This window comes from Methylobacterium sp. P3_A11, assembly GCF_056403155.1.
This window is the reverse complement of record NZ_JBFUGA010000053.1, coordinates 1-40,989: the sequence shown is the minus strand read 5'-3', so window position 1 is coordinate 40,989 and position 40,989 is coordinate 1. Positions and strand designations below refer to the sequence as shown.

38 protein-coding genes, 2 pseudogenes and 1 other annotated feature are annotated in these 40,989 nt (G+C 62.5%); of the genes and pseudogenes, 20 read left to right on the top strand and 20 right to left on the bottom strand.

The features are described from left to right. The first annotated feature begins 351 nt into the window (after positions 1-351). Positions 352-891, top strand: a complete 540-nt coding sequence (locus AC1DXK_RS17430; RefSeq protein ID WP_456684451.1) for a hypothetical protein — start codon at positions 352-354, stop codon at positions 889-891. A gap of 215 nt (positions 892-1,106) precedes the next feature. Here the strand turns inward: AC1DXK_RS17430 and AC1DXK_RS17425 are convergent, their stop codons facing one another. Further along, positions 1,107-1,370: a hypothetical protein gene (locus AC1DXK_RS17425; protein ID WP_456684450.1), complete on the bottom strand. Its 264-nt coding sequence runs from the start codon at positions 1,368-1,370 to the stop codon at positions 1,107-1,109. 181 nt (positions 1,371-1,551) lie between these two features. Between AC1DXK_RS17425 and AC1DXK_RS17420 the strand changes: the two genes are divergently transcribed. Both AC1DXK_RS17420 and AC1DXK_RS17415 read left to right on the top strand, forming a co-directional pair. Next, the gene (locus AC1DXK_RS17420; RefSeq protein ID WP_456684449.1) at positions 1,552-1,695 is read left to right on the top strand and encodes a hypothetical protein; all 144 of its coding nucleotides are present in this window, start codon (positions 1,552-1,554) and stop codon (positions 1,693-1,695) included. 521 nt (positions 1,696-2,216) lie between these two features. After that, entirely contained in the window at positions 2,217-2,348 is a 132-nt protein-coding gene (locus AC1DXK_RS17415; protein WP_456684447.1) for a hypothetical protein, read from the top strand. 209 nt (positions 2,349-2,557) lie between these two features. On the opposite strand, the gene AC1DXK_RS17410 is transcribed toward AC1DXK_RS17415, so the two are convergent. After that, complete coding sequence (locus AC1DXK_RS17410; RefSeq protein WP_456684446.1) at positions 2,558-3,622, bottom strand: ornithine cyclodeaminase; 1,065 nt, start codon at positions 3,620-3,622, stop codon at positions 2,558-2,560. A gap of 1,401 nt (positions 3,623-5,023) precedes the next feature. On the opposite strand from AC1DXK_RS17410, the gene AC1DXK_RS17405 reads away from it, so the two are divergent. Together AC1DXK_RS17405 and AC1DXK_RS17400 are read left to right on the top strand one after the other, a co-directional pair. After that, complete coding sequence (locus AC1DXK_RS17405) at positions 5,024-5,377, top strand: 4a-hydroxytetrahydrobiopterin dehydratase (RefSeq protein WP_456684445.1); 354 nt, start codon at positions 5,024-5,026, stop codon at positions 5,375-5,377. A 180-nt stretch (positions 5,378-5,557) separates the two neighbouring features. After that, complete coding sequence (locus AC1DXK_RS17400; protein WP_456684444.1) at positions 5,558-5,800, top strand: DUF6522 family protein; 243 nt, start codon at positions 5,558-5,560, stop codon at positions 5,798-5,800. Between the two features lie 316 nt (positions 5,801-6,116). Here AC1DXK_RS17400 and AC1DXK_RS17395 read toward each other — a convergent pair. Continuing rightward, positions 6,117-6,404 (bottom strand): annotated as a pseudogene (locus AC1DXK_RS17395) (IS630 family transposase); the annotation flags it as partial. Between the two features lie 42 nt (positions 6,405-6,446). On the opposite strand from AC1DXK_RS17395, the gene AC1DXK_RS17390 reads away from it, so the two are divergent. Together AC1DXK_RS17390 and AC1DXK_RS17385 are read left to right on the top strand one after the other, a co-directional pair. After that, positions 6,447-7,675, top strand: a protein-coding gene (locus AC1DXK_RS17390; protein ID WP_477298475.1) for an IS3 family transposase whose coding sequence is annotated in 2 segments (ribosomal slippage) — positions 6,447-6,735 and positions 6,735-7,675 — 1,230 coding nt in all. Because the reading frame shifts where the segments join, the coding sequence is not laid out codon by codon here. After that, positions 6,728-6,844, top strand: a sequence feature (AL1L pseudoknot). Its footprint overlaps the gene before it by 117 nt. 453 nt (positions 7,676-8,128) lie before the next feature. Beyond that, positions 8,129-8,395, top strand: coding sequence for a hypothetical protein (locus AC1DXK_RS17385; protein ID WP_456684442.1), 267 nt, complete (start codon positions 8,129-8,131; stop codon positions 8,393-8,395). A 271-nt stretch (positions 8,396-8,666) separates the two neighbouring features. Here the strand turns inward: AC1DXK_RS17385 and AC1DXK_RS17380 are convergent, their stop codons facing one another. From AC1DXK_RS17380 to AC1DXK_RS17370, 3 genes are all read right to left on the bottom strand, one after another. Continuing rightward, positions 8,667-10,352 carry a methyl-accepting chemotaxis protein gene (locus AC1DXK_RS17380; RefSeq protein WP_456684441.1) on the bottom strand — a complete coding sequence of 562 codons (1,686 nt, stop codon included), beginning with the start codon at positions 10,350-10,352 and terminating at the stop codon, positions 8,667-8,669. Positions 10,353-10,724: 372 nt separating this feature from the next. Next, positions 10,725-11,108: a hypothetical protein gene (locus tag AC1DXK_RS17375; protein ID WP_477298473.1), complete on the bottom strand. Its 384-nt coding sequence runs from the start codon at positions 11,106-11,108 to the stop codon at positions 10,725-10,727. A 23-nt stretch (positions 11,109-11,131) separates the two neighbouring features. Beyond that, positions 11,132-11,617, bottom strand: coding sequence for a hypothetical protein (locus tag AC1DXK_RS17370; protein WP_456684439.1), 486 nt, complete (start codon positions 11,615-11,617; stop codon positions 11,132-11,134). Positions 11,618-12,310: 693 nt separating this feature from the next. Between AC1DXK_RS17370 and AC1DXK_RS17365 the strand changes: the two genes are divergently transcribed. Beyond that, entirely contained in the window at positions 12,311-13,630 is a 1,320-nt protein-coding gene (locus AC1DXK_RS17365; RefSeq protein WP_456684438.1) for a TAXI family TRAP transporter solute-binding subunit, read from the top strand. A gap of 266 nt (positions 13,631-13,896) precedes the next feature. Here AC1DXK_RS17365 and AC1DXK_RS17360 read toward each other — a convergent pair whose 3' ends face one another. After that, on the bottom strand, positions 13,897-14,442 hold the full coding sequence (locus tag AC1DXK_RS17360; protein WP_456684437.1) for a Ros/MucR family transcriptional regulator: 546 nt from the start codon (positions 14,440-14,442) through the stop codon (positions 13,897-13,899). A 654-nt stretch (positions 14,443-15,096) separates the two neighbouring features. Between AC1DXK_RS17360 and AC1DXK_RS17355 the strand changes: the two genes are divergently transcribed. Both AC1DXK_RS17355 and AC1DXK_RS17350 read left to right on the top strand, forming a co-directional pair. Next, positions 15,097-15,618: a hypothetical protein gene (locus AC1DXK_RS17355; RefSeq protein ID WP_456684436.1), complete on the top strand. Its 522-nt coding sequence runs from the start codon at positions 15,097-15,099 to the stop codon at positions 15,616-15,618. Between the two features lie 146 nt (positions 15,619-15,764). Next, positions 15,765-16,121 carry a hypothetical protein gene (locus AC1DXK_RS17350; protein WP_456684435.1) on the top strand — a complete coding sequence of 119 codons (357 nt, stop codon included), beginning with the start codon at positions 15,765-15,767 and terminating at the stop codon, positions 16,119-16,121. 991 nt (positions 16,122-17,112) lie between these two features. Here the strand turns inward: AC1DXK_RS17350 and AC1DXK_RS17345 are convergent. The 3 genes and pseudogenes from AC1DXK_RS17345 to AC1DXK_RS17335 all read right to left on the bottom strand — a co-directional run. Further along, positions 17,113-17,241 (bottom strand): annotated as a pseudogene (locus AC1DXK_RS17345) (IS6 family transposase); the annotation flags it as partial. Positions 17,242-17,475: 234 nt separating this feature from the next. Next, positions 17,476-19,503 (bottom strand): AI-2E family transporter, encoded by a 2,028-nt coding sequence (locus tag AC1DXK_RS17340; RefSeq protein WP_477298469.1) that lies wholly within the window; start codon positions 19,501-19,503, stop codon positions 17,476-17,478. A 397-nt stretch (positions 19,504-19,900) separates the two neighbouring features. Continuing rightward, positions 19,901-20,572, bottom strand: a complete 672-nt coding sequence (locus AC1DXK_RS17335) for a DedA family protein (RefSeq protein ID WP_456684433.1) — start codon at positions 20,570-20,572, stop codon at positions 19,901-19,903. Between the two features lie 523 nt (positions 20,573-21,095). On the opposite strand from AC1DXK_RS17335, the gene AC1DXK_RS17330 reads away from it, so the two are divergent. Beyond that, a complete protein-coding gene (locus tag AC1DXK_RS17330) occupies positions 21,096-21,269 on the top strand; it encodes a CsbD family protein (RefSeq protein WP_477298467.1) in 174 nt (57 codons plus the stop codon). A gap of 770 nt (positions 21,270-22,039) precedes the next feature. Further along, positions 22,040-22,381 (top strand): hypothetical protein, encoded by a 342-nt coding sequence (locus tag AC1DXK_RS17325; protein WP_456684431.1) that lies wholly within the window; start codon positions 22,040-22,042, stop codon positions 22,379-22,381. A 182-nt stretch (positions 22,382-22,563) separates the two neighbouring features. On the opposite strand, the gene AC1DXK_RS17320 is transcribed toward AC1DXK_RS17325, so the two are convergent. The 6 genes from AC1DXK_RS17320 to AC1DXK_RS17295 all read right to left on the bottom strand — a co-directional run bounded on the left by AC1DXK_RS17320 (position 22,564) and on the right by AC1DXK_RS17295 (position 28,282). After that, positions 22,564-22,767, bottom strand: a complete 204-nt coding sequence (locus AC1DXK_RS17320; RefSeq protein WP_456684430.1) for a hypothetical protein — start codon at positions 22,765-22,767, stop codon at positions 22,564-22,566. A gap of 131 nt (positions 22,768-22,898) precedes the next feature. After that, positions 22,899-23,360, bottom strand: coding sequence for a DUF6641 family protein (locus AC1DXK_RS17315; protein WP_456684429.1), 462 nt, complete (start codon positions 23,358-23,360; stop codon positions 22,899-22,901). A gap of 114 nt (positions 23,361-23,474) precedes the next feature. After that, the gene (locus AC1DXK_RS17310) at positions 23,475-24,872 is read right to left on the bottom strand and encodes a hypothetical protein (protein WP_477298465.1); all 1,398 of its coding nucleotides are present in this window, start codon (positions 24,870-24,872) and stop codon (positions 23,475-23,477) included. 486 nt (positions 24,873-25,358) lie between these two features. Further along, complete coding sequence (locus AC1DXK_RS17305; protein ID WP_477298463.1) at positions 25,359-25,586, bottom strand: hypothetical protein; 228 nt, start codon at positions 25,584-25,586, stop codon at positions 25,359-25,361. 557 nt (positions 25,587-26,143) lie between these two features. Then, the gene (locus AC1DXK_RS17300) at positions 26,144-26,962 is read right to left on the bottom strand and encodes a hypothetical protein (protein WP_456684427.1); all 819 of its coding nucleotides are present in this window, start codon (positions 26,960-26,962) and stop codon (positions 26,144-26,146) included. A 435-nt stretch (positions 26,963-27,397) separates the two neighbouring features. After that, positions 27,398-28,282, bottom strand: a complete 885-nt coding sequence (locus tag AC1DXK_RS17295; RefSeq protein WP_456684426.1) for a LysR family transcriptional regulator — start codon at positions 28,280-28,282, stop codon at positions 27,398-27,400. A gap of 279 nt (positions 28,283-28,561) precedes the next feature. Here AC1DXK_RS17295 and AC1DXK_RS17290 point away from each other — a divergent pair, with 279 nt between their 5' ends. The 8 genes from AC1DXK_RS17290 to AC1DXK_RS17255 all read left to right on the top strand — a co-directional run bounded on the left by AC1DXK_RS17290 (position 28,562) and on the right by AC1DXK_RS17255 (position 35,984). Beyond that, positions 28,562-29,455 carry an NmrA family NAD(P)-binding protein gene (locus AC1DXK_RS17290; protein WP_456684425.1) on the top strand — a complete coding sequence of 298 codons (894 nt, stop codon included), beginning with the start codon at positions 28,562-28,564 and terminating at the stop codon, positions 29,453-29,455. A gap of 257 nt (positions 29,456-29,712) precedes the next feature. Continuing rightward, positions 29,713-30,591 (top strand): NmrA family NAD(P)-binding protein, encoded by an 879-nt coding sequence (locus tag AC1DXK_RS17285; protein WP_456684424.1) that lies wholly within the window; start codon positions 29,713-29,715, stop codon positions 30,589-30,591. Between the two features lie 75 nt (positions 30,592-30,666). Beyond that, positions 30,667-31,413 (top strand): SDR family NAD(P)-dependent oxidoreductase, encoded by a 747-nt coding sequence (locus AC1DXK_RS17280; RefSeq protein ID WP_477298459.1) that lies wholly within the window; start codon positions 30,667-30,669, stop codon positions 31,411-31,413. 34 nt (positions 31,414-31,447) lie between these two features. Further along, positions 31,448-31,990, top strand: coding sequence for a carbonic anhydrase (locus AC1DXK_RS17275; protein ID WP_456684422.1), 543 nt, complete (start codon positions 31,448-31,450; stop codon positions 31,988-31,990). Positions 31,991-32,100: 110 nt separating this feature from the next. After that, positions 32,101-32,616, top strand: coding sequence for a DUF1993 domain-containing protein (locus tag AC1DXK_RS17270; protein WP_456684457.1), 516 nt, complete (start codon positions 32,101-32,103; stop codon positions 32,614-32,616). A 112-nt stretch (positions 32,617-32,728) separates the two neighbouring features. Then, the gene (locus tag AC1DXK_RS17265) at positions 32,729-33,190 is read left to right on the top strand and encodes a DUF4126 domain-containing protein (protein WP_456684421.1); all 462 of its coding nucleotides are present in this window, start codon (positions 32,729-32,731) and stop codon (positions 33,188-33,190) included. Next, positions 33,190-34,572, top strand: a complete 1,383-nt coding sequence (locus AC1DXK_RS17260; RefSeq protein WP_456684420.1) for an FAD-containing oxidoreductase — start codon at positions 33,190-33,192, stop codon at positions 34,570-34,572. The genes AC1DXK_RS17265 and AC1DXK_RS17260 overlap by 1 nt, the downstream gene beginning before the upstream one ends. Beyond that, on the top strand, positions 34,569-35,984 hold the full coding sequence (locus AC1DXK_RS17255; protein WP_477298479.1) for an FAD-dependent oxidoreductase: 1,416 nt from the start codon (positions 34,569-34,571) through the stop codon (positions 35,982-35,984). Before AC1DXK_RS17260 ends, AC1DXK_RS17255 begins: the two co-directional genes overlap by 4 nt. A 379-nt stretch (positions 35,985-36,363) precedes the next feature. On the opposite strand, the gene AC1DXK_RS17250 is transcribed toward AC1DXK_RS17255, so the two are convergent. From AC1DXK_RS17250 to AC1DXK_RS17235, 4 genes are all read right to left on the bottom strand, one after another. Further along, positions 36,364-36,810: a 6-pyruvoyl trahydropterin synthase family protein gene (locus AC1DXK_RS17250; RefSeq protein ID WP_456684418.1), complete on the bottom strand. Its 447-nt coding sequence runs from the start codon at positions 36,808-36,810 to the stop codon at positions 36,364-36,366. Positions 36,811-36,944: 134 nt separating this feature from the next. Then, positions 36,945-38,009: a glycosyltransferase family protein gene (locus AC1DXK_RS17245; protein ID WP_456684417.1), complete on the bottom strand. Its 1,065-nt coding sequence runs from the start codon at positions 38,007-38,009 to the stop codon at positions 36,945-36,947. Further along, a complete protein-coding gene (locus AC1DXK_RS17240) occupies positions 38,006-38,941 on the bottom strand; it encodes a VUT family protein (protein WP_456684416.1) in 936 nt (311 codons plus the stop codon). The genes AC1DXK_RS17245 and AC1DXK_RS17240 overlap by 4 nt, the downstream gene beginning before the upstream one ends. 851 nt (positions 38,942-39,792) lie before the next feature. Then, positions 39,793-40,182, bottom strand: coding sequence for a hypothetical protein (locus tag AC1DXK_RS17235; RefSeq protein ID WP_477298455.1), 390 nt, complete (start codon positions 40,180-40,182; stop codon positions 39,793-39,795). Positions 40,183-40,989: the final 807 nt, after the last annotated feature.

The following is a 40,989-nucleotide window of genomic DNA, read 5'->3' as shown; positions in this document are numbered from 1 at the left end:
CGTCCGCGCCGGCCTGAACTACAAGTTCGGCTCGTACTAAGCGACGMTGCAATCGAGCTTGATCTAAGCATCCCCAGCCCGATCAGACTGGCCGCTTAATCAGGAAGCGCCCCAGGAGCCCCGCTCCCTGGGGCGTTTGCCATTCTGACCTATGACATAGCCAGCAGTTATCGCTCGCCGGCGGGCCAGAAGGACAAGCATCATCTTGCTGAAGGTCTCCAAGCCGCACCACATCGCGCGGGCGACGCTGCGCATGCCGATACTCCCTTCGTTGAGACCGCATCACCGCAATTGACGGCGGAGCTGCGCGGGAGGAAGTTCAGTTCGGGGGCGGCTACGGAGTTAGCCACCATGAGCGACTTCGATCACATCCTGAACTGGAAGCTTCTTCGCGGCTCGCACAACTTTCCGGGCACTGAGGGTGGCACCTGCATCAACGAGGCGGCGCTCGTGGCGTGCGGCTTTCCGTACCGGCGCATCGTCTCAGTTCGTTGCATGCCGGACTGCTTCTCGCGCCCGATCTGCCAACTCGCCATGCAGTTGAACGATGAGGCGACCGATACACAGCGGTGGCGCCTGATGCCGTTCGTGACGCGGCTGGCTTGTGCGGACACACCGGAGATTGAGCGCGAGCGAGCCAGCTATATCAGCACGCAGATGGATCCCGATCCCTATCTCCCACGCCCTTCCCAGTTTGATAAAGCGCTGCGCGTCCTCGAAGGTGCGCTCGCCATCGGGCGGCAGGCAGATCCGCTCGGCTTGGACGAGGCGGCGAGCCGGTTGGACGCGGCGCGGGGCCCCGGTACCCCGGCAAAGAAGCGAACCGATTTCCTGGCTGCGAAGGTGGAGGGCTGGCTGGGCCTGCAGCAGGCGCCTGAGAACGTGGGGTGATACCCAGCTGCGGAGCGTGCTGCGGAAACTCAGGCGTCAGGTCAGGACGCCCGCAGGAAGGGCCTGTCGCAAACAGGAACAGGCTCGCGTTCATGGGTCGGCAGGCGTACCGCCCCAACTTGCCGCTCCGCTCCGGAGCCGGCCCATGATCCTCCTCGCCCTCAAGCTGAAGCGAGAAGCTCGCGGCGACTTCAACGGCCAGACTGCCTATGCGGCTAGTGCGCCCAACTCGCGGTCTCGGCGTCGTGGAGCACGATGAACTCGGAGCACAGCTGTTCCAGGCCGTTGCGAGGCTCCAGCTCCGGCTGACCGTGCTTGACAATTGCCCACGCCTCAACCGCGGCCTCGGCGCCCAGGTACACCGCCATCTCTTGCGTGAGCGAACGCGCTGGCCCGAAGCCGAGCCGGTCTCCGACTTCGCGCTCCACGGCCGCCATCGCCTCAAGGACGCGGAAATGGGTGATGTGCATCTCGGTCATGCTGACACTCCGGTCGATAGGGGGTGTCTCGGATACTGGCAGTCGGGCGCTCATAGCTTTGAACCGGCCGTGGATGCGATCCCAGAAGTCCGAAAGCTCGCACGAGCCGAGCATAGCATAAAAGCTGTCCGCCACCCAGGTCGGCACGATCTCGGCCAACGGCGACAAGGAGATCGGCGAGATGATCGCCCACGCCATGCAGAAGGTGGGCAACGAGGGCGTGATCACGGTCGAGGAGGCGAAGACCGCCGAGACCGAGCTCGACGTCGTCGAGGGCATGCAGTTCGTCCCCGATCCGCGGCCTGAGCTGAGCTTCCACCGCTAGCGCATCTACAATCCGCAGCTCCTAAGGCTCAAGCTGGATGCGTGAAGAAAGCCGCGAAAAGGTGATCAGCGCGCGCCCCAGGGCTCGATGACTTCGTTCAAAACTTAGTGTAAAGTAGCGCAATACGGCGCAGCTCCAGCTTCGCGGGAGTTCAGCCATGTCAGATGCATTTTCCGAATATCGGCACGTCGTGGCGGCTCCCTGCCCGAGCGAGGATCCGAGCGATTGTCTCGCCGGAGCCTGGGCGCTCGGAATCTGTGGCGAAGATTGGGTCTGGGGCTGGTGCGATCCTGACAGGGTTCGGATCGCGTTTCGCCGCGAGAGCGACTGTGTCGCGTTCCTCGCCCGCGCAGGGTCGGCCTACTCGGTGCCGCCACTGGGACTGTATGACACTCCGCGCATGAGCCTGTGAGACTGCTGCCCCATATCTTCCCGATCGCTGCTCGGGCCGAAAGGGCTGAGCCATGCCGAAGTGCCAGTCTTGCGGTCAGTGGATTGAGGCGACGGCGAGGATCTGCCCGATGTGCGGCGCGCTGACCGGCGTGACCGTGCCGCGGAGTAACGAGCCGACAGCCCCAGCTTGGCGCGGCAACACCCTCATTTATATCGTCACGACCATACTCATCCTGCTGTTCAACTGGTTTCTGACGTAGCGGAACAAACGCGGCGCTCGCCTTCTCGTCGGTCCAGACGGGCGCCCCCGAGACCTGCTGAAAGACGGCAACACACCCAATGCGTTACCGCTCATATGCAAGGAAGGCCAAGCCAAAACACGAGCGCAGCAGCTACTTCCTCGCCACCGCCGGGGTTCCCGTTGGATTCCTGACGGAAACGTTCCACAGCGGCGGTCAAGGTCACTGCTTCAGCTGCTATGCTTCCATCTCAACAACATTCCGAACAAATCGCGCGGATCATCCGGGTCGGCGAGCAGATCGAGATTTCCGTAGAACGGAAACGCCTCCAGCTTGTGTCGCACATAGCGCAAAGCTGAGAAATCTTCGACCGCAAAGCCAACTGAGTCGAAGATCGTAACCCGTTGCGGGTCACGGCGGCCTGGCGCCAAACCGGCTATCACCTGCCAAATCTCTGTCACGGGGTGCCCGAGTGGCAGTTGCTGAATCTCGCCTTCGATCCTGGTCTGCGGGGCATACTCGACAAAGATATCTGAGCGCAGCAGCACATCGCGATGCAGCTCGGTCTTGCCCGGACAATCCCCGCCAACTGCATTGATATGAACGCCGGCCCCAATCAGGTTGTCATTGAGGATCGTGGCGTTTTGCTTGTCGGCCGTAGCTGTCGTGATGATGTCTGCCCCTTCTACCGCCTCCGCGGCAGTCCTGCAGGACGTCATGTCGAAGCCGAGCCCGGCGAGGTTGCGCATACATTTGGTCGTCGCGGTTGGGTCGATGTCATACAGGCGTAAATGATCGACACCGAGCAACGCCTTGAAGGCCAGCGCTTGGAATTCGGCTTGCGCCCCATTGCCGACAAGTGCCATCGTGCGCGCACCGGGCTTGGCGAGATGGCTGGCCGCCAGAGCTGAGGTTGCTGCCGTGCGCAGTGCAGTGAGAATGGTCATCTCCGTCAACAGCATCGGGTATCCATTACCCACGTCAGCTAGAACGCCAAAGGCCGTCACCGTCTGACGGCCCTGGCGAAAGTTCTTCGGATGACCGTTGACGTATTTAAATCCATATTTTGATCCATCGCTCGTCGGCATGAGCTCGATAACGCCATCTGGGCTGTGCGATGCGACGCGTGGCGTTTTATCAAAGAGGTGCCAGCGCCGGAAATCTTCACTGATGCAATCGGCTAGTTCCACAATAAATCGTTCGACACCGATCGCGGTGACGAGCTGCATCATGTTTTCGACATCAACGAACGGAACAATATTAAAATTTCGTTTTGGGAATGTGGTTTCAGCCATAGGAAAAGGGTTTCTATAAGAGATTGGATCGTGATTTTACATCACTGCATGGTCGCGCTTTGAAGGTTGCTGCGAAAATGCTCGTGCCGTGAAGAGCGTGGACTGCAGCGCCTGATGTCCTGTACACCTTTACCGTTCCCAACGCTCTCGAAAAACTATGCTCCGCACCCACGGCTTCATGTCGTCCAGCGTGTCGGCGACGCTTACTGCCCTCGCCGGGTAGTCTTATAGCTACTGTTGGGCGATTCACGAACGTTGATGGCGGAAACTCCGGAGCGTCCGCCATAGTGATCACAGGGTCGAACCCTTCCGTGCTTTTTCCAGCTGTATAAGATCTGCTAAAAGCTTTTGTGCAAGAGCCGTATGTTGGTTATTACTCACCCCCGCCCTTAAGTGGGATTTACCATTCGGGACCAACGGGTTAGGCCAGATTTTCGCGGTTCCTGCGGTTATAGTAATTGCGGCGCCTTTATCCGTACTTACTGGTGCATCACCGCGTCTGCCATAGCAGATTTCGCGTTTATACTGTTTTGTTCCGAAATTTCGCTTTCAAAGGTTCCGGACCCTCACGGGCGGGAAATTTGAGTCGCATGCCAACATACTGATGCAATTGGCCTTTCGAAATTTATGAGGGGTGGGTAATTACGTATGTTGCGCCTTTTCTACTGGAGCGGTTTTCTTGCCGTATGTTGTGGTCACGGTCATCAGGTTTCGGTCAACCTTGAAGGTGCCCGAGTAGGTTCTGCCGTCTAGCTTCACATGAATAGAGTGGCCCGACATGCGGAGATCCTCCCGACTGTGTGGCAAACATCTTAGCTATAAAAATACCTGTGATGCCTTTTTTCGTGACACAGGCTATCATAGAAAAACGCCGATTGCGCGCCTAGGAGGGCTCGATGTTGCGGCTCGAGAACGGCCTACACAGCCCTCGAGACTTGGTTAGCGAGGCGGTTAGATTGGATGTAGTAAGCCTCATCGAGCTCTACGGCAACGACGCGTTCAGAGTGGCTTGCGACAGAATTCAGCAAGCACGAGCAAGAGGAGATCGGGCGGCAAAACTTCTATGGACGCAGGTGGCTCTCAAGATACGTCACCGGGCCTTCGGTGACGCTCCGAAGTTGCTCGTCCCTGCTGAACCGGCACAACGAGCGAAGGTGTCCAAGCCTCGTCTCGCGGCGCGTTCTAAGCCAGCAGGTTCTGTAGATCGGCGCCACCGCTAACAGCCGACGGCTCTGACTTGGCGGTGCGGGCTGATGGCCTGGGCATCACCATCGCCGATACGTTGATCTCCGCCTGCCGGCAATCAGCGACGGAACTCCGCCCCGGTCGCGAAGGGATGAGGCGGGAGGTTCCGAAGTGGGGAAAAGATGGTAAACTGGATCGGTCCTGGAGGGTTGCTCCATGTCCGCACATCCTGAACAACTGGTCACGAAAACCTGCACACCCTGCCAAGGCGGGATCCCGCCGCTTGCGCCCGATGACGCTGAAGATCATCGCCGACAGACGCCCGCTTGGGCCCTGCTCGATGACGCGCGCCGCATCGAGCGACGGTTTGAATTCGGCAGCTTTGCCGACGCGTTTAGGTTTGTGCAGCGTGTGGCAGATCTCGCCGAGCGCGAGGGCCATCATCCAGACATCACATTCGGTTGGGGCTACGCCACGGTTTCGCTTCAGACCCACAAAATAAAGGGATTGCACGAGAACGACTTCATTCTCGCGGCTAAGATAGATCAGGAGGCATCGAGCCAGCATTAGCGCTGCATCTTACTCACTGCTTCAGAGCCCGTCCGATAGGGGTGCGAGGCGTGGTTGCATAGCCGGGATGGAGATTATTCTAGGCAAGTTGCTGAAGCCTGATCTGGAAGCGCCATGTGGACCCCGCCCGCCCGAGGGCTTGAACGCTCGGCGCCTTCCGAGCCGGGAAGGCACCAAGCCATGCACTTCGAACGTGACACGCATGGCGACTGGGTGATTGATCCCGAGCAGCTTGCTTCCAAGCTGGGGATCAATCCCGGGCACCTCCGGCACGAGATGCGCCTTGGGCTCGTCACCAGCCGCATCGAGGCCGGGAAAGAGGCTGACGAGGGCTGTTGGCGCGTGACGATTCGGACCCGTAAGGCGGCTTGGCAGGGCGTCATTGATGATGCAGGCTGCCTTGTCAGCGAACGCCGTCTGTGAACCCGGGGCAGATTTATTAGGCGGCCTGCCACATTCGCGACGTTGAGGGGCTTCCAGGTCCAGCTACGCCTTGCGCGAGGCGAAACCCCCATATCAGAATGCAGCCGCTGCCAGGAAGCAGAGGATGACCGCTGCCAACATCACCAGCCCCGGCCAGTTTGCCTGAGGGCTGAAGCCGGCCGCCCCAGAAGCGGACTTTTCGAACATCTCCAACGGGTGGAGGCTGTGTGAAAACGCAGGAGCACTTCAAAATAGTAGAACAATTTTCTACGTGGCTGCCAAACAGCTATCCTGGACAGGTGCATAGCTCACTGACTCAGACGGATGGTTCAGGAGATCGGCTGACGGCTGCGATGATGTCGGTGGCGGGCTTGGTCCAGACGAAAGGTCGGGCGCGTCGGTTGTGCTCGGCGATATAGGGTTTGATGGCCGCCTGTAGATCGACGACGCCGGTGAAGGAGCCTCGCCGCAGCCGACGACGGGTCAGCGCTGAGAAGAAGCCCTCGACCGCGTTGACCCACGAGGCCGAGGTCGGGGTGAAGTGGAACGTCTAGCGCGGATGCCAGGCGAGCCAGGCGCGCACCTTCGGATGTTTGTGAACCGCCCCGGGTTTCCCGGAGGCTCCAACTCTTGAGAGACTGGAGCCATGACGAAGCATACCCCACCGTTTTCCCCTGAGGTCCGCGAGCGGGCTGTCCGGATGGTCCGGGAGCATCAGGGCGAGCACAGCTCACCCTGGGCCGCGATGCAGTCGATCGCCGCCAAGATCGGCTGCTCGGGCGAGACGCTGCGGAACTGGGTTCGCCAAGCCGAGCGCGATCAGGGCCAGAGGGCCGGACCGACCACGGACGAGCGCGAGCGGATCAAGGCCCTGGAGCGGGAGGTTCGCGAACTCCGGCAGGCGAACGAGATCCTGCGCAAGGCATCCGCGTATTTTGCGATGGCGGAGCTCGACCGCCGGTCCCGGTCATGATCGCCTTCATCGACGATCATCGTGCGCTCTACGGGGTCGAGCCGATCTGCAAGGTCCTGCCGATCGCCCCGTCGACGTACCATGCCCATGTCGCGCGACGGGCTGCCCCCGAGACGCTGCCGGCCCGAGCCAAACGGGACGCGACGCTCATGATCGAGGTCCGGCGCGTCTATGAGGCGAACTTTCGCGTCGACAGTGTGCGCAAGGTCTGGCGGCAACTCGCCCGCGAGGGGATCGTGGCCGCCCGCTGCACCGTCGCTCGGCTAATGCGAGCGACGGGTTTGAAGGGCGTGGTGCGGGGCAAGTCGGTCCGGACGACGATCCCCGATCCGGCCGCAGCCTGCCCACGCGACCGGGTCAACCGGCAGTTCAAGGCCGCGTGCCCGAACAGGCTGTGGGTCGCGGATTTTACGTACGTCGCAACCTGGGACGGCTTCGTCTACGCCGCCTTCGTGATCGATGTCTTCGCCCGCCGGATCGTCGGCTGGCGCGTGTCACGTTCGGCCCGAGCGGACTTCGTGCTCGATGCTCTGGAGCAGGCCCTGTACGAGCGCCGCCCCTTCGCCGGCAGCGGCCTCGTCTGTCACTCCGACCGCGGGTCGCAATACGTGAGCCTCCGCTACACCGAGCGTCTCGCCGAGGCGGGGGTCGAACCCTCCGTCGGCAGCGTCGGCGACTCGTACGATAATGCTCTGGCCGAGACGGTGATCGGCCTGTTCAAGACCGAGGTGATCCACCGGCGTGGACCCTGGCGCTCGTTCGAAGCCGTCGAGTTTGCCACCCTCGAATGGGTGGATTGGTTCAACCACCGCCGGCTACTCGAACCCATCGGCAACGTCCCTCCCGCCGAGGCCGAAGCGCGCTATTATGCCCAGACCGAGGTCCAAGCCTTGGCCGCCTGACCCAAACCAAACGGCCTCCGGGAAACCCGGGGCGGTTCACTGCGCCGCAGCACACACTCCTTGCGGCTCTCGGTGATCTCTGACGGATAAGAACTGGAGCGATCGGCGCCAATGCGGTCACCATCGCAAAAACATCTCGTGTAGGATCGCGCCTGCGAACGCTCGAGTGGTGGTCTGCAAAGGGGTGCCTGACGCCTCGACAGCCGCCCCGGCGCTCGCCATCTTGCGTGCATGCCCGGGCAGCACAGCCAGACCTACGATCCGCAGGAGGAGCCCGCACCCCAAGGTGTTGCTCCTAGGTGCTCTCGGTCACGTATCCTCGGTCGCCTCTCACGAGCACGCTGCACGCTGATCGTCCTCACGCTCATCAGCGGCAGCGCCGTTGCCGGACCCGCTGATCCGCCAACTGCTTTGGTAGCGCAGGACGCCGCTCGCCTCGCCCAAGCAGCGCAGATGATCGTCCGCGTGACCCTCATCGGCCGGAATTGCGCGCCGTTCTACGCCGTCGACCAAGCCCAGCTTCAGGAGATCGGGAGCGGGTTGTTCAACCAAGCGCTCGCCCGCTACGGCAAGGATCGGCTGCTGCGAGCGGTCGATACTGCCGAGGCTGAGGACACGGCTCAGATCCGCGAGAGCGGCGCCGCTTTCTGGTGTCCGCTCCAGCGCGCCTACCTCAACAGCCTGAGAATGCCAGGCCTGATTGGGAAACAGCGGCAGTAGCTCGGTCAGCTCTGACTGCTTCTCGTGACTGGCTCGACCGTAACCGATCTCAATCCCGTAGCTCTCATGCGGGGCGCGTCTACGGGCCGCCTGACCGCCGGATTTCCCACAGTTGCTGGCGTAGTACCTGCAAAGCGTCCGTGTCCTCCCAGAGCTGCCGCTCAGCGTCGCGGGTGTCGGCCTCAGCCTGGGTTAGGGCGGCGAGCGCATCGCGGTCTGATCTGCTCCAGGAAGGCGGGCGGGCAGGATTTGGATCTCGGCCATGGTGACCTCAGGCGGCGCGCACGGTTGCGAGGAAGCGGCTCATCTCGGCGGCGAGTTGCTCGGACTGGCGCGAAAGCTCGGAGGCCGCCCCGAGCACTTGGCTGGCGGCCGCACCGGTCTCCTCGGCCGCGCCCGCCACACCGGCGATGTTGCTTGTCACCTCACCGGTGCCCTGCGCCGCCTGCGCGACGTTGCGCACGATTTCCTGCGTGGCCGCGCCCTGCTCCTCCACCGCCGCCGCGATCGAGGTGGCCACGCTGCTGATCTCCTGGATGCGCGCGCTGATCGAGCCGATGGCCGACACCGCCTGACCCGTCGACCCCTGGATCCGGGCGATCTGGCCGGAGATCTCCTCCGTGGCCTTGGCGGTCTGGTTGGCCAGCTCCTTCACCTCGGAGGCGACCACCGCAAAGCCCTTACCCGCCTCGCCAGCACGCGCTGCTTCGATCGTGGCATTCAGAGCCAAGAGGTTGGTCTGGCCAGCAATCGTCGAGATCAGGCCGACTACGTCGCCAATCCTGGCCACAGCACCGCTGAGTTCCTGCACGAGTGCGGCCGTCTGGCTGGCCTCATCCACGGCCGTGCGGGCCAGCTGAGCCGAGCCGGTCACCTGACGACCGATCTCCTGCACGGACGAGCCCAGCTCCTCGGCGGCGGCGGCAACCGTGTTGACGTTCGAGGCGGCCTCCTCGGCGGCGGCCGCGACCGTGGTGGACTGGCTGGCGGTCTGCGTGGCGGTCGCGGTCATGGTCTGAGCCGTGGCCTGCAGCTCGGTGGCTGAAGAGGAGACCATGCCGACAATCCCACCCACGGCCTGCTCGAAACCGTCGGCCATCTGGCGCATGCCGGCTTTGCGCTGCTCCTCGGCAGAGGCACGGGCGAGCGCCGTCTCCGCCTCCAGCTGACGCGTGCGGATCAGGTTGTCCTTGAACACCTGAACGGCAGACGCCATCGCGCCGATCTCGTCCTGCCGGCCGACACTGGGAACCGCGATGGTCGCGTCGCCGGACGCTAGCACGCCCATCGCTGACGTCATGCGCTCGATGGGGCGCGCGATGCCGAAGAGGCTGAACAGAGCCGCGCCGAGGGAAGCCAGCAGAGCGACAGCCATGGCGACGTAGGCGGTGCGGGTGGCTGCGTCGGCGCTCGCAATGCTGGCGCTCACTGCGGTCTCTGCGGACTGCTTGTTGAAGCTGACATCCTCCTGCAGGGCGTCGCTCGCTTCCTTGGCCAACTGCGCCAGTTCAGGCGCGATCAGCGAGGACAGAGCTTCCGTTTTACGGCTGCCCTCCATGGCATCCAGCAGCGGGCGCTGGTCCCTCAGGTACTGCGCCCAGGCCGCAGAGAAGCGGTCATAGAACACCCTCTCCTCGGCGGAGCTGATCATCAGCTCGTACTCGCGCCGGAGCTGCGCGATGACATCTGCAGCGGCGCTGAGCCCCGTCTTGTTGGCCGCTTGGGCATCAGGCGTGTTGGAGGCGACGACGAACCGGTAGAGCTTGACCCGGTAGTCGCGGATGGCGGTGTTGATGCGGTTGACCGTGTTGACGGCGGGAAGGCGCACCGCGCCGACGTCGCTGACGTTCTGCCGGATTTCGGAAAGATCCCGGATACTGAGCAGGCCCTGGCCAGCGGAGATCACGGCGGCCAGTCCGAACAGACCGGCTAGAGCAGATTTGATCGACAGACGCATGGGAGAGGCCGCCAGAATACAGAATACTGCTTTTTTCATGAAATGTATAAAGTTAACAATTTGCTAATGATAACATAAGTACTTATTGCAGGCCGAAGCAATCTGACAGATAGTGTGTATGTGAACAGCTTGCGGATGAGTGCTGATTGCTCCTCGACCGCTTCAAGATCAAGCGCTTAGCGCCTTGAGCGAGCTTCAGTTTGCGCGCCGGATCAGGAACGCGCGATAGGTGGAAGTTGAGGCGCTTTACCGAGGCTAATGAGGCTTGGTAGCCTCAAAATAGCTCGGTCAGCCCGAGGCGGCGGCGAGCTTCCATGTCGTTGCCGCACCAGGCCGCGAGCAAGGCGACTCAATCGAGCAGGGCGGCGCCGTTCAGCAGGACGCCTTCTCCCGTCTGCCAATCACCGCGGCCTGTGCGACGGGCGCGCCGGCGTGCAGCCACGTGATGATGGTCTGCTCGGGCACGGCATAGATCTCGGCGGCATCTGCGACCGTCAGGAGCGGCGCGGACAGGTCAGGATGCGTACCGCGCTGTGCGACGCGCCCCAGGAATACGACGACGAGCGGATCGGTCGCCCGCGGCACCGGGCGTTTCGGTTTGGGCAGGGTGCCGTGGTCGCGGCGATCGCGCAGGCCGAGGGCGGCCAATGCACTGCTCAAGCGGTAGACGGGACGGCCGCTGCGCTGTCCGTCGGGCTTGACCGATGCACGAAGGGCCGACGACCGGAGTGTTTCAGAGCGGTCGTCTTGTTGCACGACACAGACGATATCGCGGCGCGTTAGCTGTTGGGCAATTGCCACTTGGCCTTATGCCGGACGATGAACATGCGGTTGGCGCCCTCCGGACCCTTCAAATTCGTGTAGGTATAGGGCGCCGACCCCGTGAGCCCTTTGTACTTACCCGTACCGCCTGTGAAGGTGTGGACACCGCCTTTGGCGTCGGCGTCAAAATCGGAATAGAACTGATCACCATCGGTATCGACATCGACGCATGAGCCGCGGGAATGGACGGCACTTCCGGTCATCTCCCGTAACCCCATGCAACGCGTCCCCACATTGTTGAACATCTGGCCACCCGCATCATTGGTGGTGATGCCGTTCAATTCGAGGTAAACGACGTTCTTATCTCCAGATTTCATCGTGTTCGTCGCGACGACCACGAAGCTGCTTGTGTATGCATCTTCCCCGGATTTTGGAGTCTCAGCGGCGTGAGCACCGACAACAAAGCATGCGCTCATTCCCAGAGCAATCGGTAGCTTGCCCATCTCGTTCCTCCTCCGTGATCGTCCCCTTAAACTGAAGATCGATTCAGCTACAATGTAGCTGAGGTAGAGATGATTGAATAGATGTTCCTTAGACGCCGCCACTTTCAGAGCGGATGCTGATTATCGGCGAGGGGCGCATTCTGCGGACGCCGGACAGGCGGAGGCGAAGATGGAGACGCTTCATTCAGGCTGGATCTTGATACGTGGCTGACGCCGTTCCTGGCCGTGACGGGCCGCAAGACGCGGCAGGCCTGGGCGCCCCTCTTCCTGAGCGGTCTGCCGATCTTCGGCCTTCTTGGCTCCGCTTCAAGTCCTGCAAGTGCTCCGAGCGAACCTGGTCGTACGTCAGTGTCTCGTCCGATCAAGCATAGTACGCTGGAGGTGCGAGACTGAGGCGGAGCTTTTCCTGAGCTAACGGAAGGCCGCAGGCAAGACGGACGCCGCTGAACTGAGCCGTTGAGCTTCAAACCTCGACGCTGTCAATCTTTGCCGAACGAGCTCAAAGGGGAAATTGGTGGACGGCAGGGTCCGGGCGAGAAAGGTCGTGATATTTTGGACCGCGGATGGCCTATCGGTCTTTGTCTATGACATAGATCCGGTATACACGGCTAAGGCCAGATGCGTCTGGCCGATCTCGAACGCGCTTAGCTGGGCAGGCTCATGAGGAGTCGCTGGCTCCGGGCTGTCGCATCAGTGGCCTGCCTCGCAGCAGTTGCGATCGCTGGCGCCTATGTCGTAACTCTCTATCCATCGCTGATTTCCGGGCGATATACCCTGACACTCGCGACCGGTCCCATCGGGAGCGACGGACAGAAGGTCCTCGCGGGATTTATCCGCGAAATTTCTGCGGAGCATCCCCTCGTCCGCTTGGCGCCACTGCCAACGGAGAGCCTCGCCCAGAGCGCAAACGACCTTGCGGCCAATCGGGTCGATCTCGCAGTCGCGCGGAGCGATGCTGAGGCAGCAGCACACGGACGAACAATCTTTGTGCTGCGGCAGGTTGGCATAGCAATCCTCCTGCCGCCGGCATCGAAGATCGAGAGCGTGAGTGACCTCGCGGGCAAGAAGCTCGCGGTGGGCCCGGGATGCGATGCCGGACTACTTAAAGCCTTCACGAGTTTCTTCGGGCTGCGTGCGACAGACCTGATCGAGATGCCGCAGCAGGAGTTCGGCCCTGCGCTGAAGGCGAAGCGCGTCGTTGCCGCGATCGTCACCGGGCCCCTCGGGGAGGGACCAATCCCGGGCGCTTTCGCCTCCATTCGGAAGAGCTTCAAGGATAAACCCTCGTACTTGGACATCCCAGAAGCGGAGGCCATTGTCGCCCAGTGGCCGACCTACGAGTCGGTCGAGGTCAAGCAGGGAACCTTTGGTGGGACGCCGACCGAACCTGAGGAGACACTCAACACCTTCGCGGTGCGCATCCTGCTCGTCTCGCGCCCTTCTTTGCCCGACCGGGTGGCCGGCGAGCTCACGCGACTCCTGATGACAACGAAAGCGAAGCTCATCGCTGGGCTTCCGGCGGCGTCTCAGATGGAGGCTCCGGATACTGAGCGGTCCTCGCTCCTGCCGGTCCATCCCGGGACACTCGCCTATCTTGACGGCGAACAGGAAAGCCTACTGGACGAGACGCTCAATTATTATTGGCTGGGCGCAATGGTGTTTGCCGTTTTGACGCCGCTGACGGGTTGGATCGTGTCGAGGGGCAGGTTGCGCCGCAGTGAGGATGCGCGAGTGAAGCTCCTTCGCTTGGTCGAACTCATGAGACTCGCCAAGGTCGGCTCAGTCGATCAGCTTCGCCCTGCCGACGAAGAACTCGAGCTTATGATGGAGGAGCTATTGGAACGGCTGGCGTCTGGTGAGATAGAACGCGACCATTTCCAATGCGTCGAGAGGATTATCCGACAGTTGCGCATGACGATCGAGAAGCGACTGGGCGAACTCGCCATCACGGACGCCAGCCCGAAATCCAAGCTCAACGATTTCACGCTTAAGCCGCGCCCGCATGCCGTCTAAAATGGGCGAGCCAGCACTAATGTCGGCAGCTTCTGCACACTGACTTCTAACTCAGACCACTCGGGTCTAAGTCATCGATAGGGCAGGGGATGCCGAGGCGCTGCGCTGAGACTAGCCGGCCGAAAAGCGTTCCAGACGGGAACGCTTTGCCGTTTGTCACGGACCTTGGCCTGACCCGCAAGGCTATCCACGAGGGTCGCCAGCTGCGCGCCGCAGAGGCGGCCGACCAGGGACTTGCCCGGTCCCACCAACTTACGAGTGTCAGCTCATTCAGCAGCTGCCTTCTTCGGTTTGCGAGCCTTGCCCGGCTTCTCTGCAGGCGCGGCAGCCTTCTTCCGGCCGCGAGCCTTCGGCGCCTCGGCAACGGTCTCGGTCGTGTCCGCTACCTTCGCAACCGCCTTGCGCCGCTGCTGCCCGAGGCCGAGGCTCTTGGCGAGCGCGGAGCGCTGAGCCGAGTAGCTGGGGGCCGTAGACGGGTAATCCCGTGGTAGGCCGAAGCGCTCGCGGTACTCCTCAAAGGTCATCCCGTTGCCGCTGAGGTGACGCTTCAGCGTCTTGTACGACTTGCCGTCAATGAAGCTCACGATGGCGTCCGGCGTGACGGACTTTCGGATCTGAGCCGGCGTGAGCTTTTCGCGCGCAGGCGCTTCGGATGCGCCGCCCTGGCCGAGGCTAGACAGTGCGGAGTAGACGCTGGTAAGCAGGGTCGGGAGTTCGGCAACCGGAAGGCTGTTGTTCGACACGTAGGCTGCCACGATGTCGGCAGCCAGTTCAGTCGATTTGCTCGGCGGGCTTGCTGTGTTATCGTCCATGTCGTGCTCCTTTTCGAGGGTGAGCACACCGACGATCTAATTTGTTCCCGGCGTCAAGTGGTTGGCTCGGAATTTCAGAGCACAACCCAGATTTTCATACTCTCGGCCTGCATAGCTMTTTCGGACGACGCTTTGTCTGTCGCACATTCGGCTCGGTTAACTGGGCCGTCGCAACAAAGATGATCCATTGGTCGGCTTCACTATGGCGAAGGGCGCACGCGACGAGCTGATAAGGGCAGCACACCGCTCAGGTCGATAGGTACGTTGCTACGCGTGTCCCGCAGCACATCGAGCCGTAAAGCTTGAGCATAGATCTCCGTCAACGAGGGAAGTCGCCGCCCATCTCATTGAGATCACCATGTCCCCCTCGTCCCGCCTCGTTCTGCTCGGCGGTGTTGTCATTCCTGATGGTGCCCTCCTCGTCGGCGCGTTCGCTACACTCGTCAGCCTTGCCTTGCCGATGCACTTCGCCGGTGGGTCCAAGCTGCGGCCGAGAAATTAGCCGCAGCTCCTGTGAGATGAGCCCAGTTAGAGTGATGCCCGAGCGAGTTGCGACGACGGCCTAATAGACCGCACGTGACATTCAGCGGTGGTGCCTAAATCTATTCATCCCACTCAAGCGCGAACGCGCGTTGATGAGGATGTCGTAGCCCCATGTCACTGTCGATCAAAGCCGAGCGGGCGCTCATAACGCACGAAGAGTTCGAAATGCTCGCGCAGACCCATCATCCCGCACTTCACAGCATTTCCGATGACGCCTTGTCGGATGCTCAACGACGCATCCGCGATCTCCGCGCAAAGGAGCGTACGTTCGCGCGAGATCTGCGGCGGAGCATTCGCGGCAAGGGCGAGCAACGGGGCGGTAGTTTCCCAGGCAATGCCGATAAGCCTGGACGCAGGAAGCAGGTCTTCGCCAGCGCCTTAAAGCGGGTAAACGGCGAGGTAACCCGGCGACGCGCGGTCGCTGCGCGGGATGCACTAAAGGACGCCGCACGCCGCGCTATTGGGCTGAAGAATGCCGCGCGCAGTCATCGTGCACCTGCGTATCGAACCAGTCGTGCAGGCATGACACGGATCGAGAACGAGCGTACCCGCAAAATCGTGCAGCCTTCCAAGGTTGGCAGCGTTTCTCAGGCGACCAAGAACACTCAGGCAGCGCGGGACGCGCGTGAGTAGAAAGGCATCACATTAGGCCGTGTCAGCGCCTGACTGTTTCAACTAGTGCGGATGCGGCTCTAATTGCCGCCCTGCCGTACGCTGTTTTCGGATCTTGCCGCCGGCAGATACAGCGCTGTACGAGTGCTGGTCGCTAGAGATTTGCCGTGCGCCACCGCGCCCCCGTAGCTGTTGCCCTTGCCGTCAGTGCGCACGCCGCGTCCGCCTGCGCGCAGACCCAGGAGGAGCAGGCGCTGGCCCTGCTCCAGGCCTCCAGCGCGCAATCGGCGATCACCGCGTTCTGCGGCGAGCACTACGCGATCGACGGCGCGACGGCGCTGCGGATCTCCCAAACCGCACGAGACGTGGCCACCAAGGTGCTCGGTCCCAAGCGGGCGAACGCCGCCTTCAAGGACGAGCTGGCGCGGCGCTACGCCGAGGTGAAGGCGGTCGGAGAGCAGCAGTGGTGCACCGACCTGCGCGAGGAGCCGGCACAGGGCGAGGTGCGGATCTTCAAGAACTGAGGCGCAAGCTCAGGCCGGATCTGTCAACGTTGACAGATCCGGCCTGCACGGTCTCACCCGGCGGCACCGTCTACTCGATGAGCACCCGCCACATAGGCCGGCAGCAGCCCGAGCCCGCGCTGCTGCCCGATTAGCTATCCGCCAACCGCCAAGGCGTCGGTCACCAGCCGATTGACCAGGGTGTCCCGCCTTGCCTGACGCAATACGATGCGGGCCGCCGCCCGAGCATTGGCTGCGCGCTGCACACCTTGTGGGCCACCATCACGCAGGGCACGCCACGCCATCGCACGAAACCATCGTATGTTAGCAACAGCTATGGCGCGATTATGGGTAATCGCGCCCCGTTGGCGCGGGTCGACTGGAAATACGGTATGCATTTGTACGATCCTGGACGGCAAAGATACGCCAGCCCGTGAACTAATGCTGTATTCGCATACCAGGATACAGCAATCAATACTCCATCTGGGGGAATCGGAAGATTTTAGCCAGCGCTACGGCGCTGTGTCACTCCGGCTGCTCTACCCGACCCGCCAGGGCCGCTCGCGTCGCCACCGAGTAGCCCGTGACGAGGATCATCATCTCGCGCATGGGCGCTGCTCCCCCTTAGCGTCGAGGTAAACGGGCCCAAGATTAGCGGCGTTGTCCCTTTGCAGCTCGACGAACATCCTGCGGGCGGCCCGTGCAAGTCAGCGGCCGCCAAGGCTTTTGCGAGCGTTAGGCTACGGTGTCGGCCAGATTTGCACGATTAAAGCGCAGTGCTCGCGAGGTTATTTCCGTCAGGCGCTCGCGGAATATCCGATCCTGACGCGGAGAGTCGGGCCCGTCTTGTATTCGCCGGTGCGTTTGTCGGGCTCGGCGGTGGCAGCGGTCCCGAAAAAGCGGCAACTTACGCATACGTCGGTTCGCGCAAGCACCGAGTATCTGCGGCAAGCCACGATGCGGCCTAACGAGGTCGCGCGACCAGAGCAGATCAGATCAATGATGAACGTGTCCGATACCCAGACACAGAGCGCAGGTACCAGGACGCGCCTTGGATGATCAGCTCGGCCTCAAAGTGCCGGATTCAGAAATCGCCACGGGCTACTCTCTTCAGCTTGAGCGCGAGGGCATTGAGGATCATGGACCGGTTTCGAAGGCGGAGCGGCAAGCTGGGCAGGTTTGGATAAGGCCCGTGAGACTTGCGCATTCGCGTTTGCGACAGGCAGCAGCCGAAGTTGTTTCACTTGACTGCCCAAAAGCAAAAACCTCTGCCTTCCGCAGCGGATCGAAGGTGGGTGGTAACAAGTGTCTGCTTTGGTCCAATCGTCTCCTCAAATGAAAGCCCCACGCCAAGAGTCGGCTTGGATCAAAACTTTCATTCTTTTGGCTTCGTAGGGATGTTGAGTTGGGCTTTAAGCTCACGGATTCTCTCCGCACGCGGGCTCGACTGCCGTGCCGCTTCTCGCGCAACTGACAAACACGCCTCAACGCCTGCATGCAGCGTGGCCACGTAGTGGTCCGCGCCGATCTGGTTGCGCAGCGTTTCATCCCTCAGCACGGCATCGGTCGACGGCCACAGGCCAACCAGGACCGGAATTTCGCCTGCGCGCKGGCGCAGGCGCCGCAGCAGATACCGTAGGTGCGACGGGGTGCCGTTGATGTCCAGATAGGAGACGCAGATCATCGCCACCCCCTGCATCTCAAGCTCTCCGATCCGGCTGCGCTTCGTGACGGTGTGCGAAAGAACGCGCGCGCCAACGCCATGCTTCTTGAGGAGTTGCGCCATCATGGCAGCAGCGGCTTCGTCGAGCGGCCCCCGTCCGGCAATACACAAAACCGGAGCTTGACCACGCCAGAGCGGCGGAAGTTCCTGCGGCTCGGGCGCTCGATCCGTGACAGTCCGACTCTCCGGCAGTGCTTGCTCGGATTGGGAGGGAATATCCGCCGAAGCCTGCCGTTCCGACTGCTTTGGATCGGGGTCGCTGTCCTCATGATCGTCCAGGTCCTCGATCAGTTCACGGACAGTCTCTTTGATCAATAGGATCTGGTCTGGCTTGAGTACGCCACGTCGCGCATCATCGGCGGCCATCTGCAGCCCTTTCAGCGCCACTTCGTCGTAGTATGACGACAGCGAGCGCTCCTTGAGCAGTTGCTCCGCGTGCTCCTCAGCCTCATCGGCGTCCCCCGCCAGCATGCGCTGATAGAAGTTCTCGACGGGCGTAAGGGCTGGACGGTCGCCGAGGAGGACGTCCAGGAACTCGAGGTGCTCGATGTGCTTCCCGAGAACGACCAAGCACAGGGTCAGCGGCGTCGACATGAGCAGCCCAACAGGGCCCCACACCCAGGCCCAGAACAGGGCCGAGATCACCACGGCGATCGGCGACATGCCTGTGCTGTGGCCGTAGAGGAGCGGCTCGACACCGTTGCCGATCACTGGCTCAGTCACGAGGAACAGGGCCGCCGTCCACAATGCCATCGACCAGCCTGGCTCTGCAGCAGCCGCCAGCAGGATCGGGCCTGCCGCTGAGGCGAACGCACCGACGTAGGGCACGAAGCGCATGATCGCGGCGACGACACCCCACAGAACGGGGCTCGGTACACCGATCAGCCAGAGCCCAGATCCAATCAGCACACCGAAGGCGATGTTGATCCCGAGCTGTGCCAGGAAGTAGCGGCTCAACCGCCGTGCCGCATCATCCATCGCGGCCGTGGTGCGGTGCAAGTCGTCTGACCCGAAGAGGCGGATCATGCGGTCGCGCAGATCCTGGCGCTGCATAAGGATGAAGATCAGCACGACCAGGATGATGACGGTCGTGGCGAGAGGCTGGAGCAGAGGACCGATGAGGCGTTCGGTGAGCGCCATGGGCGTTGGAGGAGGCTCCCGGACCTCGACAGGGACCGGCTTCGGAGCCTCTTGTGTCGGCGTGGCGTTACTGCCGCTTTCTGGCTCATCTGCGGGCTTGCTGGGCTGCTCTGTGCGGGTTTGGGCACCGCGATTGAGCTGGTTCAGCACTTCAGAGACGCGGCCGAGAGCGCCCTCCTGCAAGCCCAGCACCTTCTGCTCGATAGCTCGCTGATAGTAGGGCAGATCCGTCGCGAGCTGAGCGACTTGGAGGCCGATCACCCCGGCCACGGCCGCAAGGAGGCCGAGAGCGACAAAGACGGTGACGAGCACCGCCAGGATACGCCCTATGAAGCGACGCAGGAAGCGGACAGCTGGGGCGAGGAGAAAGCCCAGCAGGACGGCCAGGGCGATCGGGATGAAGATCTCGCGGCCGAAGTGCAGCACCGCGACCACGAGCACGAGAACAGCCGTGGTTCCGAGACCAGATGGACCAGGCGTGGAGGGTGGGAGCACTCGTGGCGTGCCAGGCTGAGCTTCGGGTTGGTTGGCGGCTTGCATCCCGTCCTCGGCGAACTCACGACAGTGGCAAGCGCTCCGCGTGGCGGAGGCCCAGCTATAGAAAACGCTGCCGCTCATCCTTGTACCATGGATCAGCGTTGAACTGCTCAAACGGCCTGCGTTCGTAACAGACCTCGCCGATTTGACCGTCAGAGTGTCTGGCTCGATAGGCTCCTGAAATGAGGAACTCGTCAGGAGCGGCAGCCGTGTTCTCAAAGCATAGTCGCGAGGGACAGCCGGCGAGGCCCTCTTACCGTATCGCCCGATGCACATGACAGCGAGACCGACGCGCAGCCATTGAGCCCCCTCGTCAATTTTGACATAACGTTTCGGAAAGAAGACCAATAACGAGAGAGGGCCATGTCGTTGTTTTGGATAACACCAAGGCCGTCGACCACTACTTACAGGTAGACTGCTGAGTTTTTCCAAAGCAGATCTCGCCAGGGAATGCCCGCTCAGCCGCTTCCATCCATCTTGCTTCGTGTTTGCGCATCAGCATCACCAACCAGATAAAGCCGGCAGCGGCGACTGCCAGCATAATGATGCCTGCTGGCCCCGTAAGAGATTCGATGCGTGAACCGAAGAAGTAAGCCCCGCAACCGAACACGGTCGCCCAGACGACGCCGCCTGTCGCGTTGAACAGGAAAAATCGTGGCCACGCCATCTGGTTTGCGCCAGCTAAGAGCGCCGCCAAAACACGTAGCACCGCGACGAAGCGGCCGAAGAATACGACTTTTCCGCCGTGCCGCAGGAAGAGGTATTGTCCTAGCTTAATCTTATCTGGCGTAATCCCGACACGAGGTCCGTGGCGGATCAGCACGCGCTGTCCGATGCTCCGGCCGAGCCAGAAGCCGAGACTATCTCCGATGACAGCGCCTGCAGTCGCGGCTGCGATGACGCTGACGAGCGTGAGATTGCCAGTTGCTCCAGCGTAGATTGAGGCAGTGACGAGGCAGGTCTCACCGGGGAGCGGCAGACCCATGCTCTCCAGCCCGATCACCAGCGCCACGATCCAGAGACCGTGCGCAGCGATCAGGCTGGACAGATCACCGAGAATGAACTCCAACATGCACGAACAGCCACCTGAACCAACACATAACCGCCGAGGCCCGACAGCATAGACACCGACCCGAGACAGCGGGCCGGTGATCGCTAACGAGCGGCTCTACAGGAAAGCTTAGTCACAGTTTTCTCTTCGCACCGTCTTCGAGTCACCGAGCTCATTCTCCTTGTGGACAGTTGTATGCGAGCAGCCGCCCCGGCGCTCGACGACAGTGTCGCGATCCGGGCCAGTCGCCGCGTGCCCGACACCTGCGCCAACCGCTGCACCGACCGGCCCGCCCACGGCGGCACCAGTAGCAGCCCCGACGGCGGCCCCTCCTTCAGCAGCAAGAGCGGCCGAGCCGATCAGTGTTGTAGCCGCGATCACAAGCGCAACGCGTTTCATGGCACACCTCCGCGATCCGAAGGCCATGCAACGGTTCGGTATACGTTTCCGTTCCGCGGCCGAATAATCGGAACTGTCGGGTTAGGCTGAGCGTTTCGCTGCGTCGAGCGCAGTATAAGTGGCTTAAAATATTCTGGAGGAAGCGATGGACAAGGATCGAGTCGAAGGGTCGGCCACCAACATGGGCGGCAAAGTCAAAGAAGGTGCAGGCAAGCTCACCGGTGATGACAAGCTGCGCAGTGAAGGCATGATGGATCAGGTGAGAGGCAAGGTTCAGAACGCCGTTGGAGGTATCAAGGATACGCTGAAGGKCAAGTAGCCAGCCGATGCTCGCCAGCTAACTGGGCTGGCGAGCTTCCCTGAAGCTGAGGATAAGGAGAAGCGATGTTTAGAGGTGGGCTACTCTGGCTGCTCGGCATTCCGCTACCGATCATTCTGCTGCTCTGGTTGTTTGGCGTCTTCCACTAACGCCTTCCCTCCTACGCCACCCAGGACAAGCGACAGGTTTGCTCGCTGTTGAAGGAGCGAACCTGCCGTCGCGTCAAAAGCGGAGCGATTGAGCACATAGCCCTAGACGAGCGCGGCACATGTTTCCCTGCATGTGTGGATTAAGCGACCATTCCGAGCCCAACGACGCAGCCCACCAACGTCACTAACGACAGGCCGAATCCGAGGCTTGCCTGAAAAAGGCTGGGGCCGCTGACCAAGCGTGTTCCTTCGTTGCTGCTCATACCACTTACCTTGGCTGTTCGGGCTGGGGCTGCAACGCGGACCGGCATCATGCAGTTCCAGGCATTTGGGGATGGCCCTTGCAAGCTATCCAGTCCGCAGCAGAGCGAGGGCGATTGCATTACACCGGCGACGAGCGCACCTCTCGGCTTGCCCCAGCTCCCTATGATGCCTCTCGTCGGCAAGCCGCTGGACCAGCTCTCGCCGGGTGCCCGCGAGGCGCTGATCGCGGCACGGGGGCTGTCAGGCTGTTGGCCGGGACCGTATGTACGCGGGCAGCGCTGAAAAGCGCCCAGCGTAGGCGGCCCCAGCGTTACTCGGCCTCACTACCGCGATAAAGGCTGAGCGAGATCGATACGCATGAGCACGGGCATCCGGCTGATCGATGAAAAGGCGGCAACGGAGAGCATCGGTCGCCTCGCACAAGGCAAGCTCAGTCTCGAGGTGGTCGGAGCGTTAGCCGGTGAGATAGCGCGGTGGCTTGAGGACCATCCCGATCTGCCCATCGTCGCAGTTTCGGTACGAAGCGGCGGCCGACTGCAGAAACTCTGGGTGCTATTCAGCGCGGTCGAAGCGCAGCGGAAGGACGTCCAGAAGAGCAACGATGCTTTGATGCTATTCAAGGCGACTTGGAATGTGCCTGAGCGTGGTGTTCAGTGGCTTGTGCCTCCAGATAGCCGCACGGTGCTGTATGCGCACTGAGGCTTCGGAGTTGGGCTACTGCCTGTGAAAGCTCCAGCGAATGTCCTGTGGGGCATCAGTGCTGCTGCCCAGCCCCGGCAGCTCCCCTGTGAGCCCGGGAACTCAAGACGCTTGTGCTGGGGCATCCCAGGCCCTTGCTGACAGCTGCAGGACCCGGAGAGCTGCGAGCACCTCTCCTACACTCAGTCGGCGTCGTAGATGAGACAGGCCAGCACGTTGCCGTGCGCGATCGTGCGCTGGCCCGCATCCTTGGTCACGTTCTGACCTGGGTAGTAGTAGCCGAGCGTTCTCTGCGCGGCGTCCAGCGCCTTACGCCGTCCGTTGTTCTCCGTGACGATGTACCCCAATGTTCGCAGGTAGCGATCCTTGATCGTTTCGCGGCTCATATGAATTCTCCTGAAGAGAAATTGGGGTAGCCAAGCCGGTCACCTGCAAACGAGCAGCGCTGCCGCTGGTCATCCTCGGAAGGTGGGGACGACCAGGCACATGCTGGCCTGGTCGTTTGCCGGTGGCGCGCTCAGGCGGCCTTCTTCCGACGCTCCGCCATCATCAGCCCACGAGCCGCTGCGGCTTCCTTGATTTGAGGATCCAGCTCACCGGCGCGCACTGCGGTGATCAGCGCGTCGACGACGCCGGGCAGCTTGTCGAGGCTGCCGATGCTGATCGCGGCCTTTCCGGGCTGAAGATCTAGAGGGCGGCCGCCGACCCGCATGATGAAGTGGACCGTGCCGGCCTCATCCTGGAACCAGCCCTTGCGCACACGGCGAGCCACCTCCACCCGCACGCGCTCGCCTTCAGCATTCTTGCGGATCGCCGCCACCTTCGGCGGCTCGTACAGCCGACCCTCAAGGGCGGCGCTCGCCATGTTTTTCTGCTCGGTCAGCTGACCCAGCAGCTTCTCGCGCGCGCGGGAGAGAGGATCATTGGCCGACGCGGCGGGCGCGGCAGTACTCAACTTGAGCGTCTTGAGCACGGACATCTGCATCTCCTTACATGTGAGCTCGATCAGCTCTCATGTCCGGGACGGTAATGCCGCTATCCTGCCGTTCAACCGAAGATTTTCGGGTGGCGCTGCAAGGATTAACAGGCAGGCCTATGCATGCTTGTAAGCCGGCGCCATCGGGTTGTTGCTGCGGAAAGGCCTCATTTCCCGGCGGAAAAGTTCCACACCGTTATACACCTCGACAGCTGTCAGTTGCTCACCCTCCCAGCATGCACGAGCCATCACGCGCGGGACCGGCCGCCCTTCACACCTGCGATTGCCGTACAAACCGCTCACCGCGAAGCGCTCAGCGTAGTCAGCTTTTCCCATGATCGGGGATTGGCGGTCCCGGTAGCCTCGCCCAAGATTCTGCCAAATGTGGTGAGTCAGCCAGGCGTGGTTGATTGGATTTTCGCTGGCGCAGTGACTGCGGCCCATGAGTTCTTCGCATCGTGTATAGCTCAAGAAATTGACGTGGTACGTCTCGCCGTTGGCCTTAATCTCACCCGACAGCTTGCCGCCGTTAACCCACAGCGAAGCTTCCAGCTTGAGGCCATTAAATGCATCAATGCCTGGCGTGATCTCGTCCGCGAAGCTTCTTGCCGGCTCCGCCCCGCTCCCAGTCCAGGTTGCCTCCTGGTGCTCCTTGTCAGCCGGCTCCGCCTTACTCTCCTCGAACTGGCAGTCGGCACCGGGGAACCACGGCCAAGTCGCGTCCTGCGGGTGCTCGGCTTCCGGCTCCCGAGCCGCGGCCGTGCTCGGCGCGGCCCTTCTTTCTCTCGAGCTTAAATGGGCTGCCACATCTTTGGCTGAGCGAAGCTCACTCACTACTGGCGAGCCGGCAGGCGAGCCAGGGTGTTCAGGTGGCGTGGCGAGCGCCACCTCGTCCGCAGGACTAACCACTGGAACACGCGGAGCAAGACCCAACGACCGACGAGTGGACCGGAGGTCCATCTCAGCCATCCGTTCTGTGTCGTTCCGTTCCGTTAAGTTTCGTTCCGTAGAGAATGCTAAACTACTTGCGCCGTTGAAGTTTCCGCTCCATTTGCCACAACTTGGCAACAAGCTGGCTGCATCCGCGTTACGTGTTGGATACGAGCTGTGTACGTCCTGGTCACGAGCCGATGACGTGCCACCTGCAATGCCGCGGGTGTTCGACCGACCGGTGCCACATGCCAGAGCGTCGGTGTCAAACGCCTGAGGGAAACAGGCGATTAGGTCAGTCAGGATGTTGCCATCGTTCTTCAGCGCTGTTTGGCGCTGCCGTGCAGTGAGCATCGCTGTTTCGGGAAACTCTCGAGTCAGGTATTGGCCGCCCACCCGGAGGCGCACACTCTCAACAAAGCTATCGCGCTGTTTTTGGCTGAGAGGGCGCCCGGCGAGCAGCACCTTCACGCATTGTGCCATGATGCTGCGGTCGATGTTGTCGGTTCGTGGGCTTCGTGTACCATCTTCGTAGGATTGGGCGACCTTAATGGCGAGCCTGAGCCACTGTTCGGAGTTCTTCATGTGAGTTCCTTTCGAGATTGGGCCTCCTCGGCCCCTTCTCGGAAACACTGCTGAACTCACGCTGGCCGCGTCAATATTATCTGCTTGGCGGGCGTTCGGCAGCCCACTTGCAAAGGACGAACGGGAAATCGGTGCGGCGAGGCTAAGATTGGGGCTGCCAAGCGAGGCAAGCCGCTGTCTGAGGCTCACAAAGAGGCAATCCGAGCGGCACGCACGGGAGTAGCCCAGAGCGACGAGCACAAGCGTAAGCGCATCGAGGCTATTAGAGCCACCAAGCAGCGGCAGCGCGAAGAACGTCTGGCGCTCACAACCCGCGTGGCTGAAGCCGCATAACGTGCTGGCGCGGCGGGGTGGGAACATGCCCACTTCGCACCGTACCATGGTGCTGCGGGCAAGCTCCTGCCCACATAGGGCTGAGCATGAGAAAGCCCCGGCGCGGGTCCGGGGCTCTTACTCTCACCTCAGCGGTCGAGCTGCAGATAGCAGTTACCGAACGGATCCCGTCGTCTCGACAACGTCGCTGGGCTGAGCCTGGGCCGCGGGGACTGGACGCAGTGTGGTGGTCAGCTCGGAAGCCGGACGCACCGCCGCCGTAGAACGGGCCTGCTCGCGGAAGAGCGGCGGGGTGAGGTTGATACGGTCCTCGGCCATCGCGACACCCACCGTAGCGGTGGAGGCGAGAGCAGCGAGGGCGAGAAGCTGAAGGGCGCGCATGGATCGTCTCCCGTGAGATCGGTCCGGGTAACCAACCGATGCGTGGATTGAACCACAGATTCGTGCGCTGCGGTTTGCGCATTTCGCAACGCACCATATTGCGGTTCCGCCACCCGAGATCAGATATTCTGCATCTCCCTGAGCGCAATAAACGATGCAGAAACCGAACAAGCCATGCGCTTAGCGCCTGAGTAGAAAATATTGATGCCGGCCTAAACTTTTTTGCACCGCGAGATAGTACGCGGCCGACCGAATGACGAGGCGATTTAGTGCTGCATCGTCTCGGACTGCAACTCTGCTCGCCGCTCGTGGCAAGGCTCGCACAGCCCTCGCAAGCAGCCCGGTTCAGAACGCCGGAACGTCGGCGCTAATTCGCCTAAACGTCAAAAATCACTTCGGATGTCCGGCTATGGCCGTCGGGAAAACAGTTAGTATCATGTATGTAAAAGTTGTGAAAGCTAATCCTTCTTAGAACCCGTACGAGTCTTCAATCTCTCAAACCCACCTCTTTTCGACATCGACCAATCCACATACGCGGTGATGTCCTTGTCCTTCCACTAGCTCCTCTGTAATGACATGGCCGTGCCATTCCATGCCAGCTGCGCAGTGGACATCTTGTAGTTCGCCTCGATTCGAAACTTCATGGAGTACCGCACCAGCGTCTTAATGTTCTCAGCTACAGGCTTGTGCTGGTGGAACTCCGTGACGTTCACCTGATATGGCCTGCTGTAGCCCTTAGATCGGAGCGCTTTGGCGAACTCCTCGCGGGTCACATCGCCCAGGTGCACCAGCGCATGTAGGTGTGGCTGCCACACCGTTTGATCGTAACGGTAGGCGAACTGCGGCCATTCCGCCTGCAGCGCGAGCTTCTTATTCCGACCCAGCTTGGTCTCGGCGTCCTGCCAGTCGTGCCGGTCCATCTCCCACCAGCCCGTGTAGTGCACGGAGTTCCAGCGGTTGTCTGACTTCCGCTTATAGCGGATCATGTTGCGGACGCTCGTCTCGGTTTCATCCATGCATGGATCTACCGTGCCAAGATCCAACGTAGGCGGCACCAGTAGCGTGAGGAATGCCATGTCGTCATTGGTGGCTCCTGCGAAGTACTTCTTGATGGCCTTACCTGTTTCTTTGCCACGCTTCACCATGAAACAGCGCGGGCACAACGGTACACCGCATAGCCGCATGTTATGTCCGTTCTCGTCCATCGTGCCGCAGGCTTCCATTCGCTCGTACTTGTCGTGCCTCCAACCAATTGCTTTCATCACACGCGTGCGTTGCTCGGCCATTCCCGGAAACAGGTAACGGATGTTCCTCCGCTCCCAATATGTGAGCTCCGGGATGAGCGCGGATCGTATTTCTTTGATGGTAGTTTCCATGTTGTCTGGTCCTTGATGTGAACTCTTGTTCCCATCTATTTTATGCCAGACGCGAAATTCGATTTTTACCTGAGCATCATGGGACGACAGCCAGCTGCGGCGTCATCACCGAATACACTGGGACGCGCCGGCAGGTAGGCTGCTGCGTCCTCGCGGCCCTATGGCTCAGGGACGTCGCTGCATCCACGTCCGCAGCCACGCCAATCCGAGAGGGAAGAAGATCGGCGTTGTAGAAAGTCAGAGGGTGCCATTCCAGGCGGTCCAGTGGCCCAACTTCGGCAACTCCTGGCCGGAAGCAGCACGTCCGCTGCGAACTGAGTAAGACGGGATAAAGGACATTTGGCTTGCGACCCAACCCGGTAGCATAAGCTGTTGAAGATGCCGCTCGATAGTCGATTTGGATGTAGATCATAGGGCGTGCAGGTGACCGCACCCTCAGTTGTCACGCAATTTCTCAGTGATGAAGTCGACGAAAGCGCGCGCGGCCATGCGGGTCGCGCGACCCATCGGAAAGTAGGCGTGGACCGGAAGCTCCGCCATTTCCCAGTCCGGAAGCAGGTTCACGAGCGCCCCTTGGTTCAACTCGCGTCGACACCCCCACGACGTCGATGAGGTGATCCCCAGACCGCTGGCCGCCGCCGCAACGGCTCCTGCCGTGTCGTTGGTCGAGATGTGGGGTTGAACGGCAACCTGCACCGTCTCGCCGTCGCGCTGAAATTGCCAGGACGAGGCCTGCATCGCCGCCGGGCCGGCCACGATGCGATGCTTCTCGATGTCGGCGGGTACCTGCGGGGTGCCATGGCGCGCGAGGTAGGTTGGAGACGCGACGGCGACGCGCCGCATCTTTCCGATCAGCTTCGTCGTCCCGGTGGCGTCCGGGAGCCGGCCCACGCGGATGCCGACGTCGACCGCCTCCTTGACCATGTCCTGGTTCCGGTCGTCGAGCATGACCTCGATGCGAAGGTGGGGATGTACTTCCGCGAACGCCGGCAAGCTCGGGATGACGATGCTGATGGCCAGCGTCGACGGCATCCCGACTCGGAGCAATCCGCGTAACTCACCGGTCTCGCGCACGCTGTTCTCGGCGTCCTCCAGGGCGGCGAGTATCGGCTCGATTTGAGCGAGGAATCTCTGCCCGGCCTCCGTCGGCGTGACCGCTCGCGTGGTCCGAGCGAGGAGGCGCGCACCCAGTCCCGCCTCAAGCTCGGCGATCATCCGGGATACCTGCGACTGCGCGAGGTCGCATTCGCGCGCGGCCGCCGAGAAACTGCCGAGGCGGGCGACGCGCGCGTAGAGCTTGAGGCTCAGAAGATCCTTCACGGATCAACTCCTGACCGGAACACGATTCCCGGACGTCCCCGGCTCTCGCCCGGCCGGATACTAATGCCGGGCCAGCATAGAACATAGCGGAATTCAGCGACTACCGAGCAGAGGCGGTAGATAGGATCTTCCAACCCAGCCCGGCGACGTATGCCGGATTAGAAGGTCGGTGCCGCCCCGGCCAATCCCGGCGGCAAGTGGTTTTCTCCAATCACTGCTCAAAACGCAGACCGGCACCTGTATTCGCCGTGCGCGCCCTCATGTCTGAAGGAGATCATCATGACCACCGTTCTCGTAACCGGCGCCTCGGGTGACACCGGGCGTCCCACCGTCGAACGACTGCTCGAAAAAGGCCTCAGCGTCCGTGCGCTGGTACGCAAGGACGACGAGCGGGCCCAGCGCCTGCGCGACCTTGGCGCCGAGGTGGTGCTCGGCGACATGAGGAGCCTGCGCGACATCCGGCTCGCCATGGACGGCGTGCGGCGTGCCTACTTCGTCTATCCGCTGGAGGAAGGGCTGGTCGAGGCCGCTGTCATCTTTGCGCAGGCGGCGAAGGAGCAAAACCTCGAAGTCATCGTCAACATGTCCCACAAGCAGGCGCGCCCGGCCGCACGCAGCAAGGCGAGCCAGAACCACTGGCTGTCCGAGCAGATCTTCACCTGGTCCGGTGTGCCTTCCGTGCACCTGCGGATCACCTTCTTCGCCGAGTGGCTGCTCTACATCGCGCCGCAGATCCGCTACGGGCGCTACGTGATGCCCTACGACAAGGACAGCCGCTTCGCCCCCATCGCGGGCAGCGACATCGCCCGCATCGTCGCCGGCATCATCGACAACCCGGGGCCCTACCTCGGGCAGGCCATCGCCCTGCATGGGCCGGTGGAATACAGCCACGAGGAGCTCGCGGCCGAGGTGAGCCGCGTGCTGGGCAAGGACATGCCCTACGAGCACGTCACTGTGTCGACGTTCCTGGAGCTTTTCGGCCTCCAGGACGCCCAGGCCATGCGGCGGCACTTCGAGGCGGTCACCATCGACCAGCAGGAAGGCCTGCTCGCGGGTACCGACACCATCGGCAGGGAGATCATCGGACAACCGCTCGTGACCATCGAGGAGTTCATCAGGGCGAACCTCTCGAAGTTCGTGCTCGAATACCCCCTGGCCGCCAGCCGGCGGTGACAACGTCCGGCGACCGCCCGGTGCCTCAGGCCCGCGGTCGCCGGACCCCGGTGATTGATGCTGGGGCGAGATAGATATTAGCCGAAAACAGCGGCTACCGGCCCAGCCGCCCGCGGCCGATAACCAACACATCGAAACGGAGGCGCCAGGCAGCGGCGCCTAATCCAGCAAAGTCCAGCGCGAATAAAGTCACCGCGCCCACTAACCCAAATAACTTCGATGATCGTGTCAACCCCCTTTCCGAAGGAGCTTTCGTCATGTCCAAGAAGGTGCTCATCACAGGTGCGACAGGCGACACCGGCCGTGCCGCCGTCCGGGAAGCCATCGCTCTCGGACTCGACGTCCGCGCGATGGTGCACAGCAGGGATGACCGCGCGGCGGCCCTGGAGGCGCTGGGCGCCGAGGTAGTGGTCGGCGACCTCTTGGAGATCAACACCGTCCGCGACGCGATGAACGGTGTCGAGGCGGCCTACTTCGTGTGGCCGGTCCAACCCGGCCTGATCAACGCCACGGTGAACTTCGCCCAGGCCGCGAAGGAGACGGGCGTCAAGACCGTCGTCAACCTCTCGCAGCGCTCGGCCAACCGTGAGTCCTCCAGCAACTCGTGCCGCGACACCTTCATCGCCGAGGAGGTTTTCAACTGGTCGGGCCTGCACGTCATCCACCTGAGGCCGACCTACTTCTTGGAGTGGCTGCTCTACCCCTGGCAGCTCCCCTACCTCCAGCAGGGCGTCCTGCGCATGCCGGTCGGCAAGGGCCGCCACTCGCCCATCGCCGCCGACGATCAGGGCCGCGTCATCGCCGTGCTTCTGAAGGACCCGGAAGGGCACATCGGCACCACCATCCCGATCTCCGGTCCTGTTGAGATGGACCATGAGCAGATGGCCGCAGAGCTGTCCGAGGCGCTCGGCCGCAAGATCGTCTTCCAAGACCTGCCGGTCGACGAATACGCCGCCTCCATCACGGAGATGGGCGTGCCCGCCTACATCGTGCAGCACCTGAGCGGCGCCATGGTGGACTACCAGAACGGCCACATGTCCGGTGCCGACGACAACGTCGAGAGGCTGACCGGCCGGCGCTCCATGACCGTCGGCGAGTTCGCCCGCCTGCACGCGGACAAGCTCAACGCCCACTGACATCCACCGGCGCGGACCCGCCTCCGGATGTCCGCGGCCTCCCTCATCCCCAATCCGCATGAAGGATTCACGGTCATGGACATCTCCGGTTCTGTCGTCCTGGTCACGGGCGCGAATGGCGGCATCGGGCGCGCCTTCGTCGCCGACTTGCTGAAGCGCGGCGCGGCCAAGGTCTACGTGGCGGCACGCGACACCGCTTCGCTCAGGACACTGGTCCGTGACGGCGACCGCCGCCTCGTGCCGCTGCCCCTCGACGTCACCGACCCCGACCAAGTCGCCGCCGCCGCCGGCGTGGCGAAGGACGTGACGCTGCTCATCAACAACGCCGGATTCGCAGCCTTCCAGGGCTCGATCTCCGCCCCCGACATCGAGGACGCACGGCGGGAGATGGAGGTGAACTACTTCGGCACGCTGGCGCTAACTCGCGCCTTCGCGCCGGCGCTGGCGGCGTCCGGCGGTGGCGCCGTGCTGAATATGCTGTCGATGTTGGCGCTGGTCAGCCTGCCGCTGGCGGCGACCTATTCCGCCTCCAAGGCGGCGACCCTGTCGCTCACCCGCAGCATCCGCGCCGAGCTCGGCGCGCAGGGCACGCAGGTCGTCGGCGTCTTGGCGGTTCAAACTGAAACGCCTCTGGGGGCCAAGCTGCCCGAGCCGCGGATGTCGCCGGCCGAGGTCGCCTCCGACGCGCTCGACGCGGTGCAGGCCGGCACGAACGACGAGATCGTCGCCGGCGCCCAGTCCCGCGGCATCCATCAGGCCTTCATGGCCGACCCGAAGGCTGTGCAGGCGATGATGTCCACTCGCCTGCCCAAGCACGCCTGACCGACCGCAAAGCCGTAGATCTCAGGAGGCGACCATGGACTTTCTCGACACGCTGCTAAAGCGCAACGCCGACTTCGCCGAGACCGGCTTCTCGGCCGGCATGAAGATGATGCCGTCCTGCCGGACGATGATCATCGGCTGCGTCGACCCTCGGGTCGACCCGATGGACATCCTCAAGCTCAAGCCGGGCGAGGCCGCCATCATCCGCAACGTGGGTGGCCGTGTGAGCCCGGCGCTGCTTGAAACCCTGGCGCTCCTGCGGGTCGTGTCTCGGGCGGGCGGCCAAGAGGTCGGCACCGGCTGGAACCTGATCGTCCTGCACCACACTGATTGCGGTATCATCGGGTGCTATCATCACGCGCCTGACATGCTGGCCAAGCACATGGGCGTGTCGAGGAGCGGGCTTGAGGCAGTCGCGGTGACCGACCCCTACGAGGCCGTCGCCGTCGACGTGGCCGCGCTCAAGGCCAACCCGAATCTTCCCGGTGGGTTCATGGTCTCCGGCCTCGTGTACGATGTAGCCAAGGGAACCATCGACACGGTCGTTCCGCCGGCTCTGCTTCGACCCGAAGACTGACGCTGGAACGACGGCTCAATGCGGTCGTCCGTCCTCAGAATGGTGCGTGATAATTGCATACGGCGCTGTCGATGCTGCATTCGACGGTTCTGACAGCGGAGAACAGAGCGATGTCTCTCTCGATGTACCAAGCCTCGATTCCTGTCTTCACGCGGGGGCTCGGGGTGCTGTCGGACCTGCTCGCGAAGGGCGAAGCTCATGCCCGGGCGAGCGGCCTCGATCCCGCAACCATGGTGGCGACCCGCCTCGCCCCCGACATGTTCCCCCTCTCCGGGCAGGTGCAGCGGGCGAGCGACACGGCCAAGTTAGCGGCCGTGCGCCTCTCGGGCGGGTCCGGGCCCTCCTTCGCCGACGAGGAGGCGACCCTCGACCACCTTCGCGCGCGATGCGCGCGCACGGTGTCCTACCTGGAGACGGTCCCTACCGAGGCTCTGGAGGACAGCGAGGCACGGCAGATCACGTTCGGCGGCGGAGCGCTTAAGGCGACGCTCTCAGGAGACGCGTATCTCCTCACCTTCGCGCTGCCGAACTTCTTCTTCCACGTCACCACCGCCTACGACATCCTGCGCCACCTCGGCGTTCCCCTCGGTAAGATCGACTACCTCGGCATGCACGATCGCACGTGAGAAGCCGACGCGGCCGGGTCTCCCTCGATTAGGGCCGCTGCATCACGCCCTCGTCGAACGACAGTCGGACACGGCGCCGGCCCTCGAAATTCGAAGCAAGGAAACAGCGATCATGACGATGCTTCTTCTCGCGCTGCTCGTCGGCGTGATCGCCGGCCTGCGCGCCCTGACGGCTCCGGCCATCGTCAGCTGGGCGGCGGCGCTGGGCTGGCTGAACCTCGACGGGTCCTGGCTTGCCTTCCTGGGCTATCGCTTCACGCCCTACGTGTTCACGGCCCTGGCGCTGGTCGAGTTCGTCACCGACCAGCTGCCGAGCACCCCGAGCCGGAAAGTACCGATGCAGTTCGCCCCTCGGCTCCTCACCGGCGCGCTCTCCGGGGCGGCGGTCGGCATCCCCTCCGGCCAATTGGTTGGCGGCCTCGTGGCCGGCGTCGTCGGCGCCGTTATCGGGACCTATGGCGGCGCCGCGGTCCGCGGGCGTCTGGCGGCGTCCTTCGGCAAGGACCGACCCGCCGCCCTCATCGAGGACGCCGTCGCCATCTTGGGCGGCGCCCTGGTCCTGGGAGCGCTGTGATGTGCAGCCGCTTCGACGCCATCGTGATCGGTGCCGGGCAGGCCGGGCCGCCGCTGGCCGGGCGCCTCACCGCCGCAGGCCAGCGGGTGGCCGTCATCGAGCGCAAACTCTTTGGCGGCACCTGCGTGAACACCGGCTGCATGCCGACCAAGACCCTCGTGGCGAGCGCCTACGCCGCCCACCTCGCCCGGCGCGCCGCCGAATATGGGGTTGTCCTCCAGGGAACGGTGGGCATCGACGCCAGGGCGGTGGCCGCACGCCAGCAGGGCGTCTCCACCAAGGCGCGGGCCGGTGTCGAGGGGTGGCTGCGCGGCATGGAGGGCTGCACCGTCCTCAACGGACAGGCCCGGTTCGTATCCGGGCATGCAGTGGCGGTCGGCGACGAGGTGCTGGAAGCCGACCGCATCTTCATCAACGTCGGCGGCCGCGCGCACGTACCTGCCATGCCGGGCATCGATGCGGTCCCGTTCCTGACCAACACCACGCTACTCCAGCTCGACACGGTGCCCGAACACCTCGTCGTGGTCGGCGGCAGCTACATCGGGCTGGAATTCGCCCAGGCCTACCGCCGCTTCGGCAGTGAGGTCACCGTCGTGGAGATGGGACCGCGTCTGATCGGGCGCGAGGACCCGGACATCTCCGAGGCGGTCGCCGCCATCCTGCGCGACGAGGGCATCGCCCTGCGGCTGAACGCCGAGTGCATCCGGTTCGCGCCCCACGCCGACGGGGTCGCTGTCGGGGTGAACTGCACCGACGGCGAGCCGGAGGTGGTCGGTTCGCACGTGCTGCTGGCGGTGGGCCGTCGGCCTAACACCGACGACCTCGGTCTGGAGGCGGCCGGCATCGTCACGGACGCGCGCGGCTTCATCACGGTGAACGACGGCCTTCAGACCAGCGTTCCGGGGGTCTACGCGCTCGGCGACTGCAACGGACGCGGCGCCTTCACCCACACCGCCTACAACGACTTCGAGATCGTAGCCGCGAACCTCCTTGACGGCGCGAGCCGCAGGGTGAGCGACCGGATCCCCGGTTACGCCCTATACATCGATCCGCCTCTCGGCCGGGTCGGGATGAGCGAGGCGGAGGTCCGCGCGAGCGGCCGTCCTGCGCTAATCGGCACCCGGCCGATGACCCGCGTCGGCCGAGCCGTGGAGAAGGGCGAGACCAAGGGCTTCATGAAGGTGCTGGTCGATGCCGAGAGCCAGGCGATCCTGGGCGCGGCGATCCTCGGCACCGGGGGCGACGAGGCGGTGCACGGCATCCTCGACATGATCAACGCCGGGGCGAGCGCTCAGACCGTGCAATGGGCTGTGCCGATCCATCCGACCGTGTCGGAGCTGATCCCGACCGTGCTCGGGGATCTGAAGCCAATCAGTCACTGAGGGAGGCTACAATTGGCGCGGTCGAACGCTACGACATCCTGATCCTGGGCGGAGGCAAGGCCGGCAAGACGCTGGCGATGGATCAGGCCAAGACCGGCAAGCGCGTCGCGGTCGTCGAGGCCGGGATGATCGGCGGCTCCTGCATCAACATCGCCTGCATCCCGACCAAGGCGCTGGTCCGGAGCGCGCAGGTTGCGGACCTGTTCTGGCGCGCCGAGGAGTTCGGGGTCGTACTGCCCGAGGCGCCGACCGTCGACATGGGTCGTGTGGCCGCGCGCACCGCGGAGGTCGTCGCCGGCATGGTCGAGGTCAACGCCAAGGCGTTCGCCGCGAGCGGGTTCGAGCTCGCGCTAGGCTGGGGGCGGTTCATCGAGCCCAGGGTGATCGAGGTCGCCGCTGAGGGAGGCACGCGCCGGCTCACAGGGGACCGCATATACCTGAACCTCGGCACGCGCGCCGCCATCCCGCCCGTGCCCGGTCTGCGGGAGGCGGCCCCGCTCACTCACGTCGAGGCATTGAAGCTCGACGTGGTGCCCGAGCGCCTGTTGGTAATCGGCGGCGGCTACATCGGGATGGAGTTGGCACAGGCCTTCCGGCATCTCGGGGCCGAGGTGACCATCATCGAACATGGGCGACAGCTCGCTACGCGCGAGGATGCCGACGTCGCGTCCGCGATCCAGGATCTGTTCTCGGCCGACGGCATCAAACTGGCCCTGGACGCCCGCATCGCCGAGGTCACAGGCCGCTCTGGCGAGAGCGTCATGGTGCGTCTGGAAGATGGACAGAGCTTCACCGGATCGCACGTGCTAGTGGCGGCCGGCCGGGACCCGATGACGAGGGACATCGGCCTCGACATCGCCGGCGTGACGCTCGACGCGCGCGGGTTCATCTTGGTCGATGACCGACTGGCTACAAGTGCGCCAGGCATCTGGGCACTCGGCGAGGTCGCCGGCAGCCCGATGTTTACGCATGTCGCGCTCGACGACTATCGGGTGGCCAAGAGCGGCATCGTGGGTGGGGACCGCACGACCAAGGATCGGCTCGTGCCCTACAGCGTATTCCTCGAGCCCGAGTTGGGTCGGGTGGGCCTGAGCGAGCGCGAGGCCGCGCGGGCTGGAGTACCGTATCGCGTGGCGCGGCTCGCGATGGATGCCGTCCCGCGGGCTCGCACGCTCTCGGCGAGGACGGGCTTCATGAAGGCGCTGGTGGGCGATGACGACCGCATCCTGGGCTTCGCGATGCTGGGTGCCCAGGCCGGCGAGGTCATGGCGACGGTGCAGATGGCGATGCTCGGCGGCCTACCCTACACTGCCTTGCGCGACGGCATCTTGGCCCACCCTACCTTGGCGGAGGGGCTCAACATGTTATTCGCGCCCGTAAGCGAACGTAGCAGTTTGTCGAAGGCGGCCTGATCGCTCGTTGACCAGCAAGCGCTCGGTCGAACTAACAGACCGGCGGGACGACAACCGAGTCGGCTGCGATAATTTCCAGGTTTGCCACTAGAACGAGGCACCTGTCGACCTCAGCAAAACCTCGCTTGCGCCGCACACGACAGCGGCTGCGACATGGCCTGATCTTGTTCATAGAGGGGGCGGTCGGTTGCCATGATGCAGCGGTTCAGAATCGTCCCTACCCGAACCTGTGGTCAAGGCTGAGATGATGTCCGCTTCGGAGTAGCTACTGAAGGCTGCCGAATGACCAAGTTGGGCGCAAAGCCGAATGTCCGTTGTGCGGCAAAGGGCAAGGTCCGGCACCGCGCCAACCGAAGGCGCGTAAAGGCTCTCTGCGGCGCTAGGCCAGCACTTTCGCCGCGTTTGCGCCGTGCTCGCGAACATGAACCTCGGCGAGGCGGATTCGCGGGCTGAGGCTCTGCTCGGCCAACCAGTCGCTGACCCAAGCGAAGATGTGCTCGGCAAACGCCTCACAGCTCACGTGCGGGAGAACGACGAGCTGGACCAGGCCAATCTCGTCCATTGCTCGCAGCTCGGCTAGCAGCGGATCGTCCGCAGCGACCAGCGTTTTGTGATCGAAGGTTTGCTCCAGCCAGCGCCTCACGGGTTTGAGGCTGCCGAAATCCATGACCCAGCTGCGTGCATCAAGGTCGTCGGCTTCGAACTCCAGGTGCACGGCGAGCGCGTAGCCGTGGAGGAACCTGCAATGCGAAGCTGACCGCCACTGCCGAAAGCAGCAGGACAGGCCGACGTCGTGGCCATAGGTCTTCGTGCTGCGATATTTCACGCGTAAGTCTCCAATCGTTGGGACCGGTGCCTTCGCAGATCGGAAGGCCGAGTTGCGTTCGATGCGCTCCCAACCGCAGAGCGCCTTTGACCAACAGGCCTCTGCGGCTGGCTGGATGGGTGGGCGAGGGGCGCTCAGAGCCCCTCGAGCACCTTCGCGTACAGCTCATCACCCGAGAAGAACGGCGTCAGCTGCTGTCGGCAGCCTTCGAGCTCAAAGCCACCCTGCTCAGCGCGTGTCAGCACCTCGCGAAGGTGCGCAACAAGCGCCGGCTTGTTCCTGCGATAGGCATCCTCGTTGAGGGTCCATTCGGACGGGTAACGGAACCCAGCTGGGTAGAGCTCTCGATAGCTGAGACGATCCGGCACCACCGGTACGGCACCGGCGAGCACCCCCTCGTAGCAGCCGATCCCGAGTGTCTCCTGCAGAGAGCACGAGAACACCACGCGGCTCTGCGCAAGCAGCCGGTGATACTCCTCCTTGGACCTCGACGTTTCTTGGCAGACGATGAACCGCCAGTCCGGAAAGCTGCCTGCGAGATCGCGGAACATGTCCACCTGCTTCTCCGGTGCCAGCCGGTGGGGGAACAGCACGATGTTCTCCTTGGGCAAACCGGCATATGGCGCCAGCACGTTCGGCAGGTACTCCATGGGCCAGCCGCACTGCGCAATACGCGGATGGGCCGGCGAGAGATCGAAAGCGTCGCAGAACAGCTCCACGTGGTAGCGCGTGGCAAAGACGTTCAGATCGTAGGCGTCGAAGAGCGCTTGCTCCATGCCGCGCGCCCACTGCCTGCGAGCGATGCGGGCAAGGAAATCGTTCGGATCGTACGAGCCCGCGTGCCATAGGCCGAAGATGACAACGGGCACCTCGAGCAGCTCGCTCATGTAGCGGATTTGATGCACTCCGGGGTGCCAAGCGTCGGGGACGACGAAGATATCCCCCGGCTGCACCTCGCCATTGTTGAAGAGCTCGGCCACCCGAGCGATCTGCGTACCCTTGTAGATGTTGGTGGCGGCGAAGTTCAGGAAAGTTTCTGGGGTGGTACCCTGCCGAAGCAGGGTACCCTTGATGCTGCGAATTTGTGTCGCCACGCCCTTACGCTTGGCCGCTCGCCTCAGCCGCTTCGGAAGCTCTGACACCCACTCGCACGTGTAGCGCTGCTGGTGAGCCTCGATGGGCAGGATCCGGATTCTCACGACACCGGCTCCGCTGTAACATGCGCCGGGTAGGTCGCCTCAGAGGTGTACTCGCCGTCCTCGGACACCTCGATCCTAACGGACCTTCCAGGATACCTCTGCGAGATGTGCCGGTAGAGGTCATGCCCGATCGTCTCGCAGCTCTGATCGCCAAATTCCAAGGGACCCGGGCCGTAGAGACTCTGCAGCCAGTCTGAGAGATCGTGGAACTCGACCTCGCGATCACGATGCCGAACCTCAAGTGAGACCTTGAAGCGGAACGTGTGACGATGACGCTCCGACAGGTAAGATCGGTGGGGCGGTGCATCAGGCCAGCGGTGGAAGCCGATGCGAGCGAACCTTACGGAGATCTCGTGACGTGGAGCGATAGGGGCATCGTCAGATCCAGGGACAGTGCCTCCTGCCGCATCGGGAGCAGGCGCTTCGTCTGGGGCGTCACGATGCCGGAGCCAGAGCCAGATCGCCAAGCTCGCTACCATCTTGATAATGCAGGCGATGAGAAATGCGCCGAGAGTGAAGCGCTCGATCAGCTGCAAGAAGACGAAGCTGTCGATAGGAACAGAGCATGCCGAGGAGATGAGGATCCGGTCCTTGAGCGGCTTGCGCAGGATCGTGAACACGATCTGATCCACCGTCTCGCTAATCACAAAAGCGATCGCGCTGGCGAGGGCAATCCAGCCGCCCGCTACAAAGTAGCTGCCGGCAGCGGCTAACAACGTAGCCACGAGGACGCGCTGGCCGATCTCCTGCTGACTGAAGTCACGCAGCACGAACACGACACCGGCCGCGAACAGAGCAGGTGGGATCTTGGCCCCGAGCACGTCCCAGTCGCCTATGCCGTAGACAGTCCAGTTGATGAACAAGATGAACAAGACGTAGAAAGGAGTCCACGGGCCAATAGGGCTCGGGCCGCGAGAGTTGCGGTTGCGCATGTTGGTGCTCCATTGCAGTTTGATTTACTGAGTTACTGGAGTAGCGGCTGCAGACGTCACGCAAGAAGAGCTTGCGAGTGCCGATCACGGCAGCGTTCAAGGACGATGTGCGTCTCTTCTCCAGCGCGTATGGACGAACGTGTGAGCAAATGATGAGGGCGTACGGTACTTGTTCACACTCTGAGGCAACGCGATAGCGGATCGAATTAACTCTAGGATGTATCAAAAGCCATGATCTGCTCCTTTGTGACTTTGCAAATTGCAAAGTGTCGCTGCAGCTGTCAGTCAGCGGTCGATATCTTCCGGCAGCAGTGTGCTGTTCCGCCCGCGTCCAGCGAGTTGATCGAGATCTGCCGCCCACCGCTGAATCAGCGTCATCGGCTTCTCGCTACGCAGCACCTCACGGATTTTGGTCGTGAGATCGACGAGCCTTTCAGGGAGCCACAGACGGCTCTCTGCCTCTGTCAGCCGCAGACGATGGTTGACCTGTGCGATGGCATGACACAGCTGCCATACGTTGTGCGCGGCAAGAAGAACCTGAGACAGTGAGTCCCAGCACGTCTTGCCGGAACTTTTTACACACAGGTCGCCTAGTGTAAGCCGATCTGCAAACGGGCTAGAACATGGCCAAGGTGAGTCACTCCTTATGTGACGCGGGTTGTCTGGCATAGCGCATGCTGTAAGGTGGATTTTACGCGGTAAATTCGCGATGTCTGCGTAAGCTCGCTGGTAACGACCCGCGATGAGGAACGGGGTTGAGCTATCGAACGTCAGCTCGGCTCCGCCATGTGTTTCAGTCAAGCCGTCCTGAACCGCCGTAAGCGCGCAGGCTACTTCTGGGTGGCCGGTCCCTAGAACGTGAATCCTAGGTCGTTTCCCAGGTAGCCCTCATCGCGAAGGACCACCAGGTGCTCAAGTGTGATGGAAAGGTGAAGCCGCGTTGCGCCGGCAAACGCCCAGCCATCAAGAGCTCGATCACCGAATAGCGCGCGGTCATTCAGGTGCTTGATCCCGTTGCGCCATGCACGAGCTTCTTTCCTAGATCGTCCCTGCATGACATTCAGCAGTTTGGTACGGCCTGGCTCGCGATTGCGGATATAGTATAACGCGTTTCTCAACGTAAATTCTAGACACTGCCTGAAGCTGTAGAAGCCAGTCCCGGGTCTTCCAATTGCGGAAGTTGGCGCATCGATCACTGGTGCAGACTCCTGCTCCTCGGAGGCACGGAGTGTATTGTCCATGTACGTCACGGTGAGCGGGAGCTTGCCGGTCCCGATCTGAAAGCCCCCACTGTCAAGACAACCACATGCAACAGCAATCGCGCGTGTGGAGACCATGCAGTTCGGATTTCGATTAGCCAGAAGGTGCGGCGCAGCGTACAAGTAGCGGGAAAGCGTGGCTATGCCCTGGCCATTCAGTAAGTGAAGGTCACCTTTTGTAAGGCGTCCATCGGTACGTAGCGGCCCGTAACCGTCGCCAACAAGCCGAGCGTAGCCCGGCTGGATTGCCGGACAGTACTGCGCACCGTCGTGCTTTAGCAAATTTGGCTGCATTTTCTCACCTTTCCTACTGAGAGAGCGTGCAATCGTTGAGTTCCGTCTACCCTAATGGGGGGAGTGCTTGGGCAGCATCGCCCGGACGGCCTTCTCCGCGCGGATGCCAGATTCTATCGGCCCGTAGAGCAACGTTCCGCTGTCGTTACCGGCTGGCAGCCCAACGAACAGTGATATGTCGCTAGAATTTCCTGGACCGCTCGAACATTTTGGAAGCTGCCCAAGCGCGGGAAGACATTCCCTTACGAGTAGCGTGAGTGGCTGGGCGTCGGCCGAGCCGCTCATGTTAGTTCCGGTTTCGGCCTCGCTACCTCCTCTTGGTGAGGAAGCTTTGCCGTCGCTCCCATCGTGCCTGGTGAGAGTGCCTCCAGAACGATCCGCCTCCATGGGTATTGCACTGATGCAACCGCCTGATCCGGCTAGTTCGGTTTCGGCCGGTACGCTGGCGTCAACTGGGGCGACATCCATCGTGCCAAGTTCTTCGTTCCCCGGTTC

Coding starts and splice junctions, on each gene's coding strand:
- AC1DXK_RS17430 (WP_456684451.1), top strand. CDS start 352: ATGAGCGACTTCGATCACATCCTGAACTGGAAGCTTCTTCGCGGCTCG.
- AC1DXK_RS17425 (WP_456684450.1), bottom strand. CDS start 1,370: ATGACCGAGATGCACATCACCCATTTCCGCGTCCTTGAGGCGATGGCG.
- AC1DXK_RS17420 (WP_456684449.1), top strand. CDS start 1,552: ATGATCGCCCACGCCATGCAGAAGGTGGGCAACGAGGGCGTGATCACG.
- AC1DXK_RS17415 (WP_456684447.1), top strand. CDS start 2,217: ATGTGCGGCGCGCTGACCGGCGTGACCGTGCCGCGGAGTAACGAGCCG.
- AC1DXK_RS17410 (WP_456684446.1), bottom strand. CDS start 3,622: ATGGCTGAAACCACATTCCCAAAACGAAATTTTAATATTGTTCCGTTC.
- AC1DXK_RS17405 (WP_456684445.1), top strand. CDS start 5,024: ATGTCCGCACATCCTGAACAACTGGTCACGAAAACCTGCACACCCTGC.
- AC1DXK_RS17400 (WP_456684444.1), top strand. CDS start 5,558: ATGCACTTCGAACGTGACACGCATGGCGACTGGGTGATTGATCCCGAG.
- AC1DXK_RS17385 (WP_456684442.1), top strand. CDS start 8,129: ATGATCGTCCGCGTGACCCTCATCGGCCGGAATTGCGCGCCGTTCTAC.
- AC1DXK_RS17380 (WP_456684441.1), bottom strand. CDS start 10,352: ATGCGTCTGTCGATCAAATCTGCTCTAGCCGGTCTGTTCGGACTGGCC.
- AC1DXK_RS17370 (WP_456684439.1), bottom strand. CDS start 11,617: ATGGGCAAGCTACCGATTGCTCTGGGAATGAGCGCATGCTTTGTTGTC.
- AC1DXK_RS17360 (WP_456684437.1), bottom strand. CDS start 14,442: ATGGACGATAACACAGCAAGCCCGCCGAGCAAATCGACTGAACTGGCT.
- AC1DXK_RS17355 (WP_456684436.1), top strand. CDS start 15,097: ATGTCACTGTCGATCAAAGCCGAGCGGGCGCTCATAACGCACGAAGAG.
- AC1DXK_RS17335 (WP_456684433.1), bottom strand. CDS start 20,572: ATGTTGGAGTTCATTCTCGGTGATCTGTCCAGCCTGATCGCTGCGCAC.
- AC1DXK_RS17325 (WP_456684431.1), top strand. CDS start 22,040: ATGAGCACGGGCATCCGGCTGATCGATGAAAAGGCGGCAACGGAGAGC.
- AC1DXK_RS17320 (WP_456684430.1), bottom strand. CDS start 22,767: ATGAGCCGCGAAACGATCAAGGATCGCTACCTGCGAACATTGGGGTAC.
- AC1DXK_RS17315 (WP_456684429.1), bottom strand. CDS start 23,360: ATGTCCGTGCTCAAGACGCTCAAGTTGAGTACTGCCGCGCCCGCCGCG.
- AC1DXK_RS17310 (WP_477298465.1), bottom strand. CDS start 24,872: ATGAAGAACTCCGAACAGTGGCTCAGGCTCGCCATTAAGGTCGCCCAA.
- AC1DXK_RS17305 (WP_477298463.1), bottom strand. CDS start 25,586: ATGCGCGCCCTTCAGCTTCTCGCCCTCGCTGCTCTCGCCTCCACCGCT.
- AC1DXK_RS17300 (WP_456684427.1), bottom strand. CDS start 26,962: ATGGAAACTACCATCAAAGAAATACGATCCGCGCTCATCCCGGAGCTC.
- AC1DXK_RS17290 (WP_456684425.1), top strand. CDS start 28,562: ATGACCACCGTTCTCGTAACCGGCGCCTCGGGTGACACCGGGCGTCCC.
- AC1DXK_RS17285 (WP_456684424.1), top strand. CDS start 29,713: ATGTCCAAGAAGGTGCTCATCACAGGTGCGACAGGCGACACCGGCCGT.
- AC1DXK_RS17280 (WP_477298459.1), top strand. CDS start 30,667: ATGGACATCTCCGGTTCTGTCGTCCTGGTCACGGGCGCGAATGGCGGC.
- AC1DXK_RS17275 (WP_456684422.1), top strand. CDS start 31,448: ATGGACTTTCTCGACACGCTGCTAAAGCGCAACGCCGACTTCGCCGAG.
- AC1DXK_RS17270 (WP_456684457.1), top strand. CDS start 32,101: ATGTCTCTCTCGATGTACCAAGCCTCGATTCCTGTCTTCACGCGGGGG.
- AC1DXK_RS17265 (WP_456684421.1), top strand. CDS start 32,729: ATGACGATGCTTCTTCTCGCGCTGCTCGTCGGCGTGATCGCCGGCCTG.
- AC1DXK_RS17260 (WP_456684420.1), top strand. CDS start 33,190: ATGTGCAGCCGCTTCGACGCCATCGTGATCGGTGCCGGGCAGGCCGGG.
- AC1DXK_RS17240 (WP_456684416.1), bottom strand. CDS start 38,941: ATGCGCAACCGCAACTCTCGCGGCCCGAGCCCTATTGGCCCGTGGACT.
- AC1DXK_RS17235 (WP_477298455.1), bottom strand. CDS start 40,182: ATGGACAATACACTCCGTGCCTCCGAGGAGCAGGAGTCTGCACCAGTG.